47 protein-coding genes, 1 rRNA gene and 1 pseudogene are annotated in these 52,779 nt (G+C 65.6%); 20 read left to right on the forward strand and 29 right to left on the reverse strand.

Annotated features, from left to right (window positions below):
* The 3 genes from ACFPOU_RS15060 to ACFPOU_RS15070 all read right to left on the reverse strand — a co-directional run.
* The coding region (locus ACFPOU_RS15060) for a transposase (protein ID WP_379722890.1) at positions 1 to 152 on the reverse strand (152 nt) is incomplete at its 3' end.
* Positions 153 to 823: 671 nt separating this feature from the next.
* Positions 824 to 1,183 (reverse strand): DUF1428 domain-containing protein, encoded by a 360-nt coding sequence (locus ACFPOU_RS15065; RefSeq protein WP_379722754.1) that lies wholly within the window; start codon positions 1,181 to 1,183, stop codon positions 824 to 826.
* A 57-nt stretch (positions 1,184 to 1,240) separates the two neighbouring features.
* Positions 1,241 to 1,786, reverse strand: a complete 546-nt coding sequence (locus ACFPOU_RS15070) for a glutathione peroxidase (protein WP_379722757.1) — start codon at positions 1,784 to 1,786, stop codon at positions 1,241 to 1,243.
* A gap of 415 nt (positions 1,787 to 2,201) precedes the next feature.
* Here ACFPOU_RS15070 and ACFPOU_RS15075 point away from each other — a divergent pair, with 415 nt between their 5' ends.
* Positions 2,202 to 3,695 (forward strand): DEAD/DEAH box helicase, encoded by a 1,494-nt coding sequence (locus ACFPOU_RS15075; RefSeq protein WP_379722761.1) that lies wholly within the window; start codon positions 2,202 to 2,204, stop codon positions 3,693 to 3,695.
* A 4-nt stretch (positions 3,696 to 3,699) separates the two neighbouring features.
* Complete coding sequence (locus tag ACFPOU_RS15080; RefSeq protein ID WP_379722764.1) at positions 3,700 to 5,667, forward strand: DEAD/DEAH box helicase; 1,968 nt, start codon at positions 3,700 to 3,702, stop codon at positions 5,665 to 5,667.
* Here the strand turns inward: ACFPOU_RS15080 and ACFPOU_RS15085 are convergent, their stop codons facing one another.
* On the reverse strand, positions 5,668 to 6,672 hold the full coding sequence (locus tag ACFPOU_RS15085) for a lysozyme inhibitor LprI family protein (protein WP_379722767.1): 1,005 nt from the start codon (positions 6,670 to 6,672) through the stop codon (positions 5,668 to 5,670).
* Between the two features lie 577 nt (positions 6,673 to 7,249).
* Between ACFPOU_RS15085 and ACFPOU_RS15090 the strand changes: the two genes are divergently transcribed.
* Positions 7,250 to 8,425 (forward strand): MFS transporter, encoded by a 1,176-nt coding sequence (locus ACFPOU_RS15090; protein WP_379722770.1) that lies wholly within the window; start codon positions 7,250 to 7,252, stop codon positions 8,423 to 8,425.
* Here the strand turns inward: ACFPOU_RS15090 and ACFPOU_RS15095 are convergent, their stop codons facing one another.
* From ACFPOU_RS15095 to ACFPOU_RS15105, 3 genes are all read right to left on the reverse strand, one after another.
* On the reverse strand, positions 8,426 to 10,249 hold the full coding sequence (locus tag ACFPOU_RS15095; protein WP_379722773.1) for a glycoside hydrolase family 2 protein: 1,824 nt from the start codon (positions 10,247 to 10,249) through the stop codon (positions 8,426 to 8,428).
* A gap of 168 nt (positions 10,250 to 10,417) precedes the next feature.
* Entirely contained in the window at positions 10,418 to 11,470 is a 1,053-nt protein-coding gene (locus ACFPOU_RS15100) for a glycosyltransferase family 9 protein (protein WP_379722776.1), read from the reverse strand.
* Between the two features lie 16 nt (positions 11,471 to 11,486).
* On the reverse strand, positions 11,487 to 12,836 hold the full coding sequence (locus ACFPOU_RS15105) for a N,N-dimethylformamidase beta subunit family domain-containing protein (RefSeq protein ID WP_379722779.1): 1,350 nt from the start codon (positions 12,834 to 12,836) through the stop codon (positions 11,487 to 11,489).
* 266 nt (positions 12,837 to 13,102) lie between these two features.
* On the opposite strand from ACFPOU_RS15105, the gene nudC reads away from it, so the two are divergent.
* On the forward strand, positions 13,103 to 13,921 hold the full coding sequence (gene nudC, locus ACFPOU_RS15110; RefSeq protein WP_379722782.1) for an NAD(+) diphosphatase: 819 nt from the start codon (positions 13,103 to 13,105) through the stop codon (positions 13,919 to 13,921).
* Between the two features lie 6 nt (positions 13,922 to 13,927).
* Here nudC and ACFPOU_RS15115 read toward each other — a convergent pair whose 3' ends face one another.
* On the reverse strand, positions 13,928 to 14,836 hold the full coding sequence (locus ACFPOU_RS15115; RefSeq protein WP_379722785.1) for a hypothetical protein: 909 nt from the start codon (positions 14,834 to 14,836) through the stop codon (positions 13,928 to 13,930).
* A gap of 147 nt (positions 14,837 to 14,983) precedes the next feature.
* Between ACFPOU_RS15115 and folE the strand changes: the two genes are divergently transcribed.
* The 3 genes and pseudogenes from folE to ACFPOU_RS15130 all read left to right on the forward strand — a co-directional run bounded on the left by folE (position 14,984) and on the right by ACFPOU_RS15130 (position 16,742).
* Positions 14,984 to 15,550, forward strand: coding sequence for a GTP cyclohydrolase I FolE (gene folE, locus ACFPOU_RS15120; protein WP_379722788.1), 567 nt, complete (start codon positions 14,984 to 14,986; stop codon positions 15,548 to 15,550).
* Positions 15,551 to 15,623: 73 nt separating this feature from the next.
* Positions 15,624 to 15,899 (forward strand): annotated as a pseudogene (locus tag ACFPOU_RS15125) (transposase); the annotation flags it as partial.
* Positions 15,900 to 16,133: 234 nt separating this feature from the next.
* Complete coding sequence (locus ACFPOU_RS15130; RefSeq protein WP_379722791.1) at positions 16,134 to 16,742, forward strand: phosphatase PAP2 family protein; 609 nt, start codon at positions 16,134 to 16,136, stop codon at positions 16,740 to 16,742.
* Here the strand turns inward: ACFPOU_RS15130 and ACFPOU_RS15135 are convergent, their stop codons facing one another.
* From ACFPOU_RS15135 to ACFPOU_RS15150, 4 genes are all read right to left on the reverse strand, one after another.
* The gene (locus tag ACFPOU_RS15135) at positions 16,743 to 17,153 is read right to left on the reverse strand and encodes a hypothetical protein (RefSeq protein ID WP_379722794.1); all 411 of its coding nucleotides are present in this window, start codon (positions 17,151 to 17,153) and stop codon (positions 16,743 to 16,745) included.
* A gap of 82 nt (positions 17,154 to 17,235) precedes the next feature.
* A complete protein-coding gene (locus ACFPOU_RS15140) occupies positions 17,236 to 17,889 on the reverse strand; it encodes an HAD hydrolase-like protein (RefSeq protein ID WP_379722797.1) in 654 nt (217 codons plus the stop codon).
* The gene (locus ACFPOU_RS15145) at positions 17,889 to 19,763 is read right to left on the reverse strand and encodes an AI-2E family transporter (protein ID WP_379722801.1); all 1,875 of its coding nucleotides are present in this window, start codon (positions 19,761 to 19,763) and stop codon (positions 17,889 to 17,891) included. Before ACFPOU_RS15145 ends, ACFPOU_RS15140 begins: the two co-directional genes overlap by 1 nt.
* Before the next feature lie 98 nt (positions 19,764 to 19,861).
* Complete coding sequence (locus ACFPOU_RS15150) at positions 19,862 to 19,996, reverse strand: hypothetical protein (protein ID WP_379722804.1); 135 nt, start codon at positions 19,994 to 19,996, stop codon at positions 19,862 to 19,864.
* Between ACFPOU_RS15150 and ACFPOU_RS15155 the strand changes: the two genes are divergently transcribed.
* Entirely contained in the window at positions 19,995 to 21,623 is a 1,629-nt protein-coding gene (locus ACFPOU_RS15155) for an ATP-binding domain-containing protein (RefSeq protein WP_379722807.1), read from the forward strand. The genes ACFPOU_RS15150 and ACFPOU_RS15155 overlap by 2 nt on opposite strands.
* A gap of 4 nt (positions 21,624 to 21,627) precedes the next feature.
* On the opposite strand, the gene ACFPOU_RS15160 is transcribed toward ACFPOU_RS15155, so the two are convergent.
* A complete protein-coding gene (locus ACFPOU_RS15160; protein ID WP_379722810.1) occupies positions 21,628 to 23,346 on the reverse strand; it encodes a diguanylate cyclase in 1,719 nt (572 codons plus the stop codon).
* 264 nt (positions 23,347 to 23,610) lie between these two features.
* Here ACFPOU_RS15160 and ACFPOU_RS15165 point away from each other — a divergent pair, with 264 nt between their 5' ends.
* Entirely contained in the window at positions 23,611 to 24,762 is a 1,152-nt protein-coding gene (locus ACFPOU_RS15165) for an acyltransferase family protein (protein WP_379722813.1), read from the forward strand.
* A gap of 194 nt (positions 24,763 to 24,956) precedes the next feature.
* Positions 24,957 to 26,240, forward strand: a complete 1,284-nt coding sequence (locus tag ACFPOU_RS15170) for an MFS transporter (protein WP_379722816.1) — start codon at positions 24,957 to 24,959, stop codon at positions 26,238 to 26,240.
* A 50-nt stretch (positions 26,241 to 26,290) separates the two neighbouring features.
* Here the strand turns inward: ACFPOU_RS15170 and gyrB are convergent, their stop codons facing one another.
* The 3 genes from gyrB to dnaA form a co-directional block, all read right to left on the reverse strand.
* Positions 26,291 to 28,792, reverse strand: a complete 2,502-nt coding sequence (gene gyrB / locus ACFPOU_RS15175; protein ID WP_379722819.1) for a DNA topoisomerase (ATP-hydrolyzing) subunit B — start codon at positions 28,790 to 28,792, stop codon at positions 26,291 to 26,293.
* 99 nt (positions 28,793 to 28,891) lie between these two features.
* Complete coding sequence (dnaN, locus tag ACFPOU_RS15180; RefSeq protein WP_379722822.1) at positions 28,892 to 29,998, reverse strand: DNA polymerase III subunit beta; 1,107 nt, start codon at positions 29,996 to 29,998, stop codon at positions 28,892 to 28,894.
* 96 nt (positions 29,999 to 30,094) lie between these two features.
* A complete protein-coding gene (gene dnaA / locus ACFPOU_RS15185) occupies positions 30,095 to 31,483 on the reverse strand; it encodes a chromosomal replication initiator protein DnaA (RefSeq protein WP_379722825.1) in 1,389 nt (462 codons plus the stop codon).
* Positions 31,484 to 31,828: 345 nt separating this feature from the next.
* Between dnaA and rpmH the strand changes: the two genes are divergently transcribed.
* The 7 genes from rpmH to ACFPOU_RS15220 all read left to right on the forward strand — a co-directional run bounded on the left by rpmH (position 31,829) and on the right by ACFPOU_RS15220 (position 37,016).
* Positions 31,829 to 31,963, forward strand: coding sequence for a 50S ribosomal protein L34 (gene rpmH, locus ACFPOU_RS15190; protein WP_040378179.1), 135 nt, complete (start codon positions 31,829 to 31,831; stop codon positions 31,961 to 31,963).
* A gap of 30 nt (positions 31,964 to 31,993) precedes the next feature.
* Positions 31,994 to 32,407 carry a ribonuclease P protein component gene (gene rnpA, locus ACFPOU_RS15195; protein WP_379722828.1) on the forward strand — a complete coding sequence of 138 codons (414 nt, stop codon included), beginning with the start codon at positions 31,994 to 31,996 and terminating at the stop codon, positions 32,405 to 32,407.
* The gene (gene yidD / locus ACFPOU_RS15200) at positions 32,404 to 32,664 is read left to right on the forward strand and encodes a membrane protein insertion efficiency factor YidD (RefSeq protein ID WP_379722831.1); all 261 of its coding nucleotides are present in this window, start codon (positions 32,404 to 32,406) and stop codon (positions 32,662 to 32,664) included. Before rnpA ends, yidD begins: the two co-directional genes overlap by 4 nt.
* An 11-nt stretch (positions 32,665 to 32,675) precedes the next feature.
* Entirely contained in the window at positions 32,676 to 34,352 is a 1,677-nt protein-coding gene (gene yidC / locus ACFPOU_RS15205) for a membrane protein insertase YidC (protein WP_379722834.1), read from the forward strand.
* A 91-nt stretch (positions 34,353 to 34,443) separates the two neighbouring features.
* Positions 34,444 to 35,823, forward strand: a complete 1,380-nt coding sequence (mnmE, locus tag ACFPOU_RS15210) for a tRNA uridine-5-carboxymethylaminomethyl(34) synthesis GTPase MnmE (RefSeq protein WP_379722837.1) — start codon at positions 34,444 to 34,446, stop codon at positions 35,821 to 35,823.
* 58 nt (positions 35,824 to 35,881) lie between these two features.
* Positions 35,882 to 36,460: a DUF1439 domain-containing protein gene (locus tag ACFPOU_RS15215; RefSeq protein ID WP_379722840.1), complete on the forward strand. Its 579-nt coding sequence runs from the start codon at positions 35,882 to 35,884 to the stop codon at positions 36,458 to 36,460.
* Positions 36,461 to 36,833: 373 nt separating this feature from the next.
* Positions 36,834 to 37,016 (forward strand): hypothetical protein, encoded by a 183-nt coding sequence (locus ACFPOU_RS15220; RefSeq protein WP_379722843.1) that lies wholly within the window; start codon positions 36,834 to 36,836, stop codon positions 37,014 to 37,016.
* A gap of 26 nt (positions 37,017 to 37,042) precedes the next feature.
* Here the strand turns inward: ACFPOU_RS15220 and ACFPOU_RS15225 are convergent, their stop codons facing one another.
* Positions 37,043 to 37,645, reverse strand: coding sequence for an Hpt domain-containing protein (locus ACFPOU_RS15225; RefSeq protein WP_379722846.1), 603 nt, complete (start codon positions 37,643 to 37,645; stop codon positions 37,043 to 37,045).
* Between the two features lie 4 nt (positions 37,646 to 37,649).
* Positions 37,650 to 38,681, reverse strand: a complete 1,032-nt coding sequence (locus tag ACFPOU_RS15230; protein WP_379722849.1) for a CAP domain-containing protein — start codon at positions 38,679 to 38,681, stop codon at positions 37,650 to 37,652.
* Positions 38,682 to 38,818: 137 nt separating this feature from the next.
* Between ACFPOU_RS15230 and pssA the strand changes: the two genes are divergently transcribed.
* Positions 38,819 to 39,610 (forward strand): CDP-diacylglycerol--serine O-phosphatidyltransferase, encoded by a 792-nt coding sequence (gene pssA, locus ACFPOU_RS15235; RefSeq protein WP_379722852.1) that lies wholly within the window; start codon positions 38,819 to 38,821, stop codon positions 39,608 to 39,610.
* Positions 39,611 to 39,615: 5 nt separating this feature from the next.
* Here the strand turns inward: pssA and ACFPOU_RS15240 are convergent, their stop codons facing one another.
* From ACFPOU_RS15240 to ACFPOU_RS15290, 11 genes are all read right to left on the reverse strand, one after another.
* Positions 39,616 to 39,924, reverse strand: coding sequence for a metal-sensitive transcriptional regulator (locus ACFPOU_RS15240; RefSeq protein WP_379722855.1), 309 nt, complete (start codon positions 39,922 to 39,924; stop codon positions 39,616 to 39,618).
* Positions 39,925 to 39,932: 8 nt separating this feature from the next.
* Positions 39,933 to 40,853, reverse strand: a complete 921-nt coding sequence (locus ACFPOU_RS15245; protein ID WP_379722858.1) for an aldo/keto reductase — start codon at positions 40,851 to 40,853, stop codon at positions 39,933 to 39,935.
* A gap of 145 nt (positions 40,854 to 40,998) precedes the next feature.
* On the reverse strand, positions 40,999 to 42,144 hold the full coding sequence (locus ACFPOU_RS15250) for a D-alanyl-D-alanine carboxypeptidase family protein (RefSeq protein ID WP_379722861.1): 1,146 nt from the start codon (positions 42,142 to 42,144) through the stop codon (positions 40,999 to 41,001).
* Positions 42,145 to 42,276: 132 nt separating this feature from the next.
* Positions 42,277 to 42,912, reverse strand: coding sequence for an alpha/beta hydrolase (locus ACFPOU_RS15255; RefSeq protein WP_379722864.1), 636 nt, complete (start codon positions 42,910 to 42,912; stop codon positions 42,277 to 42,279).
* Positions 42,913 to 42,932: 20 nt separating this feature from the next.
* Positions 42,933 to 43,259 (reverse strand): (2Fe-2S) ferredoxin domain-containing protein, encoded by a 327-nt coding sequence (locus tag ACFPOU_RS15260; protein WP_379722867.1) that lies wholly within the window; start codon positions 43,257 to 43,259, stop codon positions 42,933 to 42,935.
* 56 nt (positions 43,260 to 43,315) lie between these two features.
* On the reverse strand, positions 43,316 to 44,476 hold the full coding sequence (locus ACFPOU_RS15265) for a VanZ family protein (RefSeq protein WP_379722870.1): 1,161 nt from the start codon (positions 44,474 to 44,476) through the stop codon (positions 43,316 to 43,318).
* A complete protein-coding gene (locus ACFPOU_RS15270; protein WP_379722873.1) occupies positions 44,473 to 45,093 on the reverse strand; it encodes an ABC-type transport auxiliary lipoprotein family protein in 621 nt (206 codons plus the stop codon). The genes ACFPOU_RS15265 and ACFPOU_RS15270 overlap by 4 nt, the downstream gene beginning before the upstream one ends.
* Before the next feature lie 8 nt (positions 45,094 to 45,101).
* Positions 45,102 to 46,049, reverse strand: a complete 948-nt coding sequence (locus ACFPOU_RS15275) for an MlaD family protein (RefSeq protein ID WP_379722875.1) — start codon at positions 46,047 to 46,049, stop codon at positions 45,102 to 45,104.
* Position 46,050: 1 nt separating this feature from the next.
* Positions 46,051 to 46,908, reverse strand: a complete 858-nt coding sequence (locus ACFPOU_RS15280) for an ABC transporter ATP-binding protein (protein ID WP_379722878.1) — start codon at positions 46,906 to 46,908, stop codon at positions 46,051 to 46,053.
* On the reverse strand, positions 46,908 to 48,041 hold the full coding sequence (locus ACFPOU_RS15285) for an MlaE family ABC transporter permease (protein WP_379722881.1): 1,134 nt from the start codon (positions 48,039 to 48,041) through the stop codon (positions 46,908 to 46,910). The genes ACFPOU_RS15280 and ACFPOU_RS15285 overlap by 1 nt, the downstream gene beginning before the upstream one ends.
* Before the next feature lie 55 nt (positions 48,042 to 48,096).
* Positions 48,097 to 49,602 carry a B12-binding domain-containing radical SAM protein gene (locus tag ACFPOU_RS15290; protein WP_379722884.1) on the reverse strand — a complete coding sequence of 502 codons (1,506 nt, stop codon included), beginning with the start codon at positions 49,600 to 49,602 and terminating at the stop codon, positions 48,097 to 48,099.
* A gap of 145 nt (positions 49,603 to 49,747) precedes the next feature.
* On the opposite strand from ACFPOU_RS15290, the gene rrf reads away from it, so the two are divergent.
* A 5S ribosomal RNA gene (rrf, locus tag ACFPOU_RS15295) occupies positions 49,748 to 49,860 on the forward strand.
* A 253-nt stretch (positions 49,861 to 50,113) separates the two neighbouring features.
* On the forward strand, positions 50,114 to 52,600 hold the full coding sequence (locus ACFPOU_RS15300; protein WP_379722887.1) for a penicillin acylase family protein: 2,487 nt from the start codon (positions 50,114 to 50,116) through the stop codon (positions 52,598 to 52,600).
* Positions 52,601 to 52,779 lie beyond the last annotated feature (179 nt).

A 52,779-nucleotide genomic window follows, 5' to 3' on the forward strand; every position in this document is an offset into this window, starting at 1 on the left:
GCCTCGGGCACGCCGTAGCGCTTCGTCCAGGCATACAGGCTATGGATGCTTACCCCGAGCCGCTGGGCTACCTCGCTCGCTGGGTGCCCACGCTGGGCTACCTGCTTGACTGCTGCAATCTTGAATTCCTCTGTGTACCGCTTGCCGCTCATACCTTCTCCTCGTGCCTTATATTATGGCTCAGGAGTGTCTACAATAGTCGTGGCGATTCAAGGACCAGTCGGGATGAAGTGGTACAACAAGCTGCCTACCACAATCGTGTACAATTACCCGTCGGTCTCCGGCATTGTTGTACCTTTAACTTGCAGCGCCCAGCGCAGTTCAGTCCGTCTTCCCTTGAGACGACATAGCTCTCTTAGCCATTCTTTGGGTGGGTCGCAAACTCGGTCTGGTCCAATGGCCGTCAGGCCATCCTGCAACGTCGTTGTCGCTCGACATCGGACACGATCAACCCCTGAAGTCATCGCAACAAGCGCGGCGTAAACTTACTTCGCTCGCTGAGATCATTGCCGTTCGGTTAGGCTCTGGCACCGAATTGGTTCCTCTAAAGTGAGCCTGACGTAATTAAAAATCTCTACCCACAAATCAGTGTACTAAGCAATTTTTACTCTAAAAATTGTGCGTTCGAAAGACATACCCACGTTTTGGTCTCTCTACGCCTTCAAATTTTAGCTTTTGTACTCGTACAGCTATCTGTACCAACAGTTTTTAGTGGGCATAACCATTTTGATCAACGAGCGCGCAATGGGTGAAAAAGGAGCCGATGAGTCGGCTCCTTTTTTTCGTCTGGATCAGGGACCGCGGCAAGCCTGTTGCGGCTGCCTTACATGTCCACCACCATCTCGAACCCGCCGTAAATCATGCGCTTGCCGTCGAACGGCATGTTCTCCGGCTTCATGAAATCGGCCATGCGCGGATCCTTCATGACCTTGTCGTTGACCTCGTCGCGCTCGGCGCGCGATGCGTAGACGATCCAGGCGAAGATGACGACCTCGCCGTCTTCCAGGTTCACGCTTTGGGGAAAGGACGTGAGCTTGCCGGGCTTTACGTCATCGCTGACGCATTCGCGGTATTCCAGCGCGCCGGACTCGCGCCAGATGGCTGCACATTTCCTGGACATGTCCCAGTAGGCATCGAGCCTGGCCTTGGGAACCGGAATAACGAAACCATCGACATACGCCATGATCGTTCTCCTTTAAATTGATATTGCCGAGACATCGGTGATGACGAGCAATCCCGGTCAAGCCAGCGCCGCCTCGATCGCCGCCACCAGTGCCGGATCGTCCGGCTTCACGTCGGGGGCGAAGCGGGCGAGGACTTGCCCGCTGCGCCCGACCAGGAATTTTTCGAAATTCCACATCACGTCGGTCGGGTTCTTTGGGCTCAGGCCGTGCTGGGCCAGCTTGTCGCCGAAGGTGCTGCCCTCGGCCTGGCGCGCGCGCGGCTGGGCGGCGATGAGTTCGCGGTAGAGCGGGTGGCGCGCCTCGCGGTTGACTTCGACCTTTTCGAACATCGGAAAGCGCACACCGTAGTTGCGCTGGCAGAAATCGGCGATCTCCTCCGCCTGGCCCGGTTCCTGGGCGCCGAAATCGTTGCAGGGAAAGCCCAGCACCACGAGACCGCGCTCCTCGTACTGCTCGAACAGTTTTTCCAGGCCGGCGTATTGCGGCGTGAGGCCGCATTGCGATGCGACGTTGACGATCAGCATGACTTTGCCGCGGTATTCGCCGAGCGTGGCATCCTGGCCTTCGAGGCGGTGCAGCGGGATATCGAACAATGTGCTCATGGGGTCGGTCCTCAGGGTTGCGCAAATTGCTATCCTACCGCGCGCCGCGCGGACACGCTGGCGCCGTGCTTGACGGCGGCGCGGCGCGCGCCGTATAAGCCATGCTGTGAAAGGACAAGCCGCCCGATGATGCAGGAAGACGATGCCGATGCCGGCGCCCGCCAGCGGCGCCATGCGCGCCTGATCGACGGCGTGCGCGAATTCGTCGCCCGCGAACGCGAGGCGGCGCAGGAGCGCTTGCTCGAACTCTGGCGCCAGCCGCTGGCGGACCGGCTGGCGCGGCCTGAGCCAGCGCTTCCTGCGCCTGGAGGCCGGTCCCGAGAAGGGCACGGCCTGGGCCTGGCTCGACGGCGGCGAATCGCGCTTTCGCGAGGGAGACCTGGTCTGCCTGCACGGCGGCGCCCCCCTGGACGCGATGCTGGCGCACGGGGCGGTGTTCGAGACCGAGGAAGAGGGGCGCTGGCTGCTGCGCGTGCGCCACGCCGCCAGGGTGCTCGACGACGCCGCGGGCGCGCCCTGCTATGCCGATCCGGACGATATCGACCTGACCAAATACTACCAGGACGTACTGGACGACATCGGCCAGGCAAACCCGCCCTCGCGCGCGCACCGCTGCCTGATGCCGCTGCTCGACGGGCGCATCAGCAACGAGTTCGATCCGCGCGATTTCGAGGAAGCCGAGCGCATCGCCCTGGATGCGGGCCTGAATCCCGCCCAGGCCGAGGCGGTCGGCAAGATCCTCGGCGCCGAGCAGGTCGCGTGCATCCAGGGACCGCCCGGCACCGGCAAGACGCGCGTGCTGGCGCTGGCGGTGCGCCTGCTGGCCGCGCGCGGCGAGCGGGTGCTGGTGACCTCGCACACCCACATGGCGATCAACAATGCCTTGAACAAGATCGCCGCCCAGGGCGTGCGCGTGGCCAAGATCGGGCGCCTGACCCAGACCCGCAACCTGGCGCCGGGCGTGATGCTGTCCGACAGTTTCGCCGAATGGCATGGCCGTCCGGGCGCGGGCGGCTACGCGATCGGCGCCACGCCCTTCGCCACCTGCGGCAAGGGCCTGGAAAACTGCGAGTTCGATACCGTCGTCTTCGACGAGGCAAGCCAGGTGACGCTGCCGCTGGCCTTGATGGCGATGCGGCGCGCCAGCCGCTTCGTCTTCATCGGCGACCAGAAGCAGTTGCCGCCGGTGCTGCTGGCGCGCTCGATCCTGGACGACATTCCCCATTCCATCTTCGCCAAGCTGACCGCGCACAATGTCGACAGCGTGATGCTGACCGATACCTACCGCCTGAACCGGGAACTGGCCGCCTGGCCCAGCAAGGCCTTTTATGACAACCGCCTGCGCCCGGTCGGGCCGAACCGCGAGCGCAAGCTGCGGCTGCGCCCGCGCGAGGATGGCGACCCGTTCGACGCCATCCTGCGCGACCCGGCCAGCCTGGTCTTCATTCCGACCCTGGACGAGAGCGCGCGCAGCCGCAATCCGGACGACGCGCAACTGGTGGCCAGCCTGTGCTCCGCGGCCGTCGAGGGCGGCCTGGCGCCGGACGAGATCGGCGTCGTCACGCCGTTCCGGGCGCATGGCCGCGCGGTGCGCCAGGCCCTGGCCGGGCGCCTGGGCTGGCACACGGCGCGCGCCATCGTCGCCGACACGGTCGAGCGCATGCAGGGCCAGGAACGCGAAGTGATCATCCTGTCGCTGGCGGCCGGCGAACCGCGGTTCCTGGCGGCGATCGCCGAATTCTTCTTCCAGCCCGAGCGCCTGAACGTGTCGGTGACGCGGGCGATGACGAAGCTGGTCATCATCGGCCCCGAGCTGGGACCCGGGTTCGGCGCGGTGGAAGAACCGATGGCGACCCATCTGGCGCTCTACCGCAGCCTGCTGGCCGCGGCGCGCCGCATCGCTTGCTGACGCGATGGCGCTCTTCATTCCCGAATGGACCCGGGCCAGCGGCCGCCAGCTGCAGCTCAAACGCGTGCTTAACGCGCTGGACGACGCGACGATCGTGCGCACACCCCTGCGCGGGGAGCACGCCGCGCCCGACCTGTTCATCGAACACGGGGAGCGCGGCTGGCTGGCGCTGGCCGTGCTCGACACGCCTTTCGATGCGCTCGACGCGCGCCAGCTCTTCGCCAGCGAAGCGCGCGCCGCCTTCGACCTGCGCCTGGCTGCCTGGCGCACCGCCCTGCCTGCGGCGCTGCCGCTGCTGCTGGTGCTGTGGGCCTGCGGCGAGGAAGAGGCGGCCGCGCTCGCAGGCCAGCTGGACGCGGCCGGCGTGCGCCTGCTCGCGCGCGAACGCTTCCAGGAATGCGGCGCGCCCGGCCTGGCGGCGCTGCAGCAGCCGCTGGCCCCAGGCGAGGAAGATGCGCTGCGCATGCGCTTCTTCCCCGAGTCGGGCATCGCGCTGCCGACCGTGGCGCGCAAGCGCTTCCAGCGCAGCAACGGCGCCAGCCTGGGCGGACTGTTCCTCGATCCGCAGCAGGAGTGGGCCAGCAAGCTCGACCTGGAAATGGCGCTGCCCGCCGAGCAGGCGCAGGCGGCGGCCGACCTGACGGTGCGCCTGGTGAACGGCGTGGCCGGCAGCGGCAAGACCCTCATTGCGCTGAGCCGCGCGCTGCTGCTGGCCGAGATGCATCCGCGCGAACGGGTACTGGTCCTGATCCACAACACGCCGATCGTGGCCGACATCGGCGAACGCCTGCACCGCGCCCGTGGACGCCTGCCGCCCAATCTCGAGATCGCGACCTATTCGGCCTGGATCCACCGCCAGTGGCGGCGGTTGTACGGCGCGCAGCTGGCGATGCCGGCCGACCCGGCGCACCTGCCGCACCGGGTGGCGTCGCTGCGCGCGCGCTGGCCCGAGCTGAAACTGCGCGAAGACCAGCTGATCGAGGAGTTCGATTTCCTCAACGAGATGCTGCTCGCCAGCGAAGCCGAGTACATGGACACCAGCCGCGCCGGCCGCGGCTTTGCGCTGCGCGCGAAAGAGCGGCGCGACATCTGGGCACTGTTCGAGGCGGTGACGAAGGACCTGCGCGGGGAGGGAATGCGCATGTGGAGCGCGGTGGCCTTCGAGGTCTGCCGCGCGCCCGCGCATGGCGCGCTGGAGCGCTACGAACACATCCTGGTCGACGAAGCCCAGTTCTTCGCGCCCTCGTGGTTCCATACCGTGAAACTGGCCTTGCGGCCGCAGGGACGCCTGTTCCTGTGCGCCGACCCGAACCAGGGCTTCATGAAGAGCCGCATGAGCTGGCGCACCGCCGGGCTCGACGTGGCGGGACGCACCAAGAAGCTGCTGCGTTCCTACCGCACCACGCAAGCGATCCTGCACACGGCCGGCACCCTGCTGGCGCGCGCCGTGCAGGCCGATCCCGAGCATGACCTGGCGCCGGATTTCACCGGGATGGAAGAGGGCGCCGCCCCGATCCTGCTGCGCGTCGACACGCCCCAGGACGCGGTCGACCGCGCCGTCAACGAAATCGTCGCGCTGGTGCACGAACGTGGCGTGGCGCTGTCGAGCTTGCTCGTCATCTACGGCAGCGACACGCCCAGGCAACTGCTGTACCGCCGCCTGTGCGGCGCGCTCGGCGCGGACCGGGTGTGGTGGCTGAACAAGGACAAGAAGCGTCCGCCCGCCGGCTACGGCCCCGCTTACCTGCGCCTGGCGAACCTGGAAACGGCCACCGGCCTGGAGGGCGGGGCCGTGTTCCTGCTGGGAATGGAAAGCCTGCTGGCGGCGGGGAGCCTGGAAGCGGGCGGCGCGCGCGAGGCCGATGCGCGCAAGCTGTACATGGCGATGACCCGCGCCAGCCACCGCCTGGTGCTGCTCAGCACCGAGGATGTGCCGGCCGAGGCGCTGCCCCTGTTTCGTTGCGAACCCTGATCATCTGCCGGCGGCGGCATTATCGAGCTCGGTCAGCTGTTTCAGGCGGCGCGCGGTGAGCAGGGCGCGCCAGCCGGAACCCGGCACCTGCGGATGGCGGATCGACCCGTACAGCTCCATCGCATCGCGGTAGGCGAGCCAGGCGCGCTGGGCCTTTTCGACGCCGGTCTTGCGGATCGTGCCCAGGTAGGACGTGCCGGCCGGCCGGTTCAGCATGAACTGGCGATAGGTCGCATTCATCTTTTCTTCCAGGCTCGTGAATTCGGCTTCCGAGAAGCGCGGCGCCTTGCCCGCTTCGGCGTCGAGCACATCGAGCGCGAACTGGTCGAGTTCGGCCGCCTGGACGTCGAGCTGGAGCGAGCGGGGGGCGTTGCCGCTGGCGTCGGTCTCGTAATCGACCCGGTGCTGGGCGAAATAATGCGCCGCCTTGCTCGCCATCTCCAGGCCCAGCTGTTCCTTGGCGTTCCAGCCGCGCGCGAGGGCGGCGAGCTGGGCGGCGCGCGACTTGTCGCGCTGGCGCTCGCGCATGGCCGCGCACTGGCCGCGCATGTCGGCCGCCGCATCGTCGCAGACGTCGATCGGCGCGCGGTCCTCGCCGCTGGCACGGCGCCGCAGGTGCTGGACCCGGCTCTTCATTTCGTCGACCGGACTCTGGATGCTGCACGCGTGTTTCAGCGCCAGGTCGAACTGCGGCGTCATCCCGGCGCCATTCGCATACAGCATCATCAGCACCCCATGTGCTTGGGTGCGCGCCGCGCAGGCATGCACCACCTGCCAGTCGGCCTTGCTGGCCTCGGGCAGGTCCAGGGTCTCGTGATACAGGGCCCCGGCGTTGCAGTGTTTGCCTGCACCAGGCCGGGCCTCGGGCAGCGGGCGCGCCGGCCGTTCGTTCTTGACGCGCAGGCAATGGCGATACCAATCGGTAGCGCGCAGTACCTCGGGCGGCGCGCCATAGACGTTCGGGTAAGGCGCCGCCTGGGCAGCGCCGGCAAGCAAGCCCGCCATTAATAGGGGCAACCTCAGTGTCAACCTCAGTGGCAACCTCAGTGGCAACCTCAGTGGCCAAGTCGCACGCGGCATCGCATTCTCCTAAAAGTTTCCTACTGGAAGCTTTAACGCTACCGTGAGCGCGTGCCGGCGGTGGTGAGATGGCGCAATTTTTTTCGCCACCCGCCCAGCGTTGCAATCGCTTGGGAGAGTCCGCTTAGGGCAACAGGTTTTACATACCGTAACCGGATTATTTCTCTTTTCTAAGGAAAATACAGCGCGACGATACAAGGCTGTAAACAGGCCATATCGCTCTACTAACAGCTTGCTGTTTTGACTGTGAACACGATGCAACGCGGGTAAAATTTTTCCGCTCGACAAACAAAAAACCGCCGCACGTTTGCGTAAAATTGCCGCCGATCACTTCTTGACGCCAGCCAAACAGGTTGGCGTTTGTTTTTCAGACCCCTGTTAGCAGTCAGTTACGAACGGCACAGCAGTCAACAAAGACAGCCGACGAAACGCTTGGACCGGCGAGTGGAGCCCTCGCGGAAAAAGCACGCAGCTCAGGCATATTTACATTTACTCGGAAACAATGCACCCCACCGCTCCTGCTGTTCCCACCCCGGTTTCTTCCTCGCGCATTCCGCTTTTCGACCAGGCGCAACACCATGCCCTCCCCGCCATGTTCGCGCTGTTCGGCGTGATCATGGGTTCCTGGGCCGGCCGCATTCCAGCCCTGGCCGAACGTGTCCAGGTGTCGCACTCGGCCCTATCGATGGTGTTGCTGTGCGGCGGCGCCGGCGCCCTGATGTCATTCCCGGTGTCGTCCTTCCTGATGGGCCGCTTCGGCGCCCGCAAGTCGCTCTTGATCGCCGGCCTGGCGCTGTTGTGCGTGCTGGTCTCGATCGGCATGGCGCCGACCGTACCGCGCCTGATGGCGGCCGTACTCATGCTCGGCATCACCGCCAGCACCTATGACGTGGCCATGAACGCCGCCGCCGCCAGGCGCGAACGACAGGCCGGCAAGTCGGAAATGTCGATGCTGCACGGCCTGGCCTGCGCCGGCGGCCTGGTCGGCGCCACCCTGGGCAGCCTGATGGCCGGCCTCAACATCGCCCCGGCCACCCATTTCGCGATGGTCGCCATCCCGCTGGCCCTGGTGCTCTACGGCGCCTACCAGATGCTCGACATGGACGACGCGGCCGAGCCGGTGGAAAAGAAGACATTCGCGCTGCCGCGCGGCCCGCTGGTCTTGCTCGGTCTGCTGGGCTTCCTCGGCGCGATGTCCGAAGGCAGCATTGCCGACTGGAGCGGCGTGTTCCTCAAGGAGCACTTCAAGGTGGGCGACGGCATGGCGCCCCTGGCCCTGTCCTGCTTCTCGGTCACGATGCTGATCGCGCGCATGGTGGGCGACAAGCTGAAGCACCGTTTCGGTGCCCGGCGCCTGGTCACCTGCGGCGCGTTGCTCTCGGCCGCCGGCCTGTTCTTCGCCGTGCTGTCGCCGAACGCGTATTGCGCCCTGGGCGGTTTCGCGATTGCCGGCCTCGGCCTGGCGCTATTGTTCCCCTTCGTGTTCAGCGCCGCCGGCGCCCAGGGTCCGGTGGCCCTGGCCGGCGTGGCCAGCATGGCCTATAGCGGCACGCTGATGGGCCCGCCGGTGATCGGCGCCATCGCCCACCACGTCGGCATGCAGATGGCGATCGGCTATGTCGGCGGCCTGTCGCTGGTCATTGCGGTCGTTGCCAGCCGCACGCGCCTGCTGAAGTAATCAGGCATCCGACACGCCGGCCGGGGCGGGCGGGGTACTCAGGGCGTTGGGCCAGAGCCGGCGGTGCAGCTCGGCGACCTGTTCCGGCGGCAGGCGCGGCACGCGCTCGGCGGTCAATAAACCGTTTTGTTCGTGCTCGACGTCGGTCAGCTGGGTGTAGCACAGGCCGGCCAGGAAAGGCAGCGAGGCGAGTCCCTCCATCAGCGTGCGGTAGCGCTGCGCCAGTTCGTCCTCGTTGCGCACGTTGCCGTAGTGGTCGTAGAGGCGGTCGCGCCGGCGCTCGGGCTGGTCGGGCGCGAGCAGATAGCCGCCCACCTCGGAAAACACGATCGGCTGGCCGCGGTACTGCGCCCCTTGCAGGAACAGCGCTTTGCCCTTGTGCCAGCCGTATTCGGGCGGCATGCCGGACAGGCGCGTGCTGGCATAGCGTTCCAGCAGCGCCTCGACCGGGTGCGAATAGTCGTGGATGGTGCACACGTCGGTCACATCCGTGTGCTGCCAGCCGTCGTTGTCGATGACGGGGCGCGTGGCGTCGACCAGCCGCGTGCGCGCCACCATCCGTTCGAGGAAATCGTGCTGGTGCGGATGGCGCACGAGTTCCGGAAAACCGAAGCTTTCCACCACCGGCACCCAGGCCACGATCGAAGGGTGGTTGGCATCGCGCATCACCGCGCGCAGCCACTCGATCTCGAGCCGCTCTTCGGATTCCTCGGACCAGGAGCGGGCATTCGGCATCTCTTCCCACACCAGCAGCCCGAGCCGGTCGCACCAGTAGAGCCAGCGTTCGTGCTCGATCTTCTGGTGCTTGCGCACGCCGTTGAACCCGAAGCGCTTGGCCCACAGCACATCCTCGCGCAGCGCCTCGTCGTTCGGGGCGGCCAGCAGGGTGTCGGGCCAGTAGCCCTGGTCGAGCGCCATCAGCAGAAAGATGCGCTGGCCGTTCAGGTGGAACCACCCGTCCTTGAGTTCGATCGAGCGCAAGCCGGTGTACGACTCGACGCTGTCGACCAGCTGGCCGCGGTGCAGCAGGCGCACCCGCAGCTTGTACAGGTGCGGGTCGCCAGGCGACCAGGGGCGCGGGTCGGGAACCTGGGTGCGCAGTTCGATGCAGGCGCTGCGGCTGCTGGTGCGCGCCTGGGCGACCACCTGCTCGGAGTCGAGCTCGTCGAGCACGTCGAGCTCGGCTTCCCAGTCGCTCGACGGCCCATGCAGGTGCACGTTCAGCGCCAGCGTGCCGTCCGGGCGCGATTCGGTAACGCGCAGGTAATCGATGCGCAGCGCCGCCACCGGTTCGAGCCAGACGTTTTGCCAGATCCCGCTGGTGCAGTAGTAATAGATGCGCACCGGGGTGCCGGACGCGGACTGCTTGCCGCGTGGCTGATAGGGATCCTGGCGGTCCTCGACGCGCACCGTGATGCGGTTCGTGCCCGGCTTCAGGTAGGGCGCGATGTCGATCGAGAACGGCACATGGCCGCCGCGGTTGCGGCCCGCCACGCGGCCGTTGACCCAGACGTCGGATCGGTAGTCGACGGCGCCGAAGTTCAGCAGCAGGGCGCCGCTGTCCCAGCCCTCGGGTATCTCGACACTGCGCGTGTACCACATGACTTCGTGGATCTCGCGGCTGCCGATGCCGGACGTCGTGGATTGATAGGGGAAAGGGACCAGGATCCGCCGGGGCAGTTCACGTCCGTCGTACCAGCGCTCGGACAAGCCGGCGTTGGCGTCGTCGAAGGCGAATTCCCACCAGCCGTCGAGGCTGGCCCACTGCTCGCGCACCATCTGCGGACGCGGATAGGGCGTGCTGGGGTTGTCAAAGCTGCGCATGATATGGGTGAAACCAAGTGGGGAAAAGGCTGCGGTCTTGTTTTGCGCTTTGCATAAAGTGTACACCCGAATTTCAAGGAAGTTGCAAGCTGTCGCCGGCATGCGACAGGCAGGTCAAGCCAGGCCGATCGAGCCTGGCGGGCGCTTGCCGTGGTGCCGGTTGCGCACCTACCAATACGGCCACAGTCCCGCCCTGCGCTGCCGGTTCGGGTCGGTGCCGGCCAGCAGCGCGCGCGCATGCTGCAGGACGGCCGCGGTGCGTTGCGCGTCCGGATCCCAGATGCAGCGGTGCCTGTCGCGGTCGAGCGGCGCCCGGCGCGCGATGTCGGCGCGGCTGAAAATGACCACGCTTTGCAGGCGCAGGCCGGCGGCGATGTGCGACACGCCGGTGTCGTTGCACACCAGCAGGCGCGCGTTCTTCATCAGTGCCGCCATGGCGCCGACCGAGACCGGCGCGGCGGCATTGACGGCGCGCGCCAGCATGTGGCTGGCCACTTCGTCGGCCAGTTCGGCCTCGTCGGCCGAGCCGGTCAGGACGACGCCGACGCCGAATTCGGCCGCCAGGCGGTCGGCCACCTCGGCGAAGCGGCGCGGCGGCCAGCGCTTGTCGCGCTTGCGCGCGCCCGGATGGACGCAGATGTAATTGCCGGGCACCAGGCCGGCCGCGATCCCGCTGGCCTCGAGTTCCTGCCGGTCTTCCTGCGCCAGCGGGAATTCGAGGTAGTCGCCGGCCGCGCTGGCGCCCAGGCGTTCGACCAGGCGCAGCAGGCGGTCCGGTTCGGCGCCCACTTCCGCATACGGGAACAGCACCGTGTGCTCGGTCGCGACGGCCTTGCCTTCGCAGTAGCCGGCCATCGCGCGCGCGCCGAAACCGGCCACGATCTCGTTGGAGACGGCGCCGTTGCCGTGCAGTTGCAGCGCCAGCGTGAACTGGCGCGCGCACAGGCCGGCGTAGAAGGGCGTCAATTCCGCCTGGCGCATGTCTTGCTCGGGCAGCAGCGGGTGGCCCGGGAAGGCCACGAAGTCGTCGATGTAGTGGTGGAAACGCCGCGCGAACTGGCTTGCCCATGGCAGGCCGACGAGCGTGATGTGCGCCTTCGGCAGCGCCGCGCGCAGCGCGCGCAGGGCCGGCACGGCGCACAGCATGTCGCCCAGGTGCAGCGCGCGGAAGACGACGACCGACGCGATCTCGAGTCGGTGCAGGAGCGGACGCCGGGACACGGTTTCCTCCATGGGGTCAATGCAGCAGCAGGCGGTCGAGGACGTTGCGGGTGATGCGCTCGACGGTACGGTCGCGCCCGTCGGCCAGCACCTGCGCCCAGTCGGCGGTACCGGCCGAGAACACGGTGCCGCCGCGCTCGAACAGGCCGAGCGTGGCGGCATGCACGCCTTCGCCGGCGGCGTGGCGTGCGCGCGGCGGCAAGGCCTGCCAGCGCGCATCGAGCGGACAGGCTGCCAGCAGCTGGTAGTTGCCCGGCGTGCCGTCGTCGTCGGCCCAGGCCGACAGCAGCGCCGTGCCGCCGGCGCGCTCGAAAGCGTCGAGCGGCGCGCCGTCGCAGGCGTAGCCGGCCAGCGGCGGCCAGGTATCGGCACCGAACGCGTCCCCGCGCCGCAGGCCGGTGCCGGCGAAGACCCAGTGCCCGGGCCGCTGGACGACGAAGCCGCCGGTCTGGCGCGCGCCCTCGCACCAGCTGCCGCCGTGGCGGTGGCTGGCGCCGCCCAGGCCATCCTCCGGCCGTCCCGCGCCGCTCGCCGGCCACCAGTGTTCCAGTGCGCCGCACCGGCCGTCCTGGCGCCAGGCGAGCACGCGGCCGCCATCGGCCAGATGCATGCGCCACCAGCACAGGCGCGCGGCGAACCAGGCCGCGTTGCCGCCGGAGGCAATGAAATCCCCGACCGCGTCGCGCATCGGTCCGGTCCAGCAGGCATCGATCCCGGCCGCCACCAGCAGGCGGTAGCGCAGCGCCAGTGCCGGGTCGGCATGCAGGTCGAGGTCGGTGCAGAACGCGGGCGCATAGCCCTGGCGCGCCAGCCAGCGGATGAAGCGCGCATCCCAGTGGGCGAAGGTCTGGCGCGCGGAGGCGGCGTCGTAGTGATCGGGCGCGCCCCGGGTCGGGCCGCCGATCCCGCCGCCCGGGCGCCGCAGCGAGATGCGCGCGCCGGGCGGATCGTTTGCAGCGGGCGCGTTGCGGTCGTCTCCGCTGGCGTTGTAGGCGTGGTAAGTAGCCAGCGGCAGCTTGTACAGCATGCCGCCGCGGCGTTGCCCGCGCACTACGAACAGGGCAGCGGCCGAGCCGAGCGCGAGCGACAGCGGCAGCTGCCCGTCCCCTTCCTCGAGATGGGCGATGTAGACGGCCGAGGGCCAGTGCGCCGGGATCGCGAATTCGTAGGGCGGCCAGTCCCAGTCCTCGCCGCTGCCGCGTTCCCGCGCGCGTTCTCCCGCCAGCCATGGCGAGCTGTGCATCGCCTGGAAGCCATCGCCCCAGCGGTAGAAATGCACGCGAAAGCGCCGGCTGCCGGTGGCCACGTGCAGCACCAGGCGCTCGCCGGGCAGCACGCTGGCGCGGCCGGGATAGGCGCGGATCATGCGGACGTCTCCGGCGGGGCGCGGTGCATCGTCTGCTCCTGTGGGTGGCGCGGCAATGGGCGATTCAGTCCCTCTTTGAGCAGGATGAGCTGCCCTAAGTTTGCGCATGCCATGCGCGGCTGACGCAGGTCTGGCCGGCCGAAGAATCAGGAAACCTGGACGCGCGATTGCGGTCTGAGGGAAAGTGGCAAGGCCAGCAGTAGTGCCGGTGCGCACCGGCCCGGGTCGCGGTATGATGGACCACCCACGTTCACCGCGACCCGACGATGCTGCACACGCCCCCGACCTTTACGCCGCTGATGGCGCCGCAGGACCATGCCGACCCGCTCGCCTTTATCTTCCACGGCGGGCGCCTGCTGTTGCGCGAACACGATCTCGCCCTGCCCGATGCCGCGCTGCTGGCCACGCTGGGGCTCGACCCGGCCCAGGTCCAGCCGGTGGGTTTGCTCGGCGAGCGCTATTGCCAGGCGGGCTGGACAGAGAACGAGGCCTTGCCGCAAGGGTATGCCTGGCGCAGCCTGCGCTCGCTCCTGTTCGAACTCGACGAAGCGATGCTGGGGCTGGCCGGGCGCGCGGCCCAGATCGCGGAATGGGCGCGCACGCACCGCTATTGCGGCGTCTGTGCCCGGCCGATGGCGCGCGTGGCGCATGAGCGCAGTTTCAAATGCGGCGGGTGCGGGCATCTGGCCTATCCGCGCATCTCGCCGGCGATGATGGTCCTGATCCGCAAGGACGACGCCTTCCTGCTGGCGATGCACGTCGCGTCGCCCGCCAAGCGGTTTACGCCACTGGCGGGCTTCCTGGAAGCGGGCGAGTCGATCGAGGAAGCGGTGCACCGCGAGGTGTACGAGGAGGTAGGACTGCGGGTGACGAACCTGCGCTATTTCGCGAGCCAGTCCTGGCCCTTCCCGCACTCGCTGATGATTGCCTTTACGGCCGATTACGCCGGCGGCGAGATCCGTGTCGATCCGACCGAGATCGCCGAAGCGCGCTGGTTCGGGCCGAACGACGCATGGCCGGAACGCGTGCCGCACATCTCGGTATCGAGCGTTTTGGTCGACGCGCACCGGCCGCCGGGAAGATAAGCCCCGTCAGGCGCCGGCAGCCGGCAGCGCCGGCGCGCCATGCACGTCGCGCGCCGCCGGCACCGCGACCGACGCGACCGGCACCTGCACGCTGTCGTCGGGACGGGTGCCGGTGCTGCGCAACTGTACGGCCCGCTGCAGCAGGTCGAACCAGAACGGCGCGCCGAACAGCGTGGTCGAAGCCGTCACGATCCAGCCTGCCGCCTGCAGGGCGAAAGCGGTGTCGAGCACGGGCGGGAAGCTTTGCCAGCCGATCGGCAACGCCCACAGCTGGCGCAGCATCTGGGCGTCGAGCGCGGCGGGTGCCGCGCCGATGTGGGCCGCCAGCTGCGGCTGCTGCCACAGGGTGCGGAACAGGGCGATGCTGTCGATATTGAACAGGATCGCCAGCAGCAGCGAAATCAGGAACGAGATCAGCAGCTGGCGCCGTTTGTAGCTGCCCGAGAGCCGCTGCATCGCATTGTCGAACCAGCCGCCGATGAGGCGCTGGAAGCGCTCGAGGTCGCCGCCGGCGCGCGCATACAAGCCTTGCAGGGCGCGCCGCACTTGCGGGTCGGCCACGGCATCGATGTCGGCCCCGAGGCGCGCGAAATTGCCCGGCACCTGCTGGATGCTGTCGATCAGCGCGATCGCGAAATACCCCGGCTCGATATAGGATGGGCGGCTGGCCAGGGTGCGTTCGCCTGTCACGCTGCCGTCGCTGTGCGGATTGACCAGCGGATGGGCGTACACCAGCTGCGCCAGCGCGGAAAAGCGCGGGTCGTTGAGCATGCTCTTGATGCCTGCGAGCAGGGTATTGGCACGCAGGCGAAAGGCCGCCGCCAGCGCTTCCTGCACGGTGGCGACGATCAGCGCCACCGTGCCGTAACAAAACGTCAAACCGATTGCCAGTTCCAGTACCGAACTTCCGAACATAGGCCGCCTCCATGGGGTAGGTGTACGGTCCACGCTAGCGCATGGTTACGACGGTAGAGTCTGGTTTGCTCAATAAAGGGGCAGGGTCCGGCTGCATCGCCCCGTTTTCTATATACTGGCGGCAATCGTATTTTTAGGGCTTCCTCCATGTCTTACAAAGAAGAATTCACCGAAAACGACTGGCGCCGCCTGCTCGCCAGCCTGGGTGAAGATCCGGACCGTCCCGGCCTGCACGAAACGCCGGCACGCGTGAGCAAAGCCTGGAAGCACTGGACCTCGGGTTACGGCCAGGATCCGGTCTCCGTGCTCAAGGCATTCGAAGACGGCGCCGAGCAGTACAACGAGCTGATCGTGGTGCGCGGCATCCCCGTCTACAGCCATTGCGAGCACCACCTGGCGCCATTCTTTGGCAAGGCCACCGTCGGCTACCTGCCGAACGGAAAAATCGTCGGCCTGTCGAAGCTGACCCGCCTGGTCGACATCTTTTCCAAGCGCCTGCAGGTGCAGGAGCGCATGACGATGCAAATTGCCAACGCGCTGATGGAAGTGCTGGAACCCAAGGCCGTGGGCGTCGTCGTGAAATGCCGCCACATGTGCATGGAAAGCCGCGGCATCCGCACCCAGGGCGAGGAAACGATCACCTCCTGCATGCTGGGCGAACTGCAGCCGAACCTGGCGCTGCGTACCGAATTCCTGGCCCTGGCACGCGACTGATTCACACGGCCCGGCCACTGCCGGGAACCTGTTCCGGAACTTTCCCCTCAAAGCTAATTTGGGGAGAAACGACATGGCCAGGCCCGCATTCCCCAGCGATATTGGGCGTGAGCAGTTCGAGCTGGTGCGCGACATGCTCGAAGCGGCGCGCCGCAAGACGCGTCCGCGCAAGCATGACCTCTACGACGTCTACTGCGCGGTGCTGTATTTCCTGCACACGGGGGCTGCCTGGCGCAGCCTGCCGCGCGACTTTCCCCCCTGGCGCACCGTGCACGAATATTTCACGCAATGGACCATGCTGCGCAACGGCGAACGCACGCTGCTCGAGCAGACGCTCGACAAGCTGGGGCGGGACGTGGAAATGGCGCGGCTGCACCGCTTGCTGCAACCGCGCTGAGCCTGCGCTGATGCGTTTGCGCGACGCCCCAGCAAAAAGTTCCGCCTCAACGCTTGTTTGAGCTGATCTTTTACAAGCGTACGCAGGCTCGTGGTGCTTTTAGACACAATCTGTTGCGATTTTGAATCGTACGCAGCCAAAAGCTGCGCTACGCTTTGGACATTGTCAATTTTTCATCTTCGCGCCATGTTCGACCACCTGAACCATTTCCTCTTTTCCCTGTTCAATGCCACGCCCGGCCTGGCAGGCTGGCGCCTGCACGCGGCGATCTTCGCGGCCGAATGGGTCATCCTGGTCGTGCCGCTGGGCCTGGTGCTGATGTGGACGAATGGCTTGCCGGGCCAGCGCGAAGCGGCCGTGCGCGCCCTGCTGGCGGCGGTGGCGGCGCTGACGATGAGCAAGCTGATCGGCCTGGCGTGGTTCCATCCGCGCCCCTTCATGGTGCAGATCGGCCAGACCTACCTGGACCATGCGCCGGACAGTTCCTTCCCGAGCGATCACGCGACGAGCATGTTCTCGGTGGCCCTGACGCTGGCCGTTTGCCAGTTGCGCGAGGCGCGCCGCTTCGGCCTGGTACTGCTGGTGCTGGCCATGGCGGTGGCCTGGGCGCGCGTCTTCCTGGGGGTGCACTGGCCGCTCGACATGGTGGCCGCCTTCGTCGTTTCCAGCCTGGCCGCGCTCCTGGTCAATACCCCTGACGGAAAGACGCTGGCGGCGGCGACGGTGGCGCTGATGCAGGCCGTCTACCGCCGCGTGCTGGCGGCGCCGATCGCCCGCGGCTGGCTGCGTGAATAGTCACTGCTGCGGCGTTTCCGGCGCCGCCTGCTCGAACACGAGCTTGTCGTCCTCGTCCAGGTGGAACAGGCCCAGCGGCTCTCCCGTCACCTGTTGCGGCGTTGTCAGTTCGCTGCAGCGATCGGTCTCCACGCGCCAGGCCAGGTCGCCGGCGCGCAGCGTATAGACGTTCTCGCCCGAGGCAAACAGTTCGATTTCCACGTCCGCCATCGGCAGCGCGCCGAGCGCAATGCGGCGCTGGCAATCGGGCATGCGCGAGGCGAGCAGGTCGACCGTCACGTCCTTGCTCCAGAAATACTCCTGCAGCGCGCGCACTGTCAGCGCATGCCGGTTGCCGTCGATGTAATAGGTGGCCGAGGTGTCGACGCAGCCGGCGAGCAGCAGGGGAGCAAGGAGGATGAAGGGGCGCATGCATGGATTCCAGGTGGGGGCGCGGCCCTTGCCGCGCCGGAGGGAGTATAGAACGCGGCTTTCCAGCCGTGCAACTGGTCGATCACGGCCGTGCCGTCGCTTTCGGCTGCAGCGTGGGGATCGTCGCCAGCGCGGCCGGCAAGTCGAATTCGTGCTCGGGAGCGAGCTTGCGCAGGGTCTCGATCGGCGTATAGCCCCAGTGCACGGCGGCGAAGGCGATGCCGGCACGGCGTGCGGCCTCGGCGTCGAGCGTCTGGTCGCCGATGTAGAGCGCCGCGCCGGGCGCGACGGCGGCGCGTTTGACGACCTTGCGGATGCGCGCGGTCTTGCCGAAGACCGACATGCCGCATTCGTACTGGCTGATCAGGGACGACAGTTCCGGCCCCAGCACCCGGCGCACGTTGTCCTCGGCATTCGAGGAGACGATGGTCAGGTCGACCGAGTTGCGCACCAGTTCGCGCAGCGCGTGCTCGACTTGCGGGAACAGGTGCACCTGGCCGGCATTCTCGCGCATCAGCGCCTTGAAACTGGCGGCCGCCAGCGGCAGCTTCCAGGCCGGCAGGCCGACGTGCTTCATCATCTCGCGCGTATTGTAGTGGCGCAGGCGCTCGACCTGGGCCAGGTCGATGCGGCGAAAGCCGTGCTCGTCGGCGATGCGGTTGAAGACGCTCAGGAAGAACGGGAACGAGTCGGCCAGCGTCCCGTCGAAGTCGAAGATGGCGAGACGGTAGCGCATCACGCCTGCCCGACGCGCTCCGGCACCACGAACGCCAGGCTCTCTTCGAACGAGCGCAGCACCATGTCGACATGCTCCTGCACCACCGCCTGGTCGGCCGCCGCCTCGCCGAAGGGCAGGCGGATCGTCACGAGCAAGGCGTTCGGCAAGCCCGCGCGCAGCTCGTCGGCCACGCGCTGCCAGTGCGCCAGCGTCGATTCGGCCGGATAGATCAGGAACACGGTCGAGATCAGGTCGGCCTTGTCCGGTCCCGGATTGTCCTGGCCGGCGCCGATGACGACGCTGCGCGCGTCGACGTCGAGTTCGCGCAGGGCACGCACGAGCAGTTCGGTCAGCAGGTCGTCGCGCTCGGAACCCAGGCCGGCGCACAGCACGATCGAGTGCGCGGGCACGTCGAGCGAACCCTGCCAGCGGCCGAGGCGCGCCTCGCGCATCTTGCGCAGGTGGGCGCCGACATTCGCGTCGAGCAGCGATACGCGCCCGCGCTTGCGGCGGTTGCGGTTCGGCGCATTCGAGACCGGCGTGAGCGTCGCGGCGACGTCGGCGATGGTGGTGCGGACATGGGCCGCCTGCGCGCTTTCGAGCTGGCCGGTGCGCTGTTCGGCGGCGGCCATCGAGATCCCCGGCAGCAGGATCTGGTCGCAATAGCGCGCGAAGCTGTGGCGGTCGAGATAGGCGCGCGCATCGGCAATGATACTGTGCGTCTCGCCGGCCAGCACGCGCTGGTAGAAGCGCTGCGCCACGTTCACGTTCGGCACGTCGCCCAGCAGGATCGTCACCGGTTCCAGCGCGCGCACATGGCGCCCGGCCACCACCAGGCACAGCGTCAAGGGCGTCGACAGCAGCAGCCCGACCGGCCCCCACATCGCGCCCCAGAACAGGGCCGAGACGATCACCGCCAGCGGCGACAGGCCCGAGCTGTGGCCATATACTTTCGGCTCGACCACGTGCGCCACGACCAGTTCGAGCGCCACGAACAGCGCCAGGCAGGACAGTGCCATCGTCCAGCCCGGATCGATGGCGGCCACGAAAATGGCGATCAGCACGCCCGCCACCAGGATGCCGAGATAGGGCACGAAGCGCAGCAGGCCCGACAGCGCGCCCCAGAGCGCCGCATGCGGCACGCCGAAGGCCCACAGCAGGACACCCACCATCGCGCCGAAGGTCAGGTTGACGGCGAACTGCGACAGGAAGAAGCGCGACACGCCGCGCGTCGCATCCGACAGGGCCCGTACGGTGCGGCTGATCTCGGCCTGGCCAGCCAGGCGGATCACGCGGTCGCGCAGGGATTCGTGTTCGAGCAGGATGAAGATCAGGAGCACCAGCACCAGGCCGGTTTCGCCGATCGGGCCCCAGGCCAGCGCGAACAGGCGCGCCAGGGTGTCGCGCGTGGTGGCGCGCGGCGCGCGGATCTCGACCGGCAGCGGTTGATTGGCGCTGGTGGTGAGCGTGCCGCGCCGCACCGTGACGGGCGGCGGCGGCGGCAGGGGCGATTGCATCGCGACGGCGCTCAGTTCCGCTTCCAGGCGCGCGAACGGACGCTCGGTGATCTCGCGCACGCGTTCGATCTTCGAGCGGATCGCGGCCCGGTATTCCGGCAGGTCGCGCGTGACAGCCACCAGCTGGAAGGCCAGGATGGTGCCGACCCCGATCACGCAGGTTCCGGCCAGCAGCACCGAAACCAGCGTGGCCGGCAGGCGCGGCAGGCCGACGCGGCGCAGCGCGCGGATCAGCGGCGCCAGCACCAGGCTCAGGATGGTCGCCAGCGCCAGCGGTTCGAGCACGTCGCGGCCGAAGTAGAGCAGGCCCAGGACGCAGGTGGCGGTGACGACCGAACCGGCGGTCAGGTTATTGAACAGGCTTGAATCGCGCATCGGGAACGAATTGACTCCGGCAGTGCTGCTGCATGGGGGCGGTCACGGACTGGTGCGGCGCAGGGCGAAACGCCGGCGCCAGCAGTCTAGCATCATTGTCAACCCGGCAGTTTGGCGCAGCTTTTTCCGCGCCGGGCGGCCACCTTGCGCGCGCGCACTTCAACCGTGTGTTTGCTTCCCGTGATCGGCCTTACAATCTTGCCATCTTCATCATCTGCGAAGCGTCGATCCATGGCCCAAATCCATCCTGCCGGCTGGCGCGAGATGTCCGTCACCGGAAATGCCGCCCGCGAGATCGAAACGCTGGCCCTGCTCGACCAGCGCCTTTCCGACGCGCCCTACCACATCTACCACGGCGTGCACTGGACCAATGTCGAAAACGGCTATTCGGTCTACGGCGACGTCGACTTCATCATCGTCGCCCCCAACGGGCGCATGCTCCTGATCGAGCAGGTCGCGGGCTTGCTCAACGAAACCGAGGACGGCCTGCTGAAGAATTTCCAGGGTAAGCCTCGCAAGATCCGCGCCCACATCCTGCACACCATCGAGGGGCTCACGCGGCGCTACAACGGCGCGCTGTCGATCGATTACCTGCTCTACTGCCCCGACTACACGGTGCGCGACCCGAACCTGGCCGGGATCGACCCGCGCCACATCGTCGACGCCGCCAGCAAGGGGCGCCTGGGCAGGATCATCCGCGAGGCGCTGCCGGTCACCGACAAGACCGACGAGTTCGACAAGGTGGCGCGCTTCCTCGGCGACACCCTCAGCCTGCGGCCCGATCCCAGTTCGATGATCGGCTCGGCCACCAGAATGGTCACGCGCCTCTCCGGCGGCCTGGCCACCTGGGCGCGCCGCCTCGACTTCGCCCCGTTCCGCCTGCGCGTGGTCGGCACCGCCGGCAGCGGCAAGACGCAGCTGGCGCTGGCCGAATACACGGCCGCCATCGACGCCGGGCTGCGCCCCTTGTACGTCTGCTTCAACCGGCCGCTGGCCGACCATATCGAACGCCTGGTGCCGCCCGGCGGGCGCGTCTCGACCTTCCACATGCTGTGCGACGCCTGGATGCGGGCCCGCGACGTGACGCCCGATTATTCCTCGCCCGAGGTCTGGAACGACATCGAAACGGCGCTGTCCGAGGTGAACCTGCCCGAGACCTGGCAGTACGACGTGCTGATCGTCGACGAAGGCCAGGATTTTTCCACCGCCTGGCGCGACATCGTGCTCGGCATGGTCAAGCCGGGCGGGCGCGCGATCTGGCTCGAGGACCCGGACCAGAACCTGTACGGCCGCCAGATGGTGCCCTTGCCCGGCTGGGTCAAGCTGCATTCGGACACCAATTACCGCAGCCCGCGCCAGATCGTGCAGATGCTCAAATCGATCGGCGCCGCGCGCGAGCCGGTCGAAGCGGGCAGCCCCTTCAAGGGCGGCGACATCGAGGAGCTGACCTATCCGGAAGGCGATACCGAGGCCATGCTGGCCCAGACCCGGCGCGCGGTGACCTCGTGTCTTGCCGCCGGCTTCGGGCGTCACGACATCGCGCTGTGTTCGTTCCGCGGCCGTGAAAAATCGGCCATCCTGAACCTCGATAAACTGAGCGACGCGCACACGCTGCGTTCGTTCACCGGGGCCTACGACCTGTTCGGCAATCCGGTGTTCCGCGAAGGGGGGCTCTTGGCCGAGTCGGTCTACCGCTTCAAGGGCCAGTCGGCGCCGGCCCTGATTTTTACCGAGATCGATTTCGAGGAAATGACGGAGACGGTGCTGCGCAAACTCTTCGTCGGCATGACCCGGGCCCGCTTGAAACTGGTGCTGGTGATGAGCGACCGCGCCTCGCTCCAGCTGCTCGACCGCATGTAGCGCCTCAGATCCCGGCCGCGTCGTCCAGCGCATTCAACGCCGATGTCGCCAGCGGATCGCACTTCGCCACGCGCACGCGGTTGCGCCCGCTGTGCTTGGCTTCGTACAGCGCCAGGTCGGCCGCATGCACCAGCGCCTGCACGCTGGCGCCGTGTTCCGGATACGAGGCGACCCCGATCGAGGCCGTCGCGCCGATCGGCTGGCCCTGGTGCAGCACGTCGTTGGCGGCGATCGCCAGGCGCAGGGTTTCGGCGCGCTTGATCGCGTTCTCGATGCCGCATTCGGGCAGCAGCACCACCATCTCTTCGCCGCCCATGCGGCAGGCCACGTCGCCCGAGCGGATGTTCTCGCGCAGCGTCAGCGCCACCTTGCGCAGGATGGCGTCGCCGGCCTCGTGGCCGAAGGTGTCGTTGATGCGCTTGAAGTGGTCCAGGTCGAGCACCAGCACCGACAGGGGCGCGCCGTTCCTGCTCGACCGGGCGAGCTCGCGTTTCAGGACTTCATCCATGTAGCGCCGGTTGTACAGCTGGGTCAGCGGGTCGATGATCGACTGCTGGCGAAGTGAGACACGTAGTCTCACATTGCTCAGGGCCAGGCCAAGCTGCTCGGCGAGCTGGCCGATCCAGGCGCGCTGGTCCTCGGCACCGTGCACCAGGCCGCCTCCGGTGACGGTGAGGCAACCGATCACGTCGCCCTGCGTGACCAGCGGCAGGCACAGGCGGTCCATTTCGGGGTTCTGTAGATGGCGGCAGGCCAGGCCGCCGTCGCCGCCGCCGGATGCGTGCGGGCTGCCGCGCCGCAGCGCCCAGCAGTCGAGCGCCTCGATGATGTCCGGCTCGCCCTCGACATCGCCCCATCCCGCCTTGCGCTCGAGGATGTCGCGCGAATTGTTGTACAGGTACAGGCTGCCCGACAGGTTAGGCAGCAGGCGCGGCAGGTAGCTGGCGATCACGCCGGCCGATTCGTCGGTCGACTCGGCCAGCTCCAGCGAGTGCATCAGCTCGGCGCTGCGGAACAACAGGTCGTTCTGCAGCGTGATCCGCTCGGTGGTCAACTGGGCCTGGCCGGCGGCGGCCTTGGCCTTGCGCTCGGCCTCGTCGCGCTGGCGCAGCACGCGCGCGGCGGCGGCCAGCACCGCGGCCAGGAACAGGATGTTGGTGATCGTCGCCACCAGGCTGGCGGTGGCGGCCGAATCGGAGGTCGCCAGCAGCTGGTCGCCGAGGTCGGCGCGCGCCTGCGCATAGATGCCGAGCTCCTTGCCGATCAGCTCGCGCAGCAGGTCCATTTGCACCTTGCCGGTCCCGAGCGTGATGTAGGCTGCCGCCTGCGCCACGCCCTGGCGGCGGCGCAACTCGACGGTGCGCGCCACGGTCTGCATCTTGGCCGCCGTCGCCCGTTCGATGGCCACCGCGCGCGCCAGCTCGTTCGCGCCTTTCATCTCCTTGCGCAGCGCTTCCTGGGTAGCGGGAATGGCGAGCACGGCCGCGTGGTAGGGATCGAGGAAGCCCTCGTTACCCGTAATGACGAAACCGCGCTGCGCCGTCTCGGCATTGAGCAGCAATTCGAGCAGGGTCAGTTGCAGGCGCTCGACATTCGAAGCGCTGCGCAGCTCCGACATCACGGTCGTCACCTGGCGGTTGACGATCATCGGCAGCGCCGCCACGGTCGACATGACGAGGATGATCGCACCGGCGGCGATTTTGATCTTGGTTTCAAATTTCATGCGGATGACCGGTGGTAGGACGTGGACACTCCATCCCGCATCGTGATACTTGCGACAAGGAAAGAAAATCCTAAGGTGGGTAGGTTACCATAGGCAACGATCAGCCATTTCTCTTCTCTTCCGCAACCTTGCGCGCCTGACATCTTTCTGTTGCGTGCTGACAATTCGGCAGGCTCGGTTATGATGGCGCCTGGTCGACAATATCCACGGCAGTCTTCGCTTCGGTAGGGTCGCAAGCATATTCAAGATATTGTTCGGACGTACATGGCAGCAGGTAGTCGCGCGGCGCCCGCAATAGCCGGGGCGCAGCAAACACAATTCGGTCTCATCAATGTATTGAAGGGAGGCGCCGCGCAGCTGATCGTGCTGCACCATCTCGCCTTCTACGGTCCGATGGCGGACCACGCCCGCGCCTTGCTGCCGGCGCTGTTCAACTGGCTCGCCGGCGACGCCCGCATCGCCGTCCAGCTCTTCCTCGTCATCGGCGGTTTTCTCGCTGCCAAATCGCTGGCGCCGGCCGGTCTCGCCGGCACGGGCAACCCGCTGGGCACGATGTGGCGGCGCTATGCGAAGCTGGCGCCGCCCTTTGTCGTCGCGACGCTGCTCGCGGCCGCAGCCTCCTGCGTTGCATCGCTGTGGATGACGCACGACTCGATCTCCGCCGCCCCGACCCTCTCCCAGCTGTCCGCGCACGTACTCCTACTGCACAGCGTCCTCGGCTACGAATCCCTGTCCGCCGGTGCCTGGTATGTCGCCATCGATTTCCAGCTGTATGCGGGGACGGTGCTGCTGCTGTGGCTGTGCGGGCGCTTCTCCGGCGGCGTCGACCGGCCCTGGCTGGCGCCGGCCGTGGTGGTGACTGCCGTCGTCTCGTCGCTGTTCTACTTCAACCGCGATGCGAACTGGGATGTGTGGGCGCCGTATTTCTTCGGCAGCTATGGGCTCGGCATGCTGGCCTGGTGGGCGGGCGATCCGGCGCGCCGGCCGCGCGCGGTGGCGCTGCTGTTGCTGATGATGGCGGTGCCGGCCCTGGCGGCGCTGATGCTCGATTTTCGCAGCCGCATCGCGGTGGCGCTCAGTGTGGCGTGCGTGTTGATGTTGCTGGGAAGGGTAAGGATGCGCCCAGCGGCCGGGTGGGCGGTGGCGAACTGGCTGGGGAAGAATTCATATTCGATTTTCCTCGTGCATTTTCCGGTGTGCCTGGTGGTGAATGCGGTGTTCGTGCGGTTCGTGCCGGTGCAGGCGGCGTGGCAGGGGGGTGGGATCGTGCTTGCGTGGGCAGCAAGCCTGGCGGCCGGGGCGGCGTTCTGCAAGTGGGTCGAGGCGCCGCTCGGGCGGATAACGGGGACACGTCGCGGTGCGCGGTCCGTACGGTCGTTCAAAGGGCGGGCACCCAGCAACGTCGTAGCGCGTTGATGCATCGGTCCGCGCATCGATCGGCCCGCGCACCTCGCGCTGTAGCCGCGGAGTTTTCGTATAACCAGAGTTTGAGTTCTTCACTGTCATGCGCATGATGCCAGGGTGTGCGCCCTGAATCCGGATAAGCGCGGTGTTCGATACGCACAGGGATATCTTTCGACCTAGCAACGTTCATTTGGTAGCATCTCGCCATGAACGCTACCCACGAACTCACCCCACCCCGCATTCGCCGCCGCCAAACCCTGGCCCTCGTCCTTCTCGTCCTTACCGGCGTCATCAACTACCTCGACCGCGCGACGCTCGCGGTGGCCAACGAGTTCATTCGCGCAGACCTCGGCCTCTCGCTCGGCCAGATGGGCCTGCTGCTGTCGGCCTTTTCCTGGAGCTACGCCCTCTGCCAACTGCCGGTTGGCGCGTTGGTCGACAAGATCGGCCCGCGCTGGCTGCTCGGCATGGGGCTGGTGGTCTGGTCGCTGGCACAGGCGGCGGGCGGGCTGGTCTCGACCTTCGGCTGGTTCGTGATCGCGCGCATCGTGCTCGGGATCGGCGAGGCGCCGCAGTTTCCGGCGGCGGCGCGGGTCGTCAGCAACTGGTTTCCGCTGCGCGCGCGCGGCACGCCGACCGGCGTCTACAACTCGGCCTCGCCCCTGGGCGTCGCGCTCGCGCCTTTGCTCTTGTCGCCCCTGATCGCCGCCACGAGCTGGCACTGGGCCTTCTTCGTGACCGGTGCGATGGGCCTGGTGGCGGCGGTAATCTGGGTCGCCCTGTACCGCGACCCGGTGCGCAGCCGGATGTCCGAGGCCGAGATCGCCTACCTTGACGCGGGCCAGGCCGCCGAGGCAGTGCCTGCGACGAGTTTCGCATCCTGGCGCGCGCTGTTCCGGCACCGCGCCACCTGGGGCATGCTGTTCGGCTTTTCCGGCTCGGTCTATCTGAATTGGGTGTATCTGACCTGGCTGCCGGGTTACCTGCGTACCGAGCGCCAGATGGATATCGCCTACGCCGGGCTGGCCGCTTCGGTTCCCTTCGCTTGCGGCTTCGCCGGCGCCCTGATCGCAGGCTGGGCCTCGGATCGCGTCGCCCGCAATGCGACGTCGCCGCTGGCCGGCCGGCGCACGGCGGTGGTAGTGGCCATACTGGGCATGGTGGCGTTCACGATTCCGGCGGCACTGGTGGAGAGCAATACGGTCGCCATTGCCTGCATCTCGATCGTGATCTTCCTCGCCAATGCCGCTTCGGCCTGTTCCTGGTCGCTCGTCACCGTGGTGGCGCCGCGCAGCCGCATTGCCTCGCTGGGCGCGATCCAGAACTTCGGCGGCTTTATCGGCGGTGCGCTCGCGCCGATTCTCACCGGATTCATTGCGCAGAGCTGGTCCTTCGTGCCGGCGTTGCTCACCGGCGCCGGCATCGCTTTCGTCGGTGCGATGGCCTATCAGTTCCTGGTGGTGCGCTCGATTCCTGAACAGGACAGCTGAAAAACAAGCCAACCGTTAAAAAGCTTGGCTTTTTCATTAGCGACGGGCGATCAAACGTCGATATTCCCCGCCTGCAGCGCATTCGACTCAATAAAGTTCCTGCGCGGCTCGACCTCGTCGCCCATCAGCGTGGTAAAAATCTGGTCCGCCGCGATCGCGTCTTCGATCTGCACGCGCAGCAGGCGGCGCACTTTCGGGTCCATCGTGGTTTCCCAGAGCTGTTCCGGATTCATTTCTCCCAACCCCTTGTAACGCTGCTTCGACACGCCGCGTTCGGCTTCTTCGCGCAGCCAGATCATCGCTTCGTGGAATTCGCGCACGGCAAACTCCTTCATCTTCTCGCCTTCGCCGCGGCGCATGATGGCGCCTTCGCCCATCAGGCCCTGGAAGGTGGCGGCGGCATTGGCCAGCACGGCGTAGTCGTTGCTGAGCACGAAGTCGGCGTCGATCGAGGTCACGTAGACGTTCCCGTGGCGCATGCGCTCGATGCGCAGCGAATGCTTTTCGCTGATCTCGTCCGAACGCACGACCACGCGCACGGCCGGATCGTTGATGGCCGCTTCCATCGCCTTGGCCGAGACCTCGGCCGCTTCCAGGGTCGCCATGTCGAGCGTGATGCCGCTCATGATCGCGGTCAGCGCGGCGCGGTCGATCACGCGCGTCAAGCGCATCATGATGGCGTTGGCCAGGTTGTACTGGCGCACCAGTTCGGCCAGGGCGTCGCCGTTGATCGGCTCGGCGCCTTCGCGCGGCACCAGCGAGGCGCCGTTGAGCGCCACCATCATCATGTAGCTCGCTTCCTCGACGTCGTCTTTCAGGTAACGCTCGTCGCGGCCGGCTTTCACCTTGTACAGCGGCGGCTGGGCGATATAGATATGGCCGCGCTCGACCAGTTGCGGCATCTGGCGGTAGAACAGCGTCAGCAGCAGGGTGCGGATGTGGGCGCCGTCGACGTCGGCGTCGGTCATGATGATGATGCGGTGGTAACGCAGTTTATCGACGTTGAATTCGTCCGGGCCGATCGAGGTGCCGAGGGTGGCGATCAGGGTCGTGATCTGTTCCGACGACAGCATTTTCTCGAAGCGCGCCTTTTCCACGTTCAGCACCTTGCCGCGCAGCGGCAAGATGGCCTGGAACTTGCGGTCGCGGCCCTGTTTCGCCGAGCCGCCTGCCGAGTCACCCTCGACGATATACAGTTCGGCCAGCGCCGGGTCGCGTTCCTGGCAGTCGGCCAGTTTCGAGGACAAACCCAGGCCGTCCATGACACCCTTGCGGCGCGTCAGGTCGCGCGCCTTGCGCGCCGCTTCCCGCGCACGGGCCGCTTCCACGATCTTGCCGCAGATGATTTTTGCGTCGTTCGGCTTTTCGTTCAGGAAGTCGGTCAGGGTCTTGGCGACGATTTCCTCGACCGGGCCGCGCACTTCCGACGACACCAGCTTGTCCTTGGTCTGCGACGAGAATTTCGGTTCCGGCACTTTCACCGACAGCACGCAGGTGAGACCCTCGCGCATGTCGTCGCCCGAGATTTCGACCTTCGCCTTCTTGGCGAAATCGTGCTCGTCGATGTATTTGTTGATCACGCGCGTCATTGCCGCGCGCAGGCCGGTCAGGTGGGTGCCGCCATCGCGCTGCGGAATGTTATTGGTAAAACACAGCACCTGCTCGTTGTAGGCGTCGTTCCACTGCATCGACACGTCCACCGAGATATTCGTGTTCTGGTCCGACTGGCGCTCGCCCGTGGCCTGGAACACGGTCGGGTGCAGGACGCTCTTGGTCTTGTTGATGTATTCGACGAAGCCGCGGGTGCCGCCCTCGAAGGCGAAGATCTCTTCCTTGCCGGTGCGGTGGTCGCTCAGGCGGATATTCACGCCGTTGTTCAGGAAGGAGAGTTCGCGAATCCTTTTCGAGAGGATCTCGTAGTGGAATTCGACGTGCGTGAAAATGGTTTCGTCGGCCCAGAAGTGCACTTCGGTGCCGCGCTTGTCGGTGTCGCCGATGACCTTCATAGGGGAGACCTCGAAGCCGTCGACGATGTCGATCAGGCGGTCCTGCGGAACGCCGCGCACGAATTCCATCTGGTGGATCTTGCCTTTCTGGCGCACGGTCACGCGCAGCAGTTTCGACAGCGCGTTCACGCAGGACACGCCCACGCCGTGCAGGCCGCCCGACACTTTATAGGAGTTCTGGTTGAACTTGCCGCCGGCGTGCAGTTCGGTCAGGGCGATTTCGGTGGCCGAGCGCTTCGGCTCGTGCTTGTCGTCCATCTTGACGCCGGTCGGAATGCCGCGGCCGTTGTCGGCGATCGAAATCGAATTGTCGGCGTGGATGGTGACGTGGATTTCGGTGCAGTAGCCGGCCAGCGATTCGTCGATCGAGTTGTCCAGCACTTCGAAGACGAGGTGGTGCAAGCCGGTGCCGTCCGAGGTATCACCAATGTACATGCCCGGCCGCTTGCGTACCGCTTCCAGGCCTTCCAGAATTTGAATCGAGGCGGCGCCGTAGTCGTCCGACTGCATCGGCGACTGGGGCATTTGATTGGTGTTATCGGACATGGACTGCTTTCTCAAAAAACTATGTATTCAGACTGAGAAATCCCCAGAGCAGGCAAGCGCCGGTCCGGGGATCTTCATTTCGATTCACTGCCTGCGCGATCAAATCCGCATCGGCATGACGACATATTTGAAGTCGGCATTGTCGGGAATCGAGATCAGGGCCGACGAATTCGAGTCGCCCAGGGCGATGTTGACCTGATCGCACTTCAGGTTGTTGAGCACGTCGAGCAGATAGGTCACGTTGAAACCGATGTCGATCTGGTCGCCGCCATAGTCGATCTCGAGCTCTTCGACCGCTTCTTCCTGGTCGGCATTGGTCGAGCTGATCTTCATGCTGCCCGGGGTGATGATGCAGCGCACGCCCTTGAACTTGTCGCTGGTCATGATCGCGGCGCGCTGGAGCGAACGCAGCAACTCGTCGCGGCTGATCGTGAAGTCGTTCTTATAACCCTTCGGGATCACGCGGGTGTAGTCAGGGAACTTCCCCTCGACCAGCTTCGACACCAGTTCGATGTCGGCGAAGCTCAGTTTCACTTGCGAGGCGGCGATGTCGAGGCGGACGGTGTCGTCGCTTTCTTCCAGCAGGCGCTGCAGTTCGATGATGGTCTTGCGCGGGATGATGACTTCCTGGCGCACGAATTCCTGCTCGGCTTCGACCTGGCAGAAGGCCAGGCGGTGGCCGTCCGTGGCGACCGCGATGACCTTGTTACCGTCCAGCACCAGGAGCAGGCCGTTCAGGTAATAGCGAATGTCTTGCTGGGCCATCGCGAAGTGCACCATGTTGAACAGGTGCTTGAGCGTCTTTTGCGGCAGGGTGACGGTGGCGTTATAGCTGTCCGCGACCGAGACGGTCGGGAATTCCTCGGCGGCCAGGGTCTGCAGCGCGAAGCGCGACTTGCCGCTCTGGACGGCCAGCCGTTTATTGGCCAGCGTCATCGTGACGTCGCCCGATTCCGGCAGCGCGCGCAGGATGTCGAGCAACTTGCGCGCGGCGACCGTGGTGCCGGTGATGTCGTCGCCGCTGCCGATGTTGGCATGCGTCGTGATTTGCACTTCGGTGTCGGTCGACAGGAAGGAGACGCTTTCGCCATCCTTGCGGATGAGGATATTGGCCAGAATCGGCATGGTGTGCCGACGCTCGACAATACCGCTCACGATCTGCAGTGGCCGGAGAAGGGTATCTCGGGTGGTTTTGACCAGTTGCATAATTGTCCTCAGAAGGGTTAGTACTTAAAGTGTTGATACGGCACTATTTTGCCTATTGCCGGAAGTAATTACTACCCCCGGCGCGGGCGAATCGGATCAGCCCTTCAGGGTCTGCTCCAGCACGTGCAATTCGTGGTTGCACTCGGGGTTTTTCTGGCGGTCGCCGGCGATCTTGCGCACCGCGTGCAGCACCGTGGTATGGTCCCGGCCGCCGAACAGTTCTCCGATTTCCGGCAGACTCTTTTGCGTCAATTCCTTGGCCAGGTACATGGCGATCTGGCGCGGGCGGGCGATGTTGGCGGGGCGCCGCTTCGAATACATGTCGGCGACCTTGATGTTGAAGAAGTCGGCCACCGTCTTCTGGATATTTTCCACCGAAATCTGGCGGTTCTGGACCGACAGTAAATCCTTCAGGGCTTCCTTCACGATGTCGATCGTGATGTCCTTCCCGTGGAAGCGCGAATAGGCCAGGATCTTGCGCAGGGCGCCTTCGAGCTCGCGCACGTTCGAGCGCAGGTGTTTGGCGACGAAGAAAGCGACGTCGTCCGAGAGCGTGACGCCTTCGGACTGGGCTTTTTTCAAGAGAATGGCGACGCGCATTTCCAGTTCCGGCGGCTCGATCGCCACCGTCAGGCCGGAATCGAAACGCGAGATCAGGCGGTCATCCATGCCGGTGATCTCTTTCGGATAGGTGTCGGACGTGATGATGATCTGCTTCTTCGCAGCGATCAGGGCCTCGAACGCATAGAAGAATTCTTCCTGCGTGCGGCTTTTCCCGCCGAAGAATTGAATATCGTCGATCAGCAGCATGTCGAGCGAGTGATAGTAATGCTTGAAATCGTCGAAGCCCTTGCGCTGATACGCGGTGACGACGTCGCGCACGTACTGCTCGGCGTGGATGTAGCGGATGCGCGCGCCCGGCTGGTCGGCCATCACCTGGTTGCCGATGGCGTGGATCAAGTGGGTCTTGCCGAGGCCGACGCCGCCGTAGAAGAACAGCGGGTTGTACGATACGCCCGGGTTGTTGGCCACCTGGATCGCGGCGGCGCGCGCCAGCTGGTTGGCTTTACCGGTGACGAAACTGTCGAACGTCAGGTCGGGGTTGATGCGGCTCTGTTCGCGCTTGGGCGAATTGGCGATGTTCAGGTTCTGCTGCGGTTCGGCCGGGGCGGACGGGCGCAACTGGCCCGGCTCGACCTGGTTCGCCGGGGCCGGACGCACCGCGTCCGGTTTTTTCGCGTTCAGGCGCGGGTCGAGCACGAACTGCACTTCGACCGGCGCTTCCCAGTACTGGCAGGCCAGCGCCGTGATGCGGTTGGCGAACTGCGACTTCACCCAGTCGAGCTTGAATCGATTCGGCGCTGCAATGCGCAGCTTGCCGTCCTCGTAATCGAGGGCGACGAGCGGTTTGATCCACGCGCTGTATTGTTGCGGCGTCAGCTCGAGCTCCAGTTGCGCGGAGGCGGTCTGCCAAAAATTTTCCATGTGTGCGGCTTCGTGATACGTAACACGCTATTTTACCTGTCTACGCGCAAGTTATCCACAGGTTGACCCAAGTTTTTCAGGGCTCGCTGGGGATAAGAACGGCGTTATCCCGCGTGCAGGCATAACGGGATACAACAGCCGCCTTGACAGTGGGGCCGAAAATCGAGTCTAATTCAGGGTTCCCCGTCCGCATGCCTGTCAGCCAGCAGATTCATGGTTGAGAAATGCGGGCTAAGCTGTGGCGTGACGCTGGCTTAAACGACTGCGAACTGTCATTGCGCCGATTCCTGACGAGAAGACGTCAGACCCGATTTTGCATCCTATTTTGCTTTAAGCGAGACCACCATGAAACGTACTTACCAACCTTCCGTCGTTCGTCGCAAGCGCACGCACGGCTTCCGCGCACGTATGGCTACCCGTGGTGGCCGCCAAGTCCTGAACGCGCGCCGCGCCAAGGGCCGCAAGCGTCTGGCTGTCTAAGCCAGTTCGCCTGCTTTCCTGCGGTCGGCCATGACAGGCGAAGGTTCGCACGACTTCGCGCGCGCTCGGCGCATCTTAAAAACGGATGAGTTTTCATCCGTTTTTCGTTTGCGGCCAGCGCAAAAAACCGCGCATTTCGTGTTGTACACCCGTCCCAGCCCGCTGCCCCATGCGCGGTTGGGCATCGTCGCGGCCAAGCGCTTCGCGCCGCGCGCCGTCACCCGCAATACCATCAAGCGCATTACGCGCGAACTGTTCCGCACGAACGACATCCAGTCGGTCGATTGCATCGTGCGCCTGGCCCGTCCCGTCAATACCAAGGACGGCCCGGCCACGACAGCGGCATTGAAGCGCCTGCTGCACGCCGAACTGTCGCGCCTGCTCGGGTCACAGAATCCGAGTCTGCAGCGTCCACGCCGCCCCGCGGCACCGCCGACGCCATGAAAACCCTGCTCATCTGGATCGTGCGTGCTTACCGGCTCGTACTCTCGCCGATGCTCGGGCAGAATTGCCGCTTTTATCCGTCCTGTTCCAGCTACGCCATCGAGGCGCTCCAGAAGCATGGTGCGCTGCGCGGCAGCTGGCTGGCCGCGCGCCGTCTCGGCCGCTGCCACCCCTGGAACGCGGGCGGCGTCGATCCGGTGCCTCCCGGCGGGCACAAGCATTCCCACTCAGCCGCTCGCGGTTGCAACCACTCCTGATCAATACCTCAATGGAAATCAATAAACGTACCATTCTGTGGATTGTCTTCGCCGTCTCGCTTGTCATCCTGTGGAACAACTGGATGATCTCGAGCGGTAAGCCATCGATGTTCGCGCCGACCCCGCCGGCCAAGGTTGCCGAGACGCCAGCCGTTGCCGCCACCGGCACGGCCGGTGTTCCCGCCGCGGCCGCCCAGCCGGGTACCGTGCCGGGCCAGGCTGCCGTGCCGGGCCAGCCCGCCGCGCCGGCGCCCGTGCGCGCCGAACGCATCGTCGTCACCACCGACGTCGTGAAAGCCGAGATCGACACCGTCGGCGGCGTGATCCGCCGTCTCGAGCTGCTGAAATACCCGGACCACTTCGACAAGACGAAGAACCAGGTGCTGTTCGACGTCTCCGGCAACAATACCTATCTCGGCCAGACCGGCTTGATCGGTTCGACCGCCGCCGGCGTCCTGCCGAACCACAACACGCCCTTCGTGGCGCGTCCCGGCCTGCGCACGCTCGATGGCGGCAACGCCGTGCAAGTCGTGCTCGACGCCGAGCAGGGTGGCGTGAAACTGACCAAGACGCTCACGTTCAAGCGCGGCGACTATGTCGTCGACGTGCGCCACGACGTCACCAACCTGACCGCGGCCCCTGTGCAGCCGTCGCTCTACCTGCAGCTGCAGCACGACGGCAACAAGCCGCCGGGCGACTCGTGGTTTACCCCGAGCTTCACCGGCCCGACCCTGTGGACGCCGATCGAGAAGTACCAGAAGCTGGCCTTCGAGGACATCGAAAAGGGCAAGGCCGAGCATGCCACCAAGGCGAACGGCGGCTGGGTCGCCATTTCGCAGCACTTCTTCGTCTCGGCCTTCATTCCGGCCGAGAACACAGCGCGCGAGATCTTCACCAAGAAGCTGGCGACGAACCTGTATGCGATCGGCACGGTCCAGCCGCTGGGCGTCGTTGCGCCGGGCGCGACCGTCTCGAACACGGCGCGCCTGTATTCGGGCCCGCAGGACGAGAAGACCCTGGAAAAGATCACCCCGGGCCTGGAACTGGTCAAGGACTACGGCATGTTCGCGATCATCGCCAAGCCGCTGTTCTGGATCATCGACCAGATCCATCAGCTGCTGGGCAACTGGGGCTGGACCATCATCGCCTTCACCATCCTGATCAAGCTGGCCTTCTTCCCGCTGTCGGCCGCCGGCTACCGCAGCATGGCGAAAATGCGCGTGGTCACGCCGAAGATGCAGGCGATCCGCGAGCGCTACAAAGCCGATCCGGTCAAGATGCAGCAGGCCACGATGGAGCTGTACAAGGCCGAGAAGATCAATCCGCTGGGCGGCTGCCTGCCGATCCTGGTGCAGATGCCGGTGTTCCTGGCCCTGTACTACGTGCTGCAAGCCTCGGTCGAGATGCGCGGCGCGCCCTGGATCGGCTGGATCCAGGATCTGACCCAGCCCGACCCGTGGTTCATCCTGCCGGTGCTGTACGCGATCTCGATGTACGTCACCGCGAAACTGAACCCGCAGCCGGCCGATCCGATGCAGGCCAAGATGATGCTGTTCATGCCGCTGGCGTTCTCGGTCATGTTCATCTTCTTCCCGGCGGGCCTGGTGCTGTACTGGGTGGTCAACAACCTGGTCTCGATCGCGCAGCAGTGGGTCATCACCAAGCGCTACGAGCCGGCGACCAAGTAAGTCGTCCGCCCGGCCAAGGAAAGCCCGTGCACGCCACGGGCTTTTTTTATGCACGGCAGGTTCCTGCTATAAATCATCTACAATTTGCCCCATGAAGCTAGATACCTCTCCCATCGCGGCGATCGCCACCGCCCCTGGACGCGGCGGCATCGGCGTGGTCCGCGCCTCGGGCAAGTCGCTCACCCCCTTGATCGCCGCGCTGTTCCCGGATGCCAGGCTGGCGCCGCGCCACGCGACCTATCTCCCGTTCACATCGCAGGACGGCAGCATCATCGACCAGGGCCTCGCACTGTACTTCAAGGCGCCCCATTCCTATACCGGCGAAGACGTGCTCGAGCTGCAGGGACATGGCGGCCCGGTGGTATTGCAGATGCTGTTGGCGCGGGTGCTCGAAGCGGGCCGCGAACACGGGCTGCGCCTGGCCGAACCGGGCGAATTCACGCGCCGCGCCTACCTCAACGACAAGCTCGACCTGGCCCAGGCCGAAGCCGTGGCCGACCTGATCGACGCCTCGACCGAAGCGGCGGCGAAGTCGGCTTCGCAATCGCTGTCGGGCGCGTTCTCGCAGGTCGTGCACCGGCTGGTCGAGCAGACGATCAACCTGCGCATGCTGGTCGAGGCGACCCTCGATTTTCCGGAAGAGGAAATCGATTTTCTCGAAAAATCGAATGCGCGCGGCCAGCTGGCCGGCATCATCGCGTCGCTCGAACACGTGTTCCGCCAGGCCGCGCAAGGCGCGCTCCTGCGCGCAGGCTTGAATGTCGTGCTGGTCGGCCAGCCGAACGTCGGCAAGTCTTCCTTGCTGAACGCGCTGGCCGGCGCCGAAGTGGCGATCGTCACCCCGATCGCCGGTACCACGCGCGACAAGGTCAGCGAGACGATCCAGATCGAGGGCATTCCCCTGAACATCATCGACACGGCCGGCATCCGTGCGATCGACGCGGGCATCGACGTGGTCGAGCGCATCGGCATCGAGCGCACCTGGGGCGAAGTCGGCAAGGCCGACGTCATCCTGCACCTGCTCGACGCGGCGCTCGGCCCGAGCGCGGCCGACGAGACCATCGCCGCCGCCTTTCCAAAGGGTGTGCCGGTGGTGCGCATCTGGAACAAGATCGATCTGTCGGGGCACCGCGCGGCGGTCGAGGGCGCGGCCGATGCGACGCATGTCTATTTGTCGGCCAACGAACAGCTCGGCATCGACTTGCTGCGCGCCGAGCTGCTGCGCATCGCCGGCTGGCAGCAAACGGGCGAATCGCTGTACCTGGCGCGCGAACGCCACCTGATCGCCCTGCGCGCGGCGCGCGGGCATCTCGATGTGGCCGCCCAGCACGCGGCGCAGGACGACCAGTCGCTCGACCTGTTCGCCGAAGAGCTGCGACTGGCGCAGGACCAGCTCTCCAGCATTACCGGGGAATTCACGCCGGACGATTTGCTGGGGGTGATTTTCAGCCGCTTCTGTATCGGCAAGTAAGCGAACCACCCGCCTGCCCGGCCCATGCTACCCTTGAGTCCGAACCCAAGGAGCTGGCATGGCTGATCTCACTACCCTGCGCGCGCGGCGCGTCTTCCTCATCGCATCGAGCCTGGCGGCCGCGGCGGCCCTGAGCGCTTGCGCCAGCATCCTCGGCCCGCGCGAAGTCGACTTGCCGCTGTCGAAACTGCAAGCCAGCCTCGAGCGCCGCTTCCCGATGGACAACCGCCTGCTCGACCTGTTCGATGTGCGCCTGTCGCGCCCGCAACTGGCGGTGCTGCCGGGCGACCGCGTCGCCCTCACGATCGACGCCAGCGTCGCCCAGTCCTTCTTGCGCAATCCCCTGTCCGGCAGCCTGGCCGTCTCGGGGCGCCTGTACGTCGACCCGGCGCGCAGCGGCGTCTACCTGGCCGAGCCGCGCCTGGAGCGCTTCGCCGTCAGCGGGCTGGACGAGCCGGTCGGGCGCCAGCTCGCACGCGCGGCCAACGGCGTATTCGAGAAAGCCATGCTCGACATTCCCGTCTACAGTTTCCGCATGGACGAGCTGCGCTATGCCGGCACGCAGTATGTGCCGACCCGGATCGCCACCACCAGCACCGGCTTGCGCGTCTCGCTCGAACCGGTGCCTCGGCGCTGAGCCGGCGCACATCCCGTTACCGAAAGCGTGCGCCGAATGTCCGCGCACGATTGGCGGACCGCTGAAAAAAAGTTATCAATACTGCTAATATTTCCGCAGCTGACATCGCCTTTCACGGTTGCGCGGCAGCTGGCAAACGAACTGTTGCAAGCGTGCCGCAATGGGTAAACACTGGCGTTCACCGACATTGCGGCAGCGCCGCGTTGGGCGCACACTGGATCCCCAGAAAGGCTGTGGCAGTGCTGCCGCATCGGAGCACCCCGTTGCGATTGCTCATGCACGGTATGTTCCACTACAGTAATCTTGCTTGATGACTTGATGACTTGATGTGCTGCCGGTGGGGGGGACCTTGGAAACGATACAAGACAGTCTGATGAACGACGGTGCGGCTTCCGAGTCGCCTACTGCCGCCGCGGCACAAACGAGGCCATCGCGCCTGAGCCTGCCGCCGAAAGGTTCATGCTGGTATTGCGAAAAACCGGTCGACAGTGTGCGCCGTTTTTGCGGCAAGGACTGTACCGACGCCTTCGACGAAGAAGCCGAGTACACGCGCTGAGCGCGGCTCCCCGTGATGTAACGACGCTAGCCGGCCTGCCCGGGCCGGTCGAGCAAGGCGAGCGCGCGTTCGTAATCGAACTTCGCCACCGACGCGCTCAAGGCCTCATACTCCTGTTCCCCCAGCTGCGCCCGTAGCGCGTCGCGCGCCTCGGCCACCAGTTCGACCGCCGCGCCGTCGCCGATGTCGAGCATGGCGCGCAGGTCGGCCAGCGCGTCGCCCGCGGCCGGCGCGCGCGCGGGCGGCGTTGCCTGTGCCTGCAAGTCGATCGCATCGAGTGCGCCCAGCACGTCGGCCAGGGCGGCATCCAGGCGCGCCAGCAACGCCACGGCATGACGGCCACGACCGCGCAATGCATCTTCCAGCGCCAGGGCCGCCGCCGTCAGGGCAGGCGCTTCGATCATGCCGGCCGCACCCTTGAGCGTGTGCGCCAGGCGCTGCGCCAGCAGCGGGTTGCCAGCCTCGAGCGCGCCGCGGAGGGCGCTGGCGGCGTCGCGGTAATCGGTGCGAAAGCGGACCAGGGCGCGCAGGTAGAGGGCGCGGTTGCCCATCAGGCGGTCGACGCCGGCCTCGATATCGAGGACCGGTGCCGCCGGTGGCGATGGCAGGGCCGGTTCGTGCCGGGTCATCCGGTCAGCGCGTCGTGAACGACCAGGTGCGCGTGACGGCGGTGCCGCCCGCGGTGCCGTTGAAGCTGACCTCATGCACCGTGTTCGCCGCCAGCGGCGCCAGCGGCACGATGGCCGCCGAGGAGCGTCCGGTATGCACGTCGCTCGGATATGCCAGCAGCCGTACCGGAAGGTCGGCGCCGCCGCGAGGGCGCACGGTGAAACTGGTGACCGCGATGGTGCGATCGATGTTGGCGTGTACGCTGATCGGATACCCGACTTCGTCACGGTCCGGTACCGGATCGGGTGATTCGGTATTGCTGAAGAAATTGCGCGGCACCGTCGTCATGCCATCGAAAGGCCAGACCGCCACCTGGCCGGCGGGCAGGCCGGCGCCATAGCCGTTGTTGGCCGTGAAATTGGTGGTGAAGTAGTTGTAGCCGGAGGCGGTCGTGGCCGCGCCCGTGCCGATTTCCTTGAACACCGGTTCGAAAATGACGAAGCGGTGGTAGACCGCCGTGATCAGTTCCTCGGCCATGTACTGGCCCGAGCCGTTGCCGGCGGCGGAAATGACTTCGCCATACGCGCGCGAGGCGGCCGTATTGAAACGGTAACCGGCGGCGGCGAGGCGGGCATTCACATCGGTGCCCGTAAAGCCTTCCTTGCCGACCACCTGGTCGTGCGTGATGACATTGTTGATGCGTTGATAATCGGAGTGGCCCTGGGCCGCGATATCGATGACCGTGCTGCGGGCAAGGGTCGTCATGCCGACCTGGCCGCGGCGGAAATTGAGCCACTCACGGCCGTCGGTGGCGATATTGCCGGTGGCAAGCGGCGCGCCGGGCGCGGCCGGGCCGGTGGGGTTATCCGGCGCCGGCGGCGTCAGCGGATCGGGAATGGCAGGCGACATCGGGCCCGGCATGGCCGGCGGCGGCGTGCCGACCGGCGCCGGGTCGACAACGCTGGCGCTGCCACCGCCACCTCCGCCGCAGCCGGCAACAGCCAGGGCGGTAACGCAGCCGGCCAATATCATCTTCGCGCGCAGCAAGTCGCTCATCCTTGTACTCCTGATCCAGGTTAATGCCGAAAGGCACATTCTAGGGCAAATCGAATATGCGCGACGGCAGGCACCGTGCGCGAGCGGGCGTGGGCGCACTGTAGAATAGGGTCATCTTCCTCTTGCCCGGACCCGAATTGAACCGAACCCGCCCAGAGCGCCTCGCGCGTGCCAAGTTTGCCTTGCCGAGTTTCGTGACGCTGCTGTCGATTGCCTGCGGCTTCGGCAGCATCGTCATTTCGGTCGATAACGCCCAGGTCGGCGCGCCGGGAGACTTCCGCCTCGCGGCCATCCTGCTGGTGCTGGCCGGTGTATTCGATGCGCTCGACGGGTATGTCGCCCGCGCCACCAACACCCAGTCCGACTTCGGCGTCCAGCTCGACTCGATTGCCGATGTCATGAATTTCGGTTGCGCCCCGGGCTTGCTACTGTACTGCTACGGTTTTGCTCAAATGAGCGCCGCGCATCCGACGATCGTGCGCATGGGCGGCCTGGCCTGCTTCATCTTCGTCGCCTGTGGCGCGCTGCGCCTGGCGCGCTTCAACATCACGGTCGGACGCTTCGATCCACGCTATTTCGTCGGCATGCCGATCACGGCCGGCGCCGCCTGCGTGGCGGCCGTCGTGGTCGCCTGGCCCGATCCGGTCGTGAACATGGCCCAGGCCTTTGCGGTGATGGCGCTGATGGTCGCCGTCGGCACGCTGATGGTGTCGACCATTCGCTTTCCCAGCAGCAAGCAAAAGCTGAGCAAAGGGATGTTAGTCCTGATTGCCGTCGCCGTTCTGCTCCTCGTCATATTGCGGGAGCGTTTTTTCGTGTTGTTCTTCTTGCTCTACATCTGTGCGACGCTGCTGATGAACATCGCATGGCGCACCGGCTGGCGCGGCATCGCGCCGCCGGTCGTCTACGCCGACGAGGAAGAGGTCTGAGAAAATCAGGCGAACTTGTCGAGCAGGGCGGCAAGCCGGGTCGCCACCGCACGCGCGTCGTCGAGATCGGCGGCCCCTTCGCTATGGGTCAGCACGGTTGCCGTGAGCAACTGAACGAACGAGCGGTCGAGCGCCTTGCGCGCCGCCGCCATTTGCTGGGCCACCGCCTCGCAGTCGCTGGGTTCGGCCGCCAGGGCGATCAGCTTCTGCACCCCGCGCAGCTGGCCCTCGATGCGAGCCAGGCGGTTCAGCAAGTCCTTTTTCTGCTGCGCCGTCAGCGCAGTTCCCTCGACCACCTTGAGCGGCTCGGCCATATGCGGCCTCAAGCGACTTCGTGGCCACGCGCCGCGCGCAGGATCGCGAACCAGTCGCTGCGCCCGAGGGTGAACGTGGTGGCGGCCACGGCCGCGGCAACCGAGGCGATCTTGCCGCTGCCGGTGAGCGGCATCGGCCGGCTCGGCAAGGCCATGATCCAGGCGAACACGACGCTGGCGAAGGACTGGCCGATGCGGTCCGCCACTTCCTGGATGGTCGCGCGCAGCGTGACGCTGCCGTCATCGGGCGCAGTGAACAGGCGCCCGCCGCCCAACGGCGACCAGATCATCGGCGCGATGCCCAGGTCTTGCAAGCCGTCGAAGGTGGTGTCGAACATCGGCGCCGTGTGCAGCGGCGAAAATTCCACTTGATTCGTTGCCAGCGGCACGCGCCGGTTCAATGCCTCGAACTGGTGGCGCGTGAAATTCGACACCCCTACATGGCGCACCTTGCCCGCCGCCTGCAGGCGCGTCAGCGCTTCGGCGACCTCGTCGAAATCCATCAGCGGATCCGGGCGGTGGATCAGCAGCAGGTCGAGGTAATCGGTACCGAGCTGGCGCAGCGACGCCTCGCAAGAGGCGACGATGTGCGCCAGGCTGGTGTCGTAATGCTGGATCGTGTGCGCGGGACGGCCTGGCGAGACCAGCTTGATGCCGCACTTGCTGATGATTTCCATCTGGCCGCGCAGCGCGGGCCGGGCGCGCAGCGCTTCACCGAACAGGCCCTCGACGCCGTAGTCGCCGTAGATGTCGGCATGGTCGAAGCTGGTAACGCCCATCGCGATGCACTCTTCGATCAAGGCGATGCGCTGTCCGACCGACATCTTCCATTCGCCCAGGCGCCACATGCCGGCAATCACGCGCGACAGGTCGAGGCCATCCTTGCGGGTCAGGATGCGGGGGCAGGCGAGGGCGGCGGATGCGGTCATGGCGGCGGATGTGCTTGAAAAGTGAACAAGGCATTATAGCGGCGCGGCGTGGCGGCGCGCGCTACCGGCACGCGTGGCGGGGCGGTCCAATGAAAATGCCCGCCGGGCGCAAACCGGGCGGGCATGCGGGAGAGGCGCCGACCCCTTACTTGATCATCAAGCGCATCGAATCCCAGGCACGTCCGACAATGCTCGCTTCCGGCACTTCTTCCAGGGCCACGACCGGCAGCACCAGCAGCGGCTTGTTGTCGACCATCATGCGCAGGGTGCCGACGCGGCCGTTGCGCGCCAGCGGGGCCACCAGCGGATCCTTGCGCTCCAGCACAGGTTTCAGTTTACCGGCCACGCCCTTCGGCACCGTTACCAGCACGTCATTCGTGAAACCGATTTTCACGTTCGATTGCGCGCCCTTCCAGACTTCCGGCGTGGCGATCGGCTGGCCCTTCGCATACAGTTTCACGGTGTCGAAGTTCTGGAAACCCCAATTGAGCAGCTTCTGGCTCTCCTGGGTACGCACGCCGTCCGAGCTGGCGCCCGAGACGACCGAAATCAGGCGCCGCTGGCCGCTGGCGCCGTTCGGGCGGCGCGCCGAAGCGATCATGCTGTAGCCCGAGGACTCGGTATGGCCGGTCTTCATGCCGTCGACGGTCGGGTCCAGCCACAACAGGCGGTTGCGGTTCTGCTGGGTGATCTTGTTATAGGTGAATTGCTTGACCGAATCGATCTTGTAGAACTCCGGGAAATCGCGAATCACGTTGGTGGCCAGCTGCGCCAGGTCTTGCGCGGTCGAGAAGTTGTCCGGGCTCGGCAGGCCGTGCGGGTTGGCGAACTTCGTGTTCTTCAAGCCCATGCGCTGGGCTTCGCGGTTCATCAGCACGACGAAGGTGCCTTCGTCGCCGGCGACGGCTTCGGCCAGGGCAACGGCCGCGTCGTTACCCGACTGCACCATCAGGCCGTGCAACAGGTCGTCCACGCTGACCGGGGTGGCCGGGTCGATGAACATCTTCGAGCTGCTCGCATCGACTTTCCAGGCACGCGGCGACACCGTCACCATCGTGTTCAGGGCTAGCTTCTTGTCGCGGATCGCCTGGAAGGTGACGTAGGCGGTCATGATCTTGGTCAGCGAGGCAGGCTCGATGCGCGCGTTCGGGTCCTGGGCAGCAATGACCTGGCCGCTGGTGGCGTCGAGCAGCAGCCACGACTTCGCTGCGATCTGTGGGGCCGGCACGGTTTGCGCGCTGGCCGAGATCGCCAGCAGGCTGGCGGCGACGGCCGCAATCAGTTTTTTCATGGGAGCTAAATGTGAGTCAGTAGAGGTGGTGCGGATGCCACTAGGCTGCATGACGGATTGCTTTACGCATTGCCCAGCATTGCCCAGCGGCATGGATTTAATGAAGTGCTTAATTATAGGCCAGTGCCGGGCTTAATTGTCACGCCGCCACATTTGCACGACAAGATTTTTGATGGGGTTAAGCCGCTTGTGGAAAAAGTGATCCGCTCCCGGGATGACGATCACCGGAATTTCCTGCGGCCGCGCCCAGTCGAAGACCATCTGCAAGGTAATGGTGTCGTCGAGCTCGCCATGAATGAGGATGGTGTCTTCGGGCACGTTCGGCATCGGCCACTTGCCGGCGGCGCAGCCGACCAGCACCAGGCGCTCGATGGCTTCCGGCTTGCCCTCGTTGACCAGGCGCGCATGCAGCTGGGCCTGGACAAAGGTACCGAAGGAAAAGCCCGACAATGCCACCGGCAAGCCGGGATAGGCGGCCTGCATGTGCGCCATCATGCAGGCCATGTCGTCGACTTCGCCGTGGCCGCGGTCATGTTCGCCTTCCGACTGGCCGACGCCGCGGAAATTGAAACGCGCCGTGGCGTAGCCGAGGGTGACGAAAGTGCGCGCCAGCGTTTGGGTGACCTTGTTTTCCATCGTGCCGCCATACAGCGGATGCGGGTGGGCCACCAGGGCGATGCCGCGCGGCGCCGCTTCCGGCAGGTCGAGCATGCATTCCATCTTGCCGGCCGGGCCGTCCAGGGTAAAACGTTTCGAAAACTTGTTCATATTGCTGCTTGCTTCAACAATCAGATTTTCAGGCGTTCGACGATCTGGCCGCCGAGGATGTGGGTGTCGATGATGTCGTCGATGTCGCTCGTGTCGACATAGGTGTACCAGGTGCCCTGCGGGTAGATGACGATGACCGGGCCTTCCTCGCAGCGCTCGAGGCAACCGGCTTGGTTGATGCGCACCTTGCCCGGCTCGTTGAGGCCGAGCTTCTTGATGCGCTTCTTGGCATGCTTTTGGGCGATTTCGGCGCCGGATTTGCCGCAGCTCTGGCGGCAATTCTCGCCATCGCGCTCGTTCATGCAAAAGAAAACGTGGTGTTCGTAATATGGTTTGGTGTCGCTCATGTCGTTCTCGATTCGTGACGTGGCCAGCTGCAATGATACGCGTTCTCGTGTTTCCCCTAGCCGCGATTGAGTTTATGCGAGGGCAGCAACAGGAACCAGAGCGCGAAGAAGGGCCATAACAGCGACAGGAACTGCGCCGCTCCATTGAAATTCAGAAATTTTCCCTGCACCCAGCCCTGCAGCGTGAGCGTGAAATACGGATTGGCGGGAATCGTGTTGACCACGATCAGGCTCAGCACCAATGTCACGACCGCCAGCCGGCGCTGCGCGATCTGCGGGGCAAAGGCGAGGCCGGCCAGCATGATCAGCCCGATCAGGAAGCCGCCCTCGGCGCCCGGCGTCACCCATACGAGGGCGTTATCGGGCCTGAACAGCAGCGAACTGGCCAGCGTTTTCATGACCAGCGCGGCGGCCAGCATCAGCAGCATCAGCGTGTAGCGCGGCGCGCCCCGGCGTAGCAGGCACAGCAGGGTGAGGGCGGCGCCGGTCATGCCGCAGGCCGTGATGATCGTCTCCGACAGCCAGTATTGTTCGACGCTCATCGCCGGTCCCGGACGCAGCATGGCGATCAGGTCGATATCGGTCTCGAACCAGGTCGACAGCCACCCCGAGATGATCGGCAGCACCTGGCCATGGCCGAACAAGAAACTCTGCGGATAAATCTGGGCCAGCGGCCACAGGGCCAGCAGCACCAGGCCCTGGCTGGCGTGCGGCGCGAACCAGCGCTTGCGGATCCGGTACAGGCGGCCCTGGTCGAGCAGGCTGCGCGCCATGAAGGGACCGATGCAGGCGCCGATGAAGCAGCCGGCGCCATTCGTCAGCAGATCGAGGTTCGAGGGTACGCGGCTGGGCAGGAAGTTCTGCACCGTCTCCATCGTGCCGGTGACGAGAAAGCCGAGGAGGGTAGCCAGCAGCGCCGCCCAGACCCCACGCACCAGCGGATACAGGGCCAGCGCCAGCAGGATTCCGAGCGGGACATAGCCGACGATATTGACCATCACGTCGAAACCGGTCCAGTAGCGCTGCTTGACCAGGTTCATGAACGACAACAGCGGCAGGCCGTTGCTGCGCCAGCCCGTGAATGGGTACCAGCTGGCGTAGATGATCAGCAGCAGGTAGGCCAGCAGGGCCGCGCGCGCGACCGGCGAGCCGCGGCGCGGCGCATCGTGGCTTGCCGGCGCGCCGTGCCCGTCCCCATGCTGCTCCACTGCGGTCATCGTTTGCGGTTGTCGAAGCCGGCAAGCCAGGCAATGAGGTCGGCGGCCACCGCGTCGGTGCTGGCGGTCAGCGCGCGGGCGCCGCCGGCGGCGTCCGCGCTCGCCGCGGGCGTGGCGCGCACGAAGGTCTTCTGGTCGTGCAGCGCATGGCCGTTGAACACCGAGGCGCGCAGGGCCAGCTGGCCTTCGCTGGCGGCGACACTGGAAAATGCGTGCGAAAAATCGTCGATCTCAAGGTGCAGGATCGGGATGTTGGTGCTCGAATCGGTGGCCGACAGAACCTTGACGCCGGCCTGGGCCAGGCGCGACTTCATGCGCTGCGTCACCAGCAGCAGCGGGTTGGCGCTCCAGCGGCTGTTGGCATAAGTGCGCGCCTGCAGCGGGTCGTTGTAGTTCAGGCGGTAGACCATGCGCTCGTTCTCGAAGGTCGGCGAGCCGGTCGCGTCCATCACGATGATGGCCGCCAGCGGGGCCTGGGCCACCGGCGCCGCCGGTGCGGTGAGCGGGCCGAAGTCGAACTGGGTATTGGCGCCGTCGGTCTTGCTGGACGACGCGCAGCCGGCACAAGCGAGGGCAAGGGCGGCGGCGCCGAGGAAGCGGTGCAGGTTGTTGGTCAAGGTAATCCTCATTTGGTCGGGGCGACGAAGCCCGGCTCGCCGGGGCCGGGTTGGACGTTCGGATTGCCGAACAAGATGCTTTGCGGGCGGTCCGACAGCGAGTCGGCGGTGCGGCGCACCGAACGCAGCGCGGTGCGCGCTTCGTCGGTCATGCGCGTCAGGTGCGGCAGCGTTTCCGCTTCCAGGTCGCTGGTGACGCCCTGGAGCGAACCGATCGCGCCGTTCAGGCGATTCAGGGGACCGTCCGGCGCCTGCAGGCCGGTGGCCAGGCGATCGTAATTGCGCACCGTGGTGGTGGCGCTGGCGGCGAAGGTATCGAACGAGCTCAAGCTGCGATCGAGCTTGTCGGCCAGGGCCGGCATGCGGTCGATCGTCGGGCCGAGCTTCTCGGGAATTTCGCCATAGGCGGCGGCGGCCTTGCTGATGTTGTCGAACGCGCCGATGATGGTTTTCTGGTTCTCGTCGCTCATCAGATTGTTGATGCGGGCCGTGATCTGCTCGGTACGGTCGAGGATGGCGAGGCCGCGCTTTTCCAGCTGGTCCAGCAAACCGGGACGCAGCGGAATGCGGCCGACCTGCTCCGGACTGGTTTTCAGGAGGGGCGAACCGGTGCGGTCGTCATCGAGCTGGATGAAGGCAATGCCGGTGACGCCCTGGTAACCGAGCGAAGCGAAGGTCGTGGTCGTGATCGGCGAGCCGTCTTCGACCGACAGGCGGATCAGGATCTGGCCCGTGACCTTCGGGTCGAACACGATTTCCTCGACGCGGCCCACTTCCAGGCCGCGGTAGCGCACCGTCGCTTGCGGATTCAGGCCGGGAATCGACTGGGTGGTGACGATCTCGTAGGGCGAGCGCTCGGTCTTGTCGCGGTTCAGCCAGAGGCCGATCAGGACGGTGGCCACCAGCAAGGCAATCGTGAAGATGCCCGTCATTAATGCATACGATCGGTTTTCCATGTCACTCCTTGGGCTCTTCCTCGAGCGTCTCGTCGCGTTCGTCGAGCACTTCGAGTGCCCGTTGCCCGCGTCCGCCGAGGAAGAAATGTTTAATGAACGGATGGTCCACCCGCAGCACGTCGCGCGACGGTCCCACCGCCAGCACATGCTTGTCGGCCAGGACCGCAATGCGCGAGGACAGCGCAAACAGCGTATCGAGGTCGTGGGTGACCATCACCACAGTCAGTTTCAGTTCCCGGTGCAGCGACTGGATCAGCGTGACAAACGCATCCGAGGCGTCGGGGTCGAGGCCCGCGGTCGGCTCGTCCAGGAACAGCAATCTCGGCTCCAGCGCCAGCGCGCGCGCCAGCGCTGCGCGCTTGATCATCCCGCCCGACAAGTCGGACGGCATTTTGTTGGCATGTTCGGCGCCCAGGCCCACCATATCCATTTTCAGCAGCACGGCATCGCGGATCACGTCCTCGGGCAGGGCGCGCAATTCGCGCATCGGCTGGGCGATGTTGTCGAACACGGTCAGAGCCGAATACAGCGCGCCCTGCTGGAACAGCATGCCCCAGTGGTTGCGCATGCGCTGCAGCTGCTCCGGTCCCGCTTCGCTGATGTCTTCGCCGAACACGCGCACGCAGCCGCGCGCCGGCCGCTCCAGGCCCAGCATCTGGCGCAGCAGCACCGTCTTGCCGGTTCCGGAGCCGCCGACGATCGACAGGATCTCGCCCGAATAAATCTCCAGGTTCAGGTCCTGGTGAATCACCGTCTTGCCGAACTTGGTCCACAGGCCGCGGATATCGACCACCGGCGGACCGACGTCTTCCTCCGGCTTGCGGTTGAGCTGCTGGGGTGGGCGCTGGTGGTCGGCCATCAGAACCCCACGCCGGAAAAGACGATCGCAAACACGGCGTCGGCCAGGATCACGACCGTGATCGAGGTGACGACCGAGGTCGTCGTGCCGCGCCCCAGGCTTTCCGTGTTCGGCTTGATGCGCAGGCCGAAGTGGCAGGAGACCAGCGCGATCAGCATGCCGAAGGTCATCCCTTTGAGCAGGCCGATCGTGTAGTTGACCAGCGGGACGGCGTCCGGCAGCTTTTGCAGGAAGTAGCGCAGCGACAGGCCCAGCTCGATCTTGGCCGAAATAGCGCCGCCGAGCAGGGCCATGGCGTCGGTCCAGACCACCAGCAGCGGCATCGCGACCGCCAGCGCCACGACCTTCGGCATGATCAGGCGGTAGCCGTGCGAGATGCCCATCACCAGCATGGCGTCGAGTTCCTCGTTCACCCGCATCACGCCCAGCTGCGCCGTGATCGAGGAGCCCGAGCGGCCCGCCACCAGGATCGCCGCCAGCAGGGGACCGAGCTCGCGCACCACGCTCATGCCGAGGATGTCGACCAGGTAGATGTCGCCGCCGAACTGGCGCAGCTGCTGGGCCGACAGGAAGGACAGCACCACGCCGATCAGGAAGCCGACCAGTGCCGTGATGCCGAGCGCCTGGAAGCCCGAGTGATAGATGTTGGCCGAGATCTCGCGCCAGGGGCCCGTGTTCGGGCGCCGGATGAAGCGGCCCAGGTCCTGCACCAGGCGCCCGATCAGTTCGACGAAGCCGTGCAGGTGCTCGAAAAAGCTCAGCAGGCCGGCGCCGAGCACGATGATCCAGTTCAGCGGGCTGACCTTGTGGCGCGGCAGCGTATAGCGGCTGGCCGCCTCGATGCGGGCGAACAGCTCTTCCTGGCGCGGGTCAAGTTTCAGGTTCGAAGGGCGCTTCTTGCCCCAGGCATTCCAGAGCAGCTGGGCGCCGATGTGATCGATGCTGGCCACGCCGGTCAAATCCCACCCGAGTCCGGCCTTCTTCTTCAGGCCCAGCAGGGTGCGGTTGATTTTCTTGAGCATGCCCTTCTGGCTCAGTGCATGCACTTGCCAGACCCCGCTCGCCACGACAGATTGCGCCGCATCGCCGGCGGAGTGTTCGATGGTTAATGTTGGCGTATTTTCAATCTGCATTGTTGCAGTGTAAAAGGAATTCGTGGTCTCTGCCATTCACGAGGATCTAGCGTGCTCAGGCGGCCAGGTGGCGCAGCTGCCGCGCCGGCGCGGCCACCGCCGGTGCGTTCGCCGCCGCAGGCACCGATTTTTTGGCCGGCGTGTCGACGCTGCCGGCGTAATCGCTTGCCACCAGGGCCTGCGCTTGCTCGCGCGCCATCCCCGTCACCTGCAGCCATTCGGCCACCAGTTTCGCCAGCCGGTCCAGCGCAATCCGGTGGGTTGCGTCGGTCTTGGTATAGATCCAGTCTGAAAAAGCCATGAAGTTTTCGAAAGGCCGCACCCCCAGCAGTGCGACGATCGTATGGGCAAAGCGGCCGGAGTTTGCCACCAGGTCCCAGTAGCGCGCAAAGCGCACCAGGCGCTGCATGGTGGGAAAATCGATCAGGCTGGTCGCCAGCACGGTATAGGGCGGATACGGGTCGTAGACCATTTTATAGGGCGCGGTATGGCGGATGATCGGCGTGCCGCGCAGGCGTTTCAAGATGCCGAACTGGATCTCGTGCGCGCCCAGGCTCACCAGCCGGTCGAAGCCGCGCGCGAAGCTGGCGATGTCCTCCCCGGGCAGGCCGGCGATCAGGTCGACGTGCAGGTGCGCCTGCGCGTGCTGGCACAGCCAGCCGATATTCTCGGCCGCCTTGGCGTTGTCCTGGCGCCGGCTGACCAGGGCCTGCACCTCGGGATTGAAACTCTGGATGCCGATCTCGAATTGCAGGGCGCCGGCCGGGAAGCGCGCGATCATCTCTTTCAATGCTTCCGGCAAGTGGTCCGGCACCAGTTCGAAGTGGGCATAGACCGGATCGCCTGGCGCGGCTTCCAGTTTATCGAGGAAGAACTGCATGATTTTCATGCCGGTCTTGACGTTCAAATTGAAGGTGCGGTCGACGAATTTGAAGAGACGCGCGCCACGTGCATGCAGCGCCTCCATCTGCGCCAGGAAAGCGTCCAAGGGGAAGGGCCAGGCGGTTTTATCCAGCGACGACAGGCAGAACTCGCATTTGAACGGGCAGCCGCGCGAGGCTTCCACATACAAGGTGCGGTGCGCGATGTCCTCGTCGCTGTATAGAGCATAGGGCAGGGCGATCTCGGCCATGGGCGGCTGCACGCCCGCGTGTACCTTCATCAGCGGCTGCGGGCCCTCGAGGATCTCGGCGCACAGCTGCGGGAACGTGACGTCGCCCCAGCCGGTGACGGTGTAGTCCGCCAGTTTCACGATCGCCTGCTCGGCGGTCTCGTACGACACTTCCGGTCCGCCGAGGACGATCGTCACCTCGGGCGCGACGCGTTTGAGCATGGCGACCACGCGCGTGGTTTCCTCCACGTTCCATATATAGACGCCGAAACCGATGATGCGCGGCTGGTGCGCCAGCAGGCGTTCGACCACGTCGGTCGTCTTGGCGCCGATGACGAATTCCTGGATCCGCGTGTCGGGGCCGAGCGCTCCCATGTTCGCCAGCAGGTAGCGCAGTCCCAGGGAAGCATGGGTGTAGCGGGCGTTCAGGGTGGACAGCAGGATGGTCATGGCGGCAAGCGGTTGGCGCAAAGGCGCCATTTTACGCGCTGGTGCGATAATCCGTGCTGGCGCTTCCTGGAGTTGCCTGTTAGAATACGCGCTGGAATTCAGGGACCTGTTGCCCAGTTGTGGAACAGCCTCCCAGCAAGTCATGCCTGATGACCATAGCAAGTCGGTCCCACCCCTTCCCATCCCGAACAGGACCGTGAAACGACTTTGCGCCGATGATAGTGCTGCAACCAGTGTGAAAGTAGGTGATCGTCAGGCTAGTTATAAAGAAAGACCCCAGCCCCTGTGCTGGGGTTTTTTTTCGTCCATCGATTCCGGTTGCGTGTTGACTGTCACGTCGTCCATGCCTGTGGCGCGACCATGACAATCGACCGAACCCATTAACCTTGCCAGCTTGCCTGGCGCTGCTCGACGTTCAAACTGGTTCTCCCAATTAAGTTGGCCAAGCCGTGCCGCTTGAGGATCGTTCGCCTTTCATTTCGCCACGCGGAAAACCGCAGAAAGCGTCCATATGAAACGTCAGCAAGAACAATTCAGCGTATTTTCTTCCCTTTCTTCCCTTTCTTCCCTTTCTTCCCTTTCTTCCCTTTCTTCCCTTTCTTCCATGTATGGCACCGGCCTCGCCGCCACGCTGCTGCTCGCCTTGGCCGGGTGCAGCGGCAACGATGCCGGCCACGCGCCGGCTGCCACCCCGCCGCCGGTTGCCACCGCTTCCCGTATCCAGGTCGACATCGCCCGTACCACGCATGGCGTACCGCACGTGCGCGCCAAGGATTTTCGCAGCCTCGGCTATGGCCTGGCCTATGCCTATGCCCAGGACAATCTCTGCATGTTTGCCGATTCGGTCGTGACGGTGCGCGGCGAGCGTTCGCAATTCTTCGGCGGCGAGGCGCGCCCGCCCCAGCGCAGCGGCGACGGATACGGCGCCGCGAGCGGCTTCATGGACTTGAAAAACGAGGACAGCGACTTCTTCTTCAAGGGTTATCTCGACATCGCCCAGCTGCGCGCCGGCTATGCCGCCGGGGCGCCCGAGCCGCGCGAACTCGTCGCCGGCTATGTCGAAGGCTACAACCGCTATATCAACGCGTTCGCCGGCCAGTATCCGGCTCCCTGCAAGGACGCCAAATGGGTGCGCACGATCACGGTCGACGACATGTACCTGATGATGGCGGAGAAGGCCTTGCATGCGACCGGCCAGGTGTTTGCCGAGGAATTCGTGGCGGCCGGCCGCGCCGCGGGCGTGAGCACGGTGGCGGCAGTGAAAGGGGCGCGCAAGTTCGATCCATCCTTCCTGCTGGCGCGCCTGGATAAACTTAACCGGCAAGGGATCGGCAGCAATGCCCTCGCAGTCGGCAAAGACCTGTCCGCCAACGGCCGCGGTCTCCTGCTCGGCAACCCGCATTACCCGTGGACGACGGCCGACCGCTTCTACCAGGCCCACCTGACCGTGCCCGGCACCTACGATGCGATGGGGGTGATCATCGGCGGCATTCCAGCCATCGTGATCGGTTTCAATCGCGACATCGCCTGGAGCCATACGGTGACCACGGCGCTCCACTTCACCACCTTCCGCCTGGCGCTCGATCCTGCCGATGCCAGCGGGACCACCTATGTGACGGACGGCGTGGCCAGCAAGATGACGTCGAAAACGGTGTCGGTCGACCTGCTGCGGGCCGACGGCACGCTGGCCCGGCGCAGCAAGACCTTCTGGTTCAGCCAGCAGGGGGCGGTGATCGTCAAGCCGGAGGCGGGAATGACCTGGACGGCGAACGCAGCCTACGTGCTGGCCGACCCGAACCGCAACAACACCCGCATGCTGGAACAATGGCTGGGCATCGGCAAGGCCAACAATGTGCAGGCAATCAAGAGTTCGCTCGACAAGACGATCGGCCTGCCCTGGGTGAATACCCTGGCCGCCGACCGCGAGGGCAAGGTGCTGTTTGCGGACGCCAGCGTCGTGCCGCACATGGGTGCGCAAAAGTTCGGCAACGGCTGCCTGCTCTTGCAGGCGGCCTTGCTGTTCGACGGTTCGCGCAGCAGCTGCGGCTGGGGCCAGGATGCCGACGCGCCGGCCGGGATCTTTTCCCCGGCCAACGGACCATGGACGATCCGCAGCGACTATGTCGGCAACTCGAACGACAGCTACTGGCTGAACAATCCGAAGGCCTTGCTCACCGGCGCGGCCCCGCTCGGCTTCTCGCCGCTGTATGGCCGCGCCGGCGTGGAGCAGAGCCTGCGTACCCGGATTGGTTTCCGCCAGTTCGACGAACTGGCGCTGACGAAAAAGATCGGCCTGGGCGACCTGCAGGCGCTGGCCTTTGCCAATCGTCTGTATGCGGCCGAGCTGGTGCTGCCCGCATTGCTGCAGGCTTGCACGGCCGGTGGCGAGACCATCCTGCTGCAAGCCTGCGCCGCGCTGGCGGCCTGGGACCGCCGCGTGAACATCGACAGCCGCGGCGCCGTCTTGTTCCGCGAGTTCTGGAACAATGCCGCCGCCATTCCCAACAAATGGGCGCTGCCGTTCAACCCGGCCGATCCGGTCAATACACCGAGCGGCGTTGCGCCAGGCGCCATGCCGGGTATGCTCGCCGCGCTGAAGACTGCCGCGCTCAAGCTGCAAGCTTTCGGCATTGCGTTCGATGCCAGGCTCGGCGACTATCAGACGGAAACGAAGAATGGCGCGCGCATCCCCTTGCATGGCGGCATCGGCAACATCGACGGCTCGTATAACTCGCTGACCATGCGCACGGGCTTGAGCGCCACCGGCTATAACGGCGTGCACTGGGGCCAGAGCTATATCCAGACGGTAAGTTTCGACGACCAGGGGCCGGTCGCCCAGGCCATGCTGACCTACGGCCAGTCGACCAATCCCGCCTCGCCGTATTACGCGGACCAAACGGCGGTGTACTCGCGCAAGGAGTGGCCGGCCATGCCCTTTAACGAAGAGAAGATCAGGGCCGATGCAAACTACTCGGCCATCAGTCTGGCGAGCGAATAAATACCGATGTGTCACCGGAGCCCCGTCCGCGAGAAAGCACTTGCGGACCGCGCGCGGGGTTCGCTATAATTCGCCTCCTGCTTCGGCAGGCCCGCTGAAAACGGCACCGCAACCAGGTGTTGCGCGGACAGAGGAAGCCGCGCAAAGCGCGGTGCACGCAAGAAAAAGAGTTTGACGAA

It is taken from the genome of Massilia jejuensis, assembly GCF_042656795.1.
In the GTDB taxonomy this organism is placed as follows: Bacteria; Pseudomonadota; Gammaproteobacteria; order Burkholderiales; family Burkholderiaceae_D; genus Telluria; species Telluria jejuensis.

Excerpts from the sequence above, each read along its gene's own strand:
- ACFPOU_RS15065 (WP_379722754.1), bottom strand. The coding sequence starts at position 1,183 with ATGGCGTATGTCGATGGTTTCGTTATTCCGGTTCCCAAGGCCAGGCTC.
- ACFPOU_RS15070 (WP_379722757.1), bottom strand. The coding sequence starts at position 1,786 with ATGAGCACATTGTTCGATATCCCGCTGCACCGCCTCGAAGGCCAGGAT.
- ACFPOU_RS15075 (WP_379722761.1), top strand. The coding sequence starts at position 2,202 with ATGCTGGCGCACGGGGCGGTGTTCGAGACCGAGGAAGAGGGGCGCTGG.
- ACFPOU_RS15080 (WP_379722764.1), top strand. The coding sequence starts at position 3,700 with ATGGCGCTCTTCATTCCCGAATGGACCCGGGCCAGCGGCCGCCAGCTG.
- ACFPOU_RS15085 (WP_379722767.1), bottom strand. The coding sequence starts at position 6,672 with ATGGCGGGCTTGCTTGCCGGCGCTGCCCAGGCGGCGCCTTACCCGAAC.
- ACFPOU_RS15090 (WP_379722770.1), top strand. The coding sequence starts at position 7,250 with ATGCACCCCACCGCTCCTGCTGTTCCCACCCCGGTTTCTTCCTCGCGC.
- ACFPOU_RS15095 (WP_379722773.1), bottom strand. The coding sequence starts at position 10,249 with ATGCGCAGCTTTGACAACCCCAGCACGCCCTATCCGCGTCCGCAGATG.
- ACFPOU_RS15105 (WP_379722779.1), bottom strand. The coding sequence starts at position 12,836 with ATGATCCGCGCCTATCCCGGCCGCGCCAGCGTGCTGCCCGGCGAGCGC.
- nudC (WP_379722782.1), top strand. The coding sequence starts at position 13,103 with ATGCTGCACACGCCCCCGACCTTTACGCCGCTGATGGCGCCGCAGGAC.
- ACFPOU_RS15115 (WP_379722785.1), bottom strand. The coding sequence starts at position 14,836 with ATGTTCGGAAGTTCGGTACTGGAACTGGCAATCGGTTTGACGTTTTGT.
- folE (WP_379722788.1), top strand. The coding sequence starts at position 14,984 with ATGTCTTACAAAGAAGAATTCACCGAAAACGACTGGCGCCGCCTGCTC.
- ACFPOU_RS15130 (WP_379722791.1), top strand. The coding sequence starts at position 16,134 with ATGTTCGACCACCTGAACCATTTCCTCTTTTCCCTGTTCAATGCCACG.
- ACFPOU_RS15135 (WP_379722794.1), bottom strand. The coding sequence starts at position 17,153 with ATGCGCCCCTTCATCCTCCTTGCTCCCCTGCTGCTCGCCGGCTGCGTC.
- ACFPOU_RS15140 (WP_379722797.1), bottom strand. The coding sequence starts at position 17,889 with ATGCGCTACCGTCTCGCCATCTTCGACTTCGACGGGACGCTGGCCGAC.
- ACFPOU_RS15145 (WP_379722801.1), bottom strand. The coding sequence starts at position 19,763 with ATGCGCGATTCAAGCCTGTTCAATAACCTGACCGCCGGTTCGGTCGTC.
- ACFPOU_RS15155 (WP_379722807.1), top strand. The coding sequence starts at position 19,995 with ATGGCCCAAATCCATCCTGCCGGCTGGCGCGAGATGTCCGTCACCGGA.
- ACFPOU_RS15150 (WP_379722804.1), bottom strand. The coding sequence starts at position 19,996 with ATGGATCGACGCTTCGCAGATGATGAAGATGGCAAGATTGTAAGGCCG.
- ACFPOU_RS15160 (WP_379722810.1), bottom strand. The coding sequence starts at position 23,346 with ATGAAATTTGAAACCAAGATCAAAATCGCCGCCGGTGCGATCATCCTC.
- ACFPOU_RS15165 (WP_379722813.1), top strand. The coding sequence starts at position 23,611 with ATGGCAGCAGGTAGTCGCGCGGCGCCCGCAATAGCCGGGGCGCAGCAA.
- ACFPOU_RS15170 (WP_379722816.1), top strand. The coding sequence starts at position 24,957 with ATGAACGCTACCCACGAACTCACCCCACCCCGCATTCGCCGCCGCCAA.
- gyrB (WP_379722819.1), bottom strand. The coding sequence starts at position 28,792 with ATGTCCGATAACACCAATCAAATGCCCCAGTCGCCGATGCAGTCGGAC.
- dnaN (WP_379722822.1), bottom strand. The coding sequence starts at position 29,998 with ATGCAACTGGTCAAAACCACCCGAGATACCCTTCTCCGGCCACTGCAG.
- dnaA (WP_379722825.1), bottom strand. The coding sequence starts at position 31,483 with ATGGAAAATTTTTGGCAGACCGCCTCCGCGCAACTGGAGCTCGAGCTG.
- rpmH (WP_040378179.1), top strand. The coding sequence starts at position 31,829 with ATGAAACGTACTTACCAACCTTCCGTCGTTCGTCGCAAGCGCACGCAC.
- rnpA (WP_379722828.1), top strand. The coding sequence starts at position 31,994 with ATGACAGGCGAAGGTTCGCACGACTTCGCGCGCGCTCGGCGCATCTTA.
- yidD (WP_379722831.1), top strand. The coding sequence starts at position 32,404 with ATGAAAACCCTGCTCATCTGGATCGTGCGTGCTTACCGGCTCGTACTC.
- yidC (WP_379722834.1), top strand. The coding sequence starts at position 32,676 with ATGGAAATCAATAAACGTACCATTCTGTGGATTGTCTTCGCCGTCTCG.
- mnmE (WP_379722837.1), top strand. The coding sequence starts at position 34,444 with ATGAAGCTAGATACCTCTCCCATCGCGGCGATCGCCACCGCCCCTGGA.
- ACFPOU_RS15215 (WP_379722840.1), top strand. The coding sequence starts at position 35,882 with ATGGCTGATCTCACTACCCTGCGCGCGCGGCGCGTCTTCCTCATCGCA.
- ACFPOU_RS15220 (WP_379722843.1), top strand. The coding sequence starts at position 36,834 with ATGAACGACGGTGCGGCTTCCGAGTCGCCTACTGCCGCCGCGGCACAA.
- ACFPOU_RS15225 (WP_379722846.1), bottom strand. The coding sequence starts at position 37,645 with ATGACCCGGCACGAACCGGCCCTGCCATCGCCACCGGCGGCACCGGTC.
- ACFPOU_RS15230 (WP_379722849.1), bottom strand. The coding sequence starts at position 38,681 with ATGAGCGACTTGCTGCGCGCGAAGATGATATTGGCCGGCTGCGTTACC.
- ACFPOU_RS15240 (WP_379722855.1), bottom strand. The coding sequence starts at position 39,924 with ATGGCCGAGCCGCTCAAGGTGGTCGAGGGAACTGCGCTGACGGCGCAG.
- ACFPOU_RS15245 (WP_379722858.1), bottom strand. The coding sequence starts at position 40,853 with ATGACCGCATCCGCCGCCCTCGCCTGCCCCCGCATCCTGACCCGCAAG.
- ACFPOU_RS15250 (WP_379722861.1), bottom strand. The coding sequence starts at position 42,144 with ATGAAAAAACTGATTGCGGCCGTCGCCGCCAGCCTGCTGGCGATCTCG.
- ACFPOU_RS15255 (WP_379722864.1), bottom strand. The coding sequence starts at position 42,912 with ATGAACAAGTTTTCGAAACGTTTTACCCTGGACGGCCCGGCCGGCAAG.
- ACFPOU_RS15260 (WP_379722867.1), bottom strand. The coding sequence starts at position 43,259 with ATGAGCGACACCAAACCATATTACGAACACCACGTTTTCTTTTGCATG.
- ACFPOU_RS15265 (WP_379722870.1), bottom strand. The coding sequence starts at position 44,476 with ATGACCGCAGTGGAGCAGCATGGGGACGGGCACGGCGCGCCGGCAAGC.
- ACFPOU_RS15275 (WP_379722875.1), bottom strand. The coding sequence starts at position 46,049 with ATGGAAAACCGATCGTATGCATTAATGACGGGCATCTTCACGATTGCC.
- ACFPOU_RS15280 (WP_379722878.1), bottom strand. The coding sequence starts at position 46,908 with ATGGCCGACCACCAGCGCCCACCCCAGCAGCTCAACCGCAAGCCGGAG.
- ACFPOU_RS15285 (WP_379722881.1), bottom strand. The coding sequence starts at position 48,041 with ATGCAGATTGAAAATACGCCAACATTAACCATCGAACACTCCGCCGGC.
- ACFPOU_RS15290 (WP_379722884.1), bottom strand. The coding sequence starts at position 49,602 with ATGACCATCCTGCTGTCCACCCTGAACGCCCGCTACACCCATGCTTCC.
- ACFPOU_RS15300 (WP_379722887.1), top strand. The coding sequence starts at position 50,114 with ATGAAACGTCAGCAAGAACAATTCAGCGTATTTTCTTCCCTTTCTTCC.